The following is a 47,698-nucleotide window of genomic DNA, read 5'->3' as shown; positions in this document are numbered from 1 at the left end:
CTCTAGGAAGCCCGCTGGTGAGTCCCCGGGGAATTGGCCGCCGTCTTGCGCCGGCTGTTCGAGGGCAGCAAGCGCGCGTCTGGCCGGCATTGGGGAGACGTTTTCCATGGTGCCATCGTCCCCGCTTCTCCGGTGAGCCGCAACGCGCCAAACGTTACGTTTTCCGATGGGTCGAATCGACAGCGCGATCCTCCCATGGTTGTATCCTCGGAAACCGTGGAGGCTGGAAATGACCGGAAAACTTGAACTGACGTTCAGCACCAAGGTCACATCAGAAGAGCGCGATCTAGCCGAAGCATCGGTCCGGGGTATGATCGAAAAAGTCAGCGCTGAAGCGGCGGCTGCCCAGGCGTTGCGCGCTCAAGGGCAGGAACTGCAACGCGCTCTGGCTGAGCCAATCGATGCGCTCATTCTTGCGGATGCCAAGGCGGCCGCCGCGCTGAAGGCGCTGTCAAAGGACGCACAGGACGCTGGCGGTTTTGAGCCTCTGCGGCCCGCCGATTTTCCTGACCATCAAGGTTCGCGGCTGCCCTCGCCGCGCGTGTCTCCCTATGCGGGCCGCCGACCCAAAACTACAGTGACGTTCAGGGCAATCTGATCGCGAATGTGAAATCTGGCGACATCTCCGGCGGTGCCAACACTTTCGTAAATGCACATTGCGGGGTGGGCGTCGTTTTCAGTCTGGACCGCACGGCGTCGGTCAGTCTCTCTGGGACTCTTGATTTCCAATACAAGTACCTCTTGGCCTGCCACGGCTTGAGCGCCTCCGCCACCGTCGATGGAGGACTTGAAGCCTCCCTCTCGCAGGGCCCCACAGTGATTTCATATGTCAGTCTTCCCATCTATCACAAGCGGCTCAGCGGCTGGGAAGACGAGACTGTCAACGTGCCTTTTGCCACGCAGAACTTCCCGCAGGGCATGGCTTCGCAAGTGGGTCCCGGAACTTATGCGTTCAATCTCGGCATTTATGCGGTGTCGAACTTTTCAGGCGGCATCGGAGGCGCCGCCGCGCAGTCCGCCTGCCAGGCGATGGTGCGGGAAATGTTTATCATTGCTCCATGAGCTGCCCAAATGGCCCCTCCACGACTCTAGGAAGCCCGCTGGTGAGTGCGGGATTTTATCCGATGTGGGTGTGGACTGACGATCGGGATTAAACGGCTGCCGGGTCTTTCAGTGTTCCGGCACCGGCCTCGGCGGACGCGGCGGAGAGCCTAAAACGCTGGTCGCGGCCAGTGACGATTTCCCCGCCCTCGTTCGTGATCGGCCGTGGGGCGCGCCCTCCACGGAATCCAGGTAGGATGCCAGTTCCCAGGCCGAGCCCGAACTGGTGGCGTAGTGGTCCCTCAAGAACATAAAAAGCGTGAGACGGAAACGACCCTTGGCAAGACCGCCTGCGCTGCGATGACATGCCACGCAAGTATCAGCGAACAGCTTCGCTGCCGATTTGCCCTGATCAAGATCTTGAGCGTTGGCAGCGGCGCCGGTCAGCACGGCGCAGGCGCCGGCGATGAGCAGACGACGTCGCAGCGGCGTTCGTTCCAATGCCAGGCGCATGCCGTTCCCGTATTGCTGAATTACGCCCGGTATATGGCCGGCGCGGGTTCGGCCCCGCTGGTGAGTCCGGGGATTTGTACGGTGTCTTGTGTACGGTGTCTTGCGGCCGGCCGATCGGCGCCCGCGTCGGCAGGCCAGATGGCCGCCATCCTGACGCCCGTTTTCGCCCCGACGGTTGGCTGGTGCGCGAGAGGAGGAGCCCGTCATGTCGAGACTAGTGATCGCGTTTGTGCTGGCACTGGCCGCGACCACGACCAACGCGCAAGATACCAAGCCTGAGCAATCGCAAACGCCGGCCGTTGCAAGCGGGAATGGATTACGGCCGTTCCTGTTTGATGGACGAATGCCAGGCGACGGCTCCCGGCAGGGAGCGTTCGCCGACGAGGATCATCCCGACGCCGGCGCCATCTTCGTGCCACCGAAGGCTCGCCAGCCTGAACGCGAACGATAGCACACTGCGCAGGTCGAGCCGGCGCTACATAAACGCGATAACCAAACCCATCGCGACCAGAGCTTCGACGCCGACAACGGCGACACCGAGATAAAAGCCCCCCATGACATCCTGCGACTGCAACTTGGTTAGCTTGCCGACCATGGGATTGTTCTCCTCCCTTGCCTGCCCAACTACTTCACGCGGGAGATCGAAATTCGTTCCGGAGACAAATGCACAAATAGGAGGCGCGGACCTGAAGCCGGCCTGAAACAAACCTTCGCCAACGCATGGTTGACCCTCTGGCACCCGTGACCCGGCCAGCTATGATCGAACCGTGCGGGGCGACAAGAAAGTGGGATTGTCACATGCGCACACTCACCGGTTACGGAATCGGCGTCGTTATCGTTCTCGCCGTGCTCAACGGCATAGCGTGGAAAGCGGGAACGCCCCGCCTGCACAACATAAATGTGTTTTCCGCCGGGTTCGTCCTTGGGGTGCTCGGAACCTATATTGCGGCCTGGATTTACGGATACCGCCGGATCGCCTGAGATCCTTGACCGGCGCCCCGGCGATATGGGTTCCGAACCTCGCAATTCACGATTGCGCGTGAGACACGGACCGGAGCCCGCGCCCGATTTTCCGGAATAAAGTTGATCTCACTCAAAGTGTCGGAAGCATAACGAGGCACACTTCCTGAGTTGCCGCGCAATCTGGCGTGGTTCAGCGATGGCTTGGAGAAGGTGCATGACTAACCCAAAAAATACCGTCGCCAAGGATGGCATGATCGAGAATACCCAAGCTTCATTCGTCACCGACGAACGCCGCGTTCAGGATGCGCTGGAGGACGATGAGGTCAGGGAGAATTTACGAACCCTCCGCCAACACCAACAACCGGCATCCTCGATAAAGTGAGGCGGCCTTGTAACCAGCCAAAGCCAGCTTCCGAAGCATTTTTGCAACAGTCCGCCGCAATCCGCAGCAAGTCTGAAATGGGAGGTTCTGAAAAGGCCCCGCGATTTCTAGGTTGGCGACGGTAAGGATTCCATGGCGGGGCCGATGACGTTGAAATCCAGAATTTTCCTGATCGGATTTGTCCTGCTCTTGCTGTCCCTGGTGGCCATCCCAATCCACAGGGCCCATCTTGTTTATCACCTGAGCTACGCAGACGTTTTGCACAACCTCATCGTCGATCATCGCTTCGGCCCCTAGCCGATCCGGCGCGTCAGCGGCGAGCAGCAAGCCTGAACGACGCCGAGCTTCCGGCAGCCTAGATCGGGACCGTGAGCATCCGCCTGTTAATTCCTGTCTTCAGGAATCGACACCTGGCCGGAACTCCTTGGCGCCGTGATCGCGATTCCGTGAAGCTGTTTCATGGGCCGGGGCTCCGCGAAACCATTTTGATGGCTGGCGAAACCATTTTTGCGCATGTGCGAAGACGTTCGGAAACCGTCATCGGCCAACATGGCCTCCGATCAAACAACGAGGTTCGGTCATGTGGGCACTCATCATTGATTTGTTTTACCACCAGTCTTGCAGGAAACATCTGAGCGACATGCGAAGGAGCCGGTGGAATCTATCGACGGCTGGCTGATGGGGTCGGACGGGAACCGGTTTCGGTGAACCAAGGGGATCAACATGCGGAAAATCATCCTGATTGCTGCGATCACCGTGGCGTCCGCCACCGCCAGCGTTGCCGGCCCATCGCGAAGCCTCAGCCTGGCGTCGAGCGAGACCGGGCAGCCGGCGGCCGGGCAACCCAAAACGGAGCAAAAGGCGGAACTCCCGCCGCCCGCGGTCGAACGGCCGAAACTGGCAGTACCTCAAGGGCAGACCAAAGCGCCGGCGGTTGCAGACAAGCCTGACAATGTTGCCGAGCCGCGAAGGAAGCACCTGTCGATGGAAGCGCGCGTGATCTACCAGCTTCATCGTCACGGCATCTATTGGTAGACGACACAAACAGGCCGGCGATCCCGCGCAATCGGAAATCCGCGCCATCGGCATCTCGCCTTTTGCCAACTGCGGGAGTAAATATCGGTAGCGTAGTGCGACCGGATCCCCCGAGGGAGGCATAGGCATGAAGGCTTTCCTTGTTGCGGCGATGATCGCGCTGCTGGCCGGATCGGCCTGCGCCCAAGGCCTGGTCAAAGGTCAGACCCCCGGCCCGCCGGCTGCAGCTCCCAAGTCGCGGCAACAGATCGAGGCGGATCGGGCGGCCGAACGCGCCTACAAGAACTCCCTGCGCAGCATTCCCGATCAGCCCCCGGTCGACCCCTGGGGCAATGCGCGCGCCACGGAAGCGCCGAAAGCAGCGGCCAAGTCCACTTCGGCAAAACCACCGAAGGCCGTCGGCACCGCCAATTAGAGCACTTGCGACCGATCGATGGCTGCCCCAAGGCGGTTGCACCGCGAGCCCATTGTGCCCCGGTAAGGAATCAGAATTATTTTCACAGCGTTGCCTCGTCTATTTCGAAGGCCGGCTGGGGATGGCGGAGCCCGAACTTCTCGATCGCGATATCAGCAACCTGAGGGAATTGCTCAGGATAGCATGGATAGAGCTTGCAAACGCCTCGCTGACGCCTTTCGAGCGTCGCGAAGCGCGCAACCGGATAACGCTATGCAGTACCGAGTTGCGGCGTCATCTTGCGGAAGCCGAACTGCGCAAATCCCGAAAACAGCCCGCCGAAGAACAGCCCGCCCCGAGCCCGGTCAAACCGAAGCTGCGGCTACTGCCTGACGGCTACTAGAGCGTTTGCGAGCGAAGGGGATACCGGTTCGCGTAAAGAAAACACGTCAAAACAACAATCTGGCCCCGTCTGGATTCCATCGAGATGGAAACGGCTCTGGGGCATGGTTTCATATTATCTCAGTCGGCCATCCGAATGATGGTCGCATCGAACGCCATGCCCGGCGGCTGTTTCGACCTGCCGCGACACGACGCCGTCAAACCGGTAGATTTTCCGGTAAGCGCGATATCGACGTCATCAATCCCGAACACCGACAATTGCCCCGCGGAGTGCCGCGTGACCGCAATCTCGGCGCTGAAGTCGTCGCCATCCTGCCGGTAGGAGCCGCTGTAGGCCATGACGGTGTCTGTGCCGGAAACATTGCCATCCCGCAGGATAATGGTGCCCGTGCCCTCGCCCAAAGGAGTTCTGAACCAGGCCGCATATTTTCCATTTACCAGCATCGAAGCTGCCTCGCGGAACACCATTGTGGCGGAATAACTTCAATAGGCGGTATTTGGTTTCAAGCAGCCGATGGTGGTGGTTAGGAGATGCTTACTGGACCAACCGACAAAGGGTCCGCATCCCCACTGGCAACGAACCCGCTATGCTGTAAGCTGGCGACCGGTCTGCCCTGCCCGAAGGACCCACAAAATAACCAGTATTGGAGGATCGCCCATGCCAGCTCACGCGAGCCGCGTCTCGCTCAATCGCCGCACGCTTCTGCACGCGGGCGCCGGCATGGCCGGCATTCTCGCCACCGGCCGCGCGCCGGCCTTGGCGCAAACCCAGCCGAAAAAGCTCGTCTTCGCGCATATCAACGCCGTCCCTGAATCGGCGGCGGTCGCGTTCGACTGGATGGCGAAGGAGGTCAACGCGCAATCCAAAGGCGCGCTCGACATGCAGTTCTTCGGCAAGACCCTGATCCCGCAGGAGCTCGAGATCATGAACGCGGTCAAGTCCGGCAGCGTCGCGATGGGCAGCCCGGCGGGTGCGGCCGCCACCGTGTTTCCGGAAATGGGCGCGTTGCTGGTGCCTTATCTGGTGAAGGATTACGCCTCCGCCTACGCCATGCTCAACGGGCGGATCGGCGACAAGATCAGCCAGCAGATCCAGGACAACTACAAGCTCAAGGTGATGTGCTACTTCGACTACGGCTTCCGCCATTTCTGGACCGGCAAGAAGCCGATCGTCGAGCCGAAAGACCTGCGCGGCATGAAAATCCGGGTGCAGCAGGCCAAGATCTTCGGCGACACCATCAACGGACTCGGCGGCAACGCGGTGCCGATGGCGTATGGCGAGGTTGTCACCGCCGCCAAGCAGGGCGTGATCGACGGCGGCGACCTGCCGATTGTCAACATGAAGGCGCTGAAGATCTACGAGGTGTCGAAATACGCCTCGATGACCTATCACAATTACGGCCCGACCAACGCGGTGATCAACCTCGAGGTCTGGAACGGGCTGACGCCCGACCAGCAGAAGCTGATCTTGGACCTGTCGCGCGCCGCCCAGGAAAAGATCCGCGAGGCGACCGAGTCGGTCGACAATTTCGCCAAGGCCAAGTCGGAACTGGAGCCGCTCGGCATGACCGTGGTGGAAGCCAAGGTCGACGAATTCCGTCAAGTGGCGCAGCAGAAGATATGGCCGGCCTACAAGGCCCAGTACGGCGCCCTGTGGGATGAGATCGAAGGCTTCAAGGCCTAGAGCCGACAACGGGCCGGGGTCACATCCCCGGCCCTTCGCCCTTCACGCTGTCGCCGGGATTGCCTCGCGCATGCTGCGTATCCTCTCAGCCGTCCCGAAAATCACGGTCACGGCGCTGATCGTCCTTGCCATCGTCAACCTCCTGGTCGGGGTGATCCTGCGCTATTTCGTCGGCGCCATCACCGACAGGCTCGACGTCGACCCGGTGCCGTTCACCTGGGTCGAGGAAGTCGGCGAGCTCTCGCTGGCGTGGCTGACGCTGATCGGGGCTGCGATCGGCATCCAGTCGCGCACGCATTTTTCGCTCGCCGTTTTCGCGCATCGGCTGCCGCAGACGGCACAGCTCCGGATCCACCGCTTCAATCACGCGCTGATCACCGGCTTCGGCCTGCTGGTCGCGTATTATGGCTTCAAGCTCTGCCTGCTCAACCGCACGCTCACGACGCCCGGCCTGCAAATCAACCTCGCCTGGCTCTATGCGTCCTCGGTGGCCGGCGGCATCCTGATTGCGATCTATGGTTTCGCGATGATGATCTCCCCGCTTCCGCCAAATGCGCCCCGGCACTGAGGCGATCCGTTCATGCTGCTTGCGGTCGTCGCCATCGTCTTCGCGGTACTGATCCTGCTCTCGATGCCGATCGTGTTCGCACTTGGCGTCGCCGGTGTCGCCGGACTGTGGATCGGCGGCTACCCGATGCAACAGCTTGCCTCGGCGCTGGTGTCGGGATCGCAAAGCTGGGTGCTGCTCGCCATCCCCGCCTTCGTGTTCGCCGGCAACCTGATGGAGCGCTGCGGCATGAGCCACGCACTGGTGGAACTGGCGCGGGCGCTGATCGGCTGGGTCAAGGGTGGGCTTGGCATGTCCGTGATCGTGGTGGCGTATTTCTTTTCCGACATCTGCGGATCGAAAATGGCGGAGGTCTCGGCCCTCGGCTCCGCGCTGATGCCGCCTTTGACCCGCGCCGGCTACGACCCGCGCGATTCAGCCTCGCTGATCGCCGCCGGCACCGCGATGGGCATGCTGGTGCCGCCGGCGATCTTCATGATCGTGCTGGCACAGGTCACCAACACCTCGGCGGTGGCGCTGTTCGTCGCTGGCTTCATTCCGGCCGTCGTCATCATGCTGTGCCTGATGGCCGTGGTCTACATCCGCGCGCGCCAGAATGATTGGCCGGTGGATTCCCGGCCGAGTCTTGCGCGCCTCGGCCACGCCGCGCTGCACGCCGCGGTGCCGATGGTAGTGCCGTTCGTGATCCTCGGCGGCTTCATTCTCGGCATCATCACCGCGACCGAGGCAGGTGCGGTGGTCGCAGGCTACGCCTTCCTCGCCGCCAAGCTCTATTACCGCAATGTCTCGTGGCGCGAGATGGCCGGGATCGCCTACGACAGCGCGATCCTCACCGCCGCCGTGGTGTTCCTGCTCGCGGTCGCTTCGGTCTATCAATATTTGATGGGCGTGAGCGGAGTGCCGCAATTGCTCGGCGAGTTGCTTGGCCCACTGAAAACGCACCCGTGGCTGTTCCTGATCGGAACCGCCGTCATGAGTTGCCTGTTCGGCATGGTGCTGGAGGGCCTGCCCGCCGCGGTCGTGCTCATCCCCGTGGTATTTCCGATCGCCGAGGCCATGGGCATCGATCCCATCCATTTCAACATCGTGCAGACCGCGGCAGTCGGCATCGGGCTGTTCCTGCCGCCGATGGGCGTAGGGCTGCTGATGGCGCTGCGCTTCGCCAACCTTAACGTCGGCCAGCACTTTCGCACCTATGTGCCTTATATGCTGGCGCTGTTTGCCGGATTGTTGCTGATCATCTGCATCCCCGAGATCAGCCTGACCCTGCCGCGGCTGGCAGGATTGATCAGGTAGGGCGCGGCCCCGCGCGGTTCCGGCGGCCGCTTAATTTGCAACCCAGCCATTCCGGAACCAAAGTCCGATGGACCGCTTTGGCACGTCGTGGCGCAGTGGGTCGAACTCCTCATCAACGTTTGCGCGTTTGCCGGGTTTATCGGCGTTGCGACCTATTGGGCAAAAACGCCCACGGATATGCGGCGCTAAGCCTGATACCGTGTCACGCCGGCGACGATGACCGCCTCCGTCGCCGGACGGTTTTTATTGCCCTCACCGGTCGATTCAGGAACAATTGCCGGATCCTGTCCGGGGAGATCGTCAAAATGCGTGTTCGTATCGTGGCACTCGTTATCGCCGCGCTGCTGGCGGGATCACTGCCCGCCGCCGCACAGCAGGTCGATTCATCGGCCAAGAGCCTGCGGGCGAAAATCAAGGCGAAATACCAGGAGAGGCGCGACCGGTTCATGCGCCGGACCAAGGATCTGTATTTCGCCGTGGGCTGCAAGGTGCTCGCAAGCGAGGCCGGCATCCTGCCGCTCACAAGCTCCGAATCCTATCTCGCGTTCATCGGCGATCAAACCATCGTCGACACCAAAGACGAGAGCCTGCGCCAGGCCGCAAAGCAGGAAGGCCTCGAGCGCGCGAGCCGGCCCGGCGAATGCGATTATTACCGGCGGCATCCGGAAGCCGCGGAAGCCGCGCGACGCGCCGCCGCCGAGGCATCGGCCAAACATTGAAGCGGTCTGACCGCCGATTCTTTCATCGTTGACGGGCTCAGCGCCACGCCAGATCGTCAGACCAGACGTAAATCATGATCGCCGCCAGACACAGCGCAACCCCGATCCAGAACATCGGCGAATGATGGATGCGTCGCCAGTCGCGCGGAGAGCCTGCGGATTTCATTCGGTTACCTCGTCGGCGCGGACGATAACACGTCGCCTTGAGAAAACCCTCTGTGAACCTTGCAGGGTCCCGCGGACGGAACCTTCGCGTTGTTGGCCGATTTCCTTAGCAAACCGCGGCATGAGGAGGCTGGCCTGGTCGAACGCGCGGGGACAAAGCCGCTAACCAGGGCGGCGCTTTTGGCTCTGAACTTTTTCATGGCTGATTTCCAGGCCGGCATTGGTCCGTTCCTCGGCGTATTTCTGCTTGCCCATGGCTGGGAGAGCGGCCTGATCGGCACCGTCATGACCATCGGCGGCGTCGCGGGCATGATCATGACCACGCCGGCGGGAGCGATGATCGATGCGACCGCGCACAAGCGCGCTTATGTCATCATTCCCGGCATCTGCACCATCGCCGCCTCCGCCCTGGTCCTGCTCTCGCAGGATTTTTGGGTCGTGGCTGCGTCGCAGGTCGCGACCGCGATCGCCGGCGCCGCGATCGTGCCGGCGGTCACCGGGATGACGCTCGGGATCGTTCATCAGGTCGGCTTCAATCGGCAAAATGGACGCAATCAGGCCTTCAATCACGCTGGCAACATGGTCGGCGCGGCCCTGTCCGGCTACCTCGGCTGGAAGTTCGGCTTCGGCGCCGTGTTCATTCTGGCCGGCGTGTTCGGCGTGCTCTCGATCGTCTCGGTGCTGGTCATCCCGCGCAACGCGATCGACGACCATGTCGCCCGCGGCGCCAATGCCGACAGCAGCAAGCCGCCGGCGAACGCCTGGCAGGTGCTGTTCGAATGCAGGCCGCTCTTGGTGCTGGCCGCCGCGCTCGCGCTGTTTCATCTCGGCAATGCGGCGATGCTGCCGCTCTACGGTCTGGCAGTGGTTTCCGGACAGCAGGGCAATGGCGCCGGCTTTGTCGCCATGACCATCGTGGTCGCGCAGGGAGTGATGATCTTCGCTGCGATCGCCGCGATGCGGATGGCGGAAAAGCGGGGCTATTGGCTGGTACTGCTGATATCCTTTATCGCGTTGCCGGTGCGCGGCCTGATCGCGGCTTCGGTGATCAAATATTGGGGGGTATTTCCGGTGCAGGCGCTCGACGGCATCGGCGCGGGCTTGCAGAGTGTAGCCGTCCCCGGTCTGGTGGCTCGCATCCTCAACGGGACCGGAAGGGTCAATGTCGGACAAGGTGCGGTCATGACGGTTCAGGGAATTGGCGCGGCCCTTAGTCCAGCGATCGGGGGCTGGCTCGCCCAGGGACTGGGCTACCCCACCGCGTTCATGTTCCTGGGATGCCTCGCCATTGGCTCGATCGTGATCTGGCTTTCGTTTGCCGGCCTGCTCAAGCCGGCCTGCGCCGGCAAGCTGATCGGCGACGGCGCCGTGGCCCCGGCCGCGGCGTCCTGACCGGTGAACAATACCTCACTGATCCTGGCCGTCGCCGGTTTCGCTACCCTTGGCGTTATCCTGCGTCCGCTTCGCGTGCCGGAATATGTTTGGGCCGTGATCGGCGCGGTCGCCCTGATCGCCTTCGGTTTGCTTCCCTGGCGCGACGCGCTCACCGCGGCGGAAAAGGGAAGCGACGTCTATCTGTTTCTGATCGGCATGATGCTGCTCGCCGAGGTAGCGCGTCTGGAAGGGCTGTTCGACTGGCTGGCGGCGCTCGCGGTCCGCCACGCCAAAGGCTCGGCGAAACGGCTATTCCTGATTGTCTATGCCGTCGGAACGCTCGTCACGGTGTTGCTGTCGAACGACGCGACCGCGGTCGTGCTGACGCCAGCCGTATATGCCGCCGCGACGGCCGCCCGCGTCGAGCCGCTGCCGTATCTTTTCATATGCGCCTTCATCGCCAATGCCGCGAGCTTTGTGCTGCCGATCTCCAATCCGGCGAATCTCGTGATCTTCGGCGCGCATATGCCGCCGCTCGCCCAATGGCTCTACCAGTTCACGTTGCCGTCGATGGCCTCGATCCTTGTCACCTATTGGCTGCTGCGTTTCACCCAGCGTACCGCGCTGCATCAGGCAATTTCGACGGACTTTGCGGCCGTTCCGTTGTCGGTCGGCGGAAAATGCATTGCCGCCGGTATTGTGCTTACAGCCGCAGCACTGCTTGGCGCTTCGGCGCTGGACCGGCAGCTTGGCTTGCCGACGTTCGTTGCAGGGGCCGCCGTGACCGTCATCGTGCTGGTCATCAACCGCCAGTCGCCGAGGCCGGTGCTGCGGGATATCTCATGGGGCGTGTTGCCGTTGGTGGCCGGATTATTCGTGCTGGTCGACGGCGTCCGGCAAACCGGCATCCTTGCTCCGATCACGCGCGCGCTTCGTGACGCTGCGGCATCCTCTCCCGGCGAAACCGGCTTTAGTGCCGGTGTCATCGTCGCGTTCCTGTCAAACCTGATGAATAACCTGCCGACCGGCCTGGTCGCGGCGACAGTCAGCCAAAGCGCCCACGTTCCGCTTGGCGTCACAGGCGGCATATTGATCGGCGTCGATCTCGGTCCAAACCTTTCGGTGACGGGTTCGCTCGCGACGATCCTGTGGCTGATCGCGCTTCGCCGCGACGGCGAGATCGTGACGGCATGGCAATTCCTGCGGCTCGGTATCGTCATCATGCCGCCGGCACTGTTGGCCGCGCTGTCGGTATTGGCGATTTGGCCCTGGAACTGAGCCGGCAAGCCGCCTGTTCGGGAGAAAAGATGTGGATCAAGCCGGGTGGAAGCAAATAGCGTCCCCTCCTGTGCGCCGTCCATGGCATTCAGGACGGCGACGGATGACCTGACGAACGACGGATACCACACCATGCGGATTACCCTTGTCGGCTCCCGCCATTTCGGCGTGACGACTTTTGACATGCTCCGAAACCACGGTGTCGAGATCGTCAGGGTCGTGGTGGCCGACGGCGACGACCGGCTTGCCGCGGCGGCGCGCGCCGCCGGCATCGAGGTGACGGTGCAGGCCAATCCGAAACTGGTCGTCGCCCGGGAAATCGCCGACGGCACCGACCTGATCGTGACGGCTCACAGCCACGCCCGCATCAGCAAGGAAGCCCTCGCCGCCGCAAGGCTCGGGGGGATCGGCTATCATCCTTCGCTGCTGCCACGGCACCGCGGCATCGCCGCAATCGAATGGACCATCAAGGAGGGCGATCCGATCGCCGGCGGCACCGTCTATCATCTGGCCGAGCGCATGGATGCCGGAGCCATCGCTGCGCAGGAGTGGGTTTTCGTCAAAAAGGGCGAAACCGCCCGCGAGTTGTGGGAGCGCGCGCTGGCGCCGCTCGGCCAAAAACTTCTCGGTGAAGTCATCGATTACGCCAAGGCCCACAACAGCCTGCCGGCCAGGCCCCAGGATGAGCAGTTTGCGACCAAGGCGCCCAGCCTTTCGGACTGAGGCCCGACCCCCGATTTTTCCTGAATCCGGTCAAATGCCGGTTCCTAGGATGGAACAAAATTTAACCCCATCCGTTTGATTTTATAGGGAACTTTTCGTGTTGCCGCGGCGCAGCAAATTTTGAACACAATGTCCCCTGAATAAGCCGCGTCATCACACCAAATTCAGGGATCTGACCCCATGCGCCATAACCGCATTCGTACCATATTTTGTAGTTCCATTCTTGCTGTCGCTGGCGCTCTCACCGCTGCTCCCGGGCATGCCCAGTCGCCGTATGACGGGCTTTGGAGTGTTACCGTTGTGACAAAAAGCGGCAGTTGCGAACCGTCGACGCGCTCGACGCTCACGGTCGCGGACGGTAGAGTTTCCGCGGCCGGCGCCGACATTTCCGGAACCATCGGACGCGAAGGTCTTGTGCGAGTCTCGATCCATGGTGCATATGCGAACGGCCAACTCAGTGGCAACACCGGATCGGGGAAATGGAATGGGGCATCTTCGGGCGTACCGTGCAGCGGACGATGGGAAGCGTCACGGCAATAAACAAGGTCAGGCCGCGAAATCCTTCGCACTCGCACGAGGGCTGATTGTCGCGGCCGTCACGTTGTTCGCCGTCTTCACATCCGGCTCCGCCAGCTACGCCCAATCGGGACCGTTCACCAGCATGGCCGGCAACTGGTCCGGCGGCGGCACCGTCACGCTTGACGACGGTTCGAGCGAGCGAATTCGCTGCCGTGCCTCCTATGCCGTCAACGCCAGCGGAACCGGGCTCAACCAGACCCTCGTCTGCGCCAGCGACTCCTACAAATTCAACCTCGCCGCCAACGTGGTCGCGGAGGGCGGATCGCTGTCGGGGACATGGAGCGAAAGCAACCGCAATGCTAACGGAACCCTTCAGGGGCGGGGCAGCAACGGCAATTTCCAGGTGGTCGCCAGCGCGGCCGGATTTACCGCGAATATTTCATTGACCACTCATGGCAACAGGCAGTCCGTGGTGATCAAGACCGACACCGCCTTCAGGACTGCCGCTATTTCGCTGTCGCGCCACTAAGGCGCAGCATCGCGCCCGCGGCCTGCGCCCGCCAACCTGCCCTACGCCTTTTTTGGTTCGGCGAGGTGGGCGGCGGTTTCGTTCATGGTCTTGGCGATTAACAGCGCCTGCTCCTTTTTGAGGGCAAAATCCTGAACGCCTTTCTGCGTGGTCAGCGACAGCACCATGATGTCGGGTTGTTTCTCCGGCCAGCCGGTGGCGAAAGCTGTGACGTAGTCGGCGGATGTGGATCGTTGGGCCATGGGAAAAGTTCCTATGCTTTGGCTAAGAATGCGGTGACTTCGATCTCGACCTTGGCGCGCGCGTCAACCAGACCGGAAACGTACAGCAGCGTCGAGGGCGGAAAGTTTCGTCCGAGCGTCTCGCGCCAGGCGGCACCGATACCGGTGCCCGCGGCCTCATATTCGCTGCGGCTGGTCAGATACCAGGTGAGGCGAACGATGTGCTCCGGACCGGCGCCGGCTTCCCCGAGCAGCTTGACGATCCGGTGCAAGGCCGTCCCGACCTGCGCCGCCATGTCCGGTTGATAGTCGCCCTTCTCGTCGCCGCCGGTCTGGCCGGCGAGCACGATCCATCGGCCGGGACCGTCGAATGCGACGCCGTGGGAAAAGCCGCGCGGCTTCGACCATTCGGCGGGTTGCAAGGTAAGCATTGAGCCAAATTCTCCTGTAAAACGCCCGGTCCGGACCGCGCCAGACCAAGCAGTCCTTAGCATCGAAATTGGGACGGTGCATCACCGCGTCGGCATATTTGCGCGTTGCAAATCCCGGAGCGGACCGATACGGCCTCAGCTTCCGAAACCTTCCCGCGCAGCACTCGCGCGGCACAGATGGCCCAAAGCCACCGATGGACCGAACGGCTTCCAAACCCAGAGCCGCGCTATGGATGGCGGGCTGGCTTGCTTTGATGCTGGTCGTGGTGGTTGCCGGCCGCGAGACGACGCGCGAACTGAGCGTGTTTCAGGTCATGGAGGCACGCTCGGTGATCGGCTTCTTGCTGCTCTACCCGTTGATCCGCCTCAACGGCGGATTCGCGGCGATGAAAACCTCGCGGCCGCTGCAGCATCTTGGCCGCAACCTCGTTCAATATGCCGCCCAGCTGGGCTGGTTCTTCGCGCTGACGCTGATTCCGCTGGGCCAGGTGGTGTCGATCGAATTCACCATGCCGATCTGGACCGCGATCCTGGCCGCGACATTCCTCGGCGAGCGCATGACGATCTGGAAGATTTCGGCCATCGTGCTCGGCGTCGTCGGCGTCATCGTCATCGTTCGCCCGGCTACCGGCGAGATCAATCCGGGCCAACTGATCGCGCTCGCCGCCGCGGTGGGGTTTGGCATTTCCGTCGCCATGATGAAGTCCCTGACCCGCACCGAAAACACCCTGGCGATCATCTTCTGGATGCTGGTAATCCAGGCCGCGGCCGGATTTTTCCCCTCGCTCTATGTCTGGCGATGGCCCTCCGCCGATGTTTGGGGCTGGCTCGTCGCGATCGGATTCTGCGGCACGTTCTCCCACTACTGCATGGCGCGGGCGCTACTGCATGCCGATGCGACCGTGGTGCTGCCGATGGACTTCCTGCGGGTCCCGTTGACCGCCGTCGCCGGCTGGCTGATCTATTCGGAACGGCTGGACATTTTCACCGTGCTCGGCGCGGCGCTGATCCTCACCGGCAATCTGTTGAACCTGAAACCTCCCGAGCCGGTTCCCGCGCCCGCCGGAGCCTGACCGTTTTGTGCCGATTTCCCAGCCAATTGTGATCTAAATCACGTTGGGATCGAACACTAATTCGATACCGTGAACCGCCCGGAATGGCCGGTGCCGAAAATTGGGCGGCGGCGATTTTTTGTGGCGCGAAGTGTGTTTTTTTCGTGTAGGTTCACCGCAACCGTTGCAGCCGAAATTGCTCGACTCAGCCAGGGGATTTCACATGCGCTACCTCACCGTCATTTTTTCCCTGATTTGCATGTTATTCACCGCCAATGCCGCCAAGGCCGACCGTCGCGTCGCCTTCGTCGTCGGCAACGGCGCCTACAAGAACGTGGCACAACTTCCCAACCCGCCGATGGACGCCAAGGCGATGGCGAGTGTGTTGCGCAACGTCGGTTTCGAAGTCGTCGAGGGCACCAACCTCACGCACGACAAGATGACCGAGCGGCTGCTTGAATTCGGCAAGAAGGCGCAAGGCGCCGACGTCGCCGTGTTCTTCTATGCCGGCCACGGCATCGCCATCGGCGGCACCAACTATTTGTTGCCGATCGACGCCGACATCAAATCGGAAATGGACGTCAAGCTTGGCGCCGCCATCAACATCGACCTCACGCTCGACCAGACCATGAGCGACGCCAAGGTCAAGCTGGTGTTCCTCGACGCCTGCCGCGACAATCCCTTCGCCGCCAAGATCAAGTCGAATTCCGCCACCCGCAGTGTGTCGGTGCAAACGGGTCTGGCCGAAATGAAATCCGGCGAGGGCACCCTGATCGCGTTCGCCACCGGTCCCGGACAGACCGCACTCGATGGCCAGGGAGGTACCAACAGTCCGTTTACGCGCGCCCTGATCGCCCACATCACGACGCCCGGTGTCGAGATCCAGCAGGCGATGACGGAAGTCCGCGCCCAGGTCAACGAAGAGACCAACAAGGGCCAATTGCCCTGGGGCCACACCAACCTGATCGGTTCGGTCTATCTCAATCCGGCGCCGGCTCCCGCCCCCGCGGCCAACACGGCGGCGACCCCGTCGTCGTCCACGCCGCCCGCGGTCGCTTCGGCCTCCACCGGTACCGACGTCGAACTGGAGTTTTGGCGTTCGGTCAAGGAGTCGAACAAGCCGGAAGAACTCAACGCTTACCTCAGCAGCTACCCCAACGGTCAGTTCAAGTCGCTGGCGCTGGCCCGGATCGCGGCGCTGGAAAACGGCCCCAGCACCACCACCCGCAACCTGACCACCGGCATCGATCCGGCAACCTTCACCGACGAATCCAATCAGACCACCGAGGATCAGATCGGCCTCGACAGGGGCCAGCGCCGCGACGTGCAGCGCCGGCTGAACGGCCTTGGTTTCGACACCAAAGTGACCGGCAAGTTCGATGACGAGACGCGCGCCGTGATCACGCGCTGGCAGGCCGCGCGCGGCTATCCCAAGACCGGCTACCTCAACACGCTACAGCACAAGGCATTGCTGGCGGAAATCGTCGCCACGACGCAAACCAGCACCAGCACCAGCACCAGCACAAGCGACGATTCTGACGACAGGCCGGCCCACCACCGTCATAGCGGTGGTGGTGGAGGCGGTGGCGGCGGCGGTTATCGTCGCGGCCCGGGCGGTCCGGGCGGCCTGATCGGCGGCATGATGGGTGGGCTGTTCCACTGAGATCATTCGGTCGGCGAACAGGCCGACGAATTCGCCTTCAACAAAAAGCCCGGTTCATACCGGGCTTTTTAGTTTTCGGGTTCAATTCTATTTCCCCGCCGCCTTGCGCAGAGCCTCGTTGATCCGGTCCTGCCAGCCCGGTCCGCCTTCCTGGAAATGTTCCAGAACATCCTGATCGATCCGCAGCGAAACCAGTTCCTTCACGCTCGGAAGGGCGGCCCTTTTGGGTGGCGCTTCCGGTACCTTGGTCGTGGTGCGCTTGAATGCCGCTTCCGCTTCGGTGCGCGCATCGTTGAGTGTTCTCGGCCGTCTTGGTTGGTCTGCCATGGCTGGATTTTCCTCAAACAATGCTGCGGCATGACCGCGCTGCACCCGTTGCCGACGACGCGTCCATGACAGACCCCCGTGAAAACCGCGGAGACAATGTGCGTGAAATTAGAAGCTCTTCCCCCAATAGGGCCAGCTTGTGCCAGGTGCAAGCCGGAATCCCGCGAGCCGGGAATTCGTTGCATTGCAAAAATTTAAAGCAGCCAAATAACGTAAAACCAACGCATTTGTGTTGCGACATCGTCAAACAAACCGACGTATGTTTGCGTCAGGTTCAGATGGCAGGGAGGTCACGATGCCAGCAATTGCTGAGGTTCGGTCGACCAACGCGTCTCACTCCGCACCGCGCGGACGTGATTTGCCGACCTGCGCCGTTTGTGCCGATTCAATGGTGGCGGCGGAAACTTCCGCTTTTCTCTCCGACAATGTCATCAGTTATCTCTGGACCTGCGACACCTGCGGCTACGGTTTCGTCACCAAGCACGCCGTCAAGCGGCTGGCCTGCAATTAAACTCTGAATCGATTTTAGCGTGCCGCGATATCGCCCTGCGCCCATTGCGCGCGCGTGCGCTCGCGAAAACTTTCGAATGTTCCCTGGGCGACCGCCTCCCTGATGGCATGCATCAGGTGCTGGTAGTAGGCGACGTTGATTTCCGACAGCAGCATGGCGCCCAGCGTCTCGCCTGATCTCACGAGGTGATGCAGGTATGCGCGCGAGATGCCGCGCGCCGACGGCCATGGGCTTTCCTCGTCGAGCGGCCGTGCATCGTCGGCGTGACGGGCGTTGCGCAGATTGATCTGGCCGAACCGGGTGAACGCCATCCCGTGACGGCCGTTGCGGGTCGGCATCACGCAATCGAACATGTCGATGCCGCGGGCGACCGCCTCCAGCATGTCTTCGGGCGTGCCGACGCCCATCAGATATCTCGGGCGATCCTGCGGCAGGATCGGCACCACCTCCTCGATCATCGCCAGCATGACCGACTGAGGCTCGCCGACCGCAAGGCCGCCGATCGCGTAGCCGTGAAATCCGATCCCGGTCAGACCAAGCGCGCTGGCCCGGCGCAGTTCGGGGACGTCTCCACCCTGGGCAATGCCGAACAGCAGATACCCCGCCGGCGCGGTCTCGAACGCGCGCTTGCTGCGCTCGGCCCAACGGAGCGAAAGCTGCATCGCCCGCTCGATATCGGCGCGCGTCGCCGGCAACCGCACGCATTCATCCAGCTGCATGGCGATATCGGCGCCGAGCAGCCGCTGCACCTCGATCGCGCGCTCGGGCGACAGCTCGACGCTGGCGCCGTCGATATGCGAGCGGAAGGTAACCGCGCGCTCGCCGACCTTGCGCAACTGCGCCAGCGACATCACCTGGAAGCCGCCGGAGTCCGTCAGCATCGGCCCGTTCCAGCCGGTGAAGGTTTGCAGGCCGCCGAGCGCGGCAATGCGCTCGGCGCCGGGCCGCAGCATCAAATGATAGGTGTTGCCGAGCACGATATCGGTGCCGGCGTCGCGCACCTCGCGCCAATGCATGCCTTTCATCGCGCCGGCGGTTCCGACCGGCATGAAGGCCGGCGTCCGCACCTGCCCATGCGGGGTGGTCAGCACGCCGGTGCGCGCCTGCCCGTCACGGCCCGTCAGCTGGAAATGATCGGCTGATGTCATCAAATGGACTTATCACGAAACAGCAGGCAGGCATCGCCATAGGAATAGAACCGGTAACCGGCGCCAACCGCGTGGGCGTAGGCCCGTTTCATGGTCTCGAGACCGCTGAATGCCGATACCAGCATGAACAGCGTCGAACGCGGCAAGTGGAAATTGGTCAGCAAAATATCGACCGCGCGAAAACGATAGCCCGGCGTGATGAAGATTGCGGTTTCACCCGCGAACGGCTGGATCGCGCCGTCTGGCGCCGCGGCACTTTCAAGCAGCCGCAGCGAGGTAGTGCCGACGGCGACGATGCGCCCGCCGTTGGCGCGCGCCGCATTCAGCGCCTGCGCGGTATCGCGGGAGATCGTGCCCCACTCCGAATGCATCTTGTGCCCTGCCGTGTCGTCCGCCTTGACCGGCAGGAAGGTCCCGGCCCCGACATGCAGGGTTATGCGGTGGATCCCGATCCCGCGCTCGCGCAACCTTGCTTCCAGCGCCGGGGTAAAATGCAGGCCGGCGGTCGGCGCCGCAACCGCACCCTCGTTGACCGCAAACATGGTCTGGTAGTCGGCGGCGTCCTGCTCGTCGGGGGAGCGCCGGGAGGCGATGTAGGGCGGCAACGGCGGCGCGCCCAAATCGGCGATGGCGGAATCGAGCGCCGGCCCGTGAAATGAAAACGAGAAGGTGATCTCGCCGTCGTCGCCCTTGTGTTCGACCTCGGCATCGAGGTGACCGAGCAGGCATACCTTGCCTTCATTGCCGAAGCGAACCACGTCGCCCGGCGCCAGCTTTTTGGCGGGTTTAACCAGCGCCTGCCAGCGCGAGCCGTCCAGGCGCCTGATCAGCGTCGCCTCGATCTTCGGCTCGGCATCGCGGCCGATCCGGCGTCCCTTCAGTTGGGCCGATATCACCTTGGTGTCGTTGACAACCAACTGGTCGCCGGCCTCGAGCCATTGCGGCAGTTCGGCAATCGTGCGGTCGCGCAAAACGGCGTCGGGCTCGACCACCAGCATCCGCGCGGAATCGCGCGGGCTCGCCGGCCGCAGCGCGATGCTGGCGGCGGGAAGTTCGAAATCGAACAGGTCGGTGCGCATGGGCAGACTGTCATTGCCGGACATAGCCGTCTGAAGGAAGGCGTCGCTTCCGCTCGCCTACGTCCGGCAATCCATCTTCTACGTAAGACTCATCTGAAGATTGATGGATGCGCGGGTCAAGCCCCGCGTATGACGATTTGTGATTCAGGCCGCGTCCAGCGCCATGTGTGCCTTGATAATCTTGTCGGGGTTCTTCACCGGCTCGCCGCGCTTGATCTTGTCGACGTTTTCCATGCCCGACGTCACCTTGCCCCAGACCGTATACTGGTTGTTGAGGAACGAAGCGTCGTCGAAGCAGATGAAGAACTGGCTGTCGCCGGAATCCGGGCTGGCGGCGCGCGCCATCGAAGTGGTGCCGCGCACGTGCGGCTCCTTGTTGAACTCGGCCTTGAGCTTCTTGCCGGAACCGCCGGTGCCGGTGCCCTGCGGACAGCCGGTCTGCGCCATGAAGCCTTCGATCACGCGGTGGAACACGATGCCGTCGTAAAAGCCTTCGCGCACCAGCTCCTTGATCCGAGCGACATGACCGGGCGCCAGATCGGGCCGCATCTCGATCGTGACCGGCCCCTGGGTGGTTTCGAGGATCAAACTGTTTTCGGTGTCAGCCATGCTCGCTTCTCTACAGGTTGGGGTGAAGGTCTTCGGTTGCGAAACTGGATCGCGAAGGGCCGGCCGGCAACGGCGCCGGCCATCCCATCTGTAAATAGCAACGGTGTGCAGCGTTGCAATGCCTCCATCACCGCAACGCGGTACATCACCCGATCGCCGTCGGTGGCCTGTTCGGATTCGTAAGTGATCCTGGGATGGCCGATGATGTCCCCGCTGCGGTTAAAGCTCACGATCACGGTGATGTCGATGTTGGCGCTGGCCGCCGGCGGCGGTTTCCAGCAAGTACGCAGCCTTGCGAACACTTGCCTGATGTTGTCGAGCCGCTCGGACTGAGCCCAGACCGGAGTTATCCATAACGTCGACAGCAATGCCGCGGCAACCTGGATTGGCAGCGTGCGGCGCGACATGACCATCGGTCTATTTGATGTCGGAGGCGACTTGCACTTTCACCATCTTGTCGGGATCGGCGACCGGTTCGCCGCGCTTGAGCTTGTCGACCACATCCATTCCCGACACCACCTCGCCTATCACCGTGTATTGTCCATTCAGTGACGGGCCGTCGGTGAACATGATGAAGAATTGCGAATTTGCCGAGTTGGGGTCGCTGGTGCGCGCCATGCCAACGATACCGCGCTTGAATGGCACGTTGGAGAATTCAGCCGGCAGATTTGGATATTTCGAGCCGCCGGTGCCGTTGAAATTCTTGCCGTCGCCGGTCTGCGCCATAAAACCTTCAATGACCCGATGGAACGGCACATTGTTGTAGTAACCGTCGCGCGCCAGTTGCTTGATGCGTTCGGCGTGTTTCGGCGCCAGATCGGTTCGCAGTTTTATCACGACGCGGCCCTTGGTGGTGTCGATGACGATCGCATTTGGCTTGTCGAGATTGGCCGGAAGCGGCTGCGCGATGGCTGCAGCGGCGCAAAACAGCGCGGCGATAACGGCGGGGAGAATTCGGATCATGGAAACTCCGGTTTGCGAAACGCGCCAGCGTCTAGTTAGCGGCGAATTTGGTTTTGAGGCTGGCGGCAACCGAGGATGGCACGAATGCCGAGACGTCACCGCCCATGCCTGCGATTTGGCGTACCAGTGTGGCGGTGATCGGGCGGACCGCCGCCGAAGCCGGAACGAACACGGTATGCACGTCTGGCGCCATGGTTTCGTTCATGCCGGCGATCTGCATCTCGAAATCGAGGTCGGTGCCGTCACGCAGGCCCCGAATCATGATGGTCGCGCCATGCTTTTGGGCGGCGGCGACGGTGAGATTGTCGTAGGTTGTGCAGTCGAAGCCGCAACCGGCCTTCGCGGCGACCGGCGCAAACGCCGCTTTGGCCATCGCCAGGCGCTCATCGGTCGAAAACAGCGGCTTTTTGGCAGGATGGACGCCGATGGCGACAATCAGCCGGTCGCACAGGCGGACGGCATGCCGGACCACATCCAGATGGCCATTGGTGACGGGGTCGAATGAACCTGGATACAGCGCGACACGGGGCATAAATCCCTCTACCGCGCCCCGGGCGGCGCGGCAAGCCGGGCGGGTTCCAGTCCCCCGAGCCCTGGGGCCGGGCTTTATATTTCGCAAGCCCCTGAACCACTTCGGGGTTGGGGCGTCACCTATGCAAGCCGGCATTGTTTCGTCCCGCACTGGCGACGAAACAAAACTCCGGCGGGACGAAACCATTTTCGCCCCTCGCGAAGACGTCCTGAAACTGGGGCTGGGTATCAGTCCGCCAACCAACGACGGGCCGCAAAGGCCCAGTGACAGGGGACCGTCATGATCAAGGCTCTTTCAGTAATCGCGATCGCCGCGTTTGTCGCCGCCGCCCTTACCGTTCTTCCCGGCTTTGCCCCGCAGGTCGAAGCCAGCGTGCCGCAAGCCTTCGCCAAGGGCGATCGCCTCGACATTCATCCGGTCGGCCGCGAATGTTCACAGCGGGCCTGGCCCAATTTCGAAGCTTCCTGCCTGCGCGTCGCCGGTTCCAAGACCGCGATCCGCGAAGCCCGTCTGGTAACCGCAGACCGCACACCATAAGGCGCTGCGTTTCGCGGGCGAAACCAGGGCGTGAACCCCTAAGCGCGTTGCCGAGCTGCAAGCTTGATGAAAGCGGGGCAGTTGGTGCTTGTCCGTTGTTGTTCAGCCTGCCTTGCGACCGGCCTGCATCTTGCTCTCTATTGGCCGCGATACGCGATGATCGGCGCGCTGCGTCATGGCCGGCGGCCAGTGCATCCATGATGCGGTCATCCATACCTGCCTGCCTGCCTGCCTGCCTGCCACCAATGAACGAAGCGATTATAGCAGGTGGTGCGGGGGACATAGGCTTCTGGCAGATCGCGCCAGCGAGCACCTGAACGCGTTGCGCCGCTACAACGGGGCCAGGTTCCCTTCACGCCCCCAGCTTGAAGCAACATCGAAACAAAAATATACACTGGGTTATGGAATCGCGGATCGGCATTTATCAACCCTTCTACAAGCCTGCTTTGATCGAGCGATTGGACCCCGGATTTATTCCGCTGGACTGGATGTCCAATCCGGCCCCGGCGCTGCGGGAACTGGCCCTCCATCACCACATCGCCGACAGGAAAATATATGCCAGACATCGGCTGACCGGACTGTTGTCGCCGAAGTTCTATTCCAAAACCAGGTTGGGTTCCCAGCACGTCCACGACTGGATTTCAGACAACCCCGGTCGCGACATCTACCTGATCGGCGGCCTGCCCTACGTTCCCTACGCGAACTACAACAGTGTGGAACGCAGCACAATTGTCTCGCACCCGGCGTTCGAAAGCTGGGCACGGTCCGTTGGAGGTGAAATTGGATTGGAGCTCCCCGATACCCTTCCCCGTCAGACCAACGCCAACTTTTGTGGCTGCAGCTATTGGATCGCGTCGCCGGAGTTTTGGCAGGCCTGGCGCAGAGACGTTATTGAACCGCTATTTGAACTGATCGGCCGCCGAAGCAGGACCGATGAAATTTTCACGTATCACAAATATCGCGCCCCCAGCCCGGTTTACATCCTTACGATCATCTATGAACGACTGATGGATCATTATATCGCGCAGAAGAAGGTCGACGCCATTTACTATCCCTGGATCGGGCGGAGCGTTCTGGCCCTGGACCATTATCCCCCTTCGATCAGAGCCTACCTGGAAGAAATGATTCCGCTGGTCGACCGCATCGATGCGGCCGGACCGTGGAGCGAGAGCGACAAGGCATGGCTGCGGAAACAATACGCCGCCGTGAACATGGGTGACTCCGCAGACGAAACGCTGACAAGCGATCCAATGGATTTCGACCTGCCGAAACTTTATCCGGCGACCGCTGCGGCAAAATGATTTTTGGCGGCCGACGCCGGCGATCGACCTGCCGCCATCATAAAGCGAAAACAATCCAAGAAAGGTGGAAACTCGAACGATGGCCGATCACCCCCCTCACGGTTCGAGGCGGCGCCGGTGCGCCCCCTCACCATGAGGGTTTGCGTTAACCCCCATTGCCGTTCTCGGCGTCCTCGCCGATGTGCTCGACCGACACCACGTGTTCGTCCTCGGCGGTGTCGAACACGATGACGCCTTGGGTCGAGCGGCCGGCGATCCGGATGCCCTCGACCGGACAGCGGATCAGCTGGCCCTTGTCGGTCACCAGCATGATCTGGTCGCTGTCCTCGACCGGGAACGAGGCCACCAGCTTGCCGTTGCGGTCGTTCACCGACATCGCGACGATGCCTTTGCCGCCGCGTCCCGTGGTGCGGTACTCGAACGACGACGAGCGCTTGCCATAGCCGTTTTCGCTGATGGTCAGCACGAACTGCTCGCTCGCCGACATCTCCACATAGCGCTGCTCGCCAAGTTCGATGGCGCCGGAGGCGTCCTCGTGGTCGGTTCCCGCCTCCTCCTCGGCGCCGCCACGCCGCACCGCGTTGGCGCGGCGCAGGTAGGCGGCGCGCTCCTCGGCATCGGCGTCCATGTGGCGCAGGATGGTGAGCGAAATCAGCTTGTCCGGCCCGGACAACGCGATGCCGCGCACACCCATCGAGGTACGACCCTGGAACACCCGCACGTCGGTGACGGGGAAGCGGATGCACTGGCCGCCGGCGGCGGTCAGCAGCACGTCGTCGCGTTCGGTGCAGATCTGCACGTCGACGATCGCCTCGTCGTCATCGAGCTTCATGGCGATGATGCCGGAACGCCGGACGTCGACGAAGTCCGACAACTTGTTGCGGCGGACATTGCCGCCGGTGGTCGCGAACATCACGTCGAGATTGGCCCAGGAGGATTCATCCTCGGGCAGCGGCATGATGGTGGTGATGCGCTCGCCCTGTTCCAGCGGCAGGATGTTGATCAGCGCCTTGCCGCGGGCGTTCGGTGCCGCCACCGGCAGGCGCCAGACCTTTTCCTTGTAGACCTGGCCGCGCGACGAGAAGAACAGCACCGGCGTATGGGTCGAGGCCACGAACAGGCGGCTGACGAAATCCTCGTCGCGGGTCTGCATGCCCGCCCTGCCCTTGCCGCCGCGGCGCTGCGCCCGATAGGCCGACAGCGGCACGCGCTTGACGTAACCGGCATGCGAGACCGTGACCACCATGTCCTCGCGCTGGATCAGGTCCTCATCCTCGACCTCGTCTTCATGCTCGATGATGACGGTTTTGCGCGGGGTGGCGAATTCGGACTTCACCTCGGCGAGCTCGGTCTTGACGATGGCCTGGACGCGGGCGCGCGAGCGCAGGATGTCGAGGTAATCGGCGATTTCCACCGCCAGCTTGTCGAGCTCTTCGGAAATCTCCTCGCGCCCGAGCGCGGTAAGCCGCTGCAGCCGCAGGTCGAGAATGGCCCGGGCCTGCTCCATCGACAGCCGCGCGGTGCCGTCTTCGGCCAGCCGGTGGCGCGGGTCGTCGATCAGCGTGATCATCGCCGCGACGTCCTTCGCCGGCCAGTCGCGCGACATCAGGGTGTCGCGCGCGGTGTTGGGATCGGGCGAGGTCCGGATCACCCGGATGATCTCGTCGATATTGGCGACCGCGATGGCGAGGCCGACCAGGATGTGGGCGCGGTCGCGGGCCTTGTTGAGCTGGAACTTGGTGCGGCGGGTCACCACCTGCTCGCGGAAGGCGATGAACAGCGTCAGCAGGTCCTTCAGGTTCATCACCTGCGGCCGGCCCGAATCCAGCGCCAGCATGTTGGCGGGGAAATTGCTCTGCAGCGGCGTGAAACGATAAAGCTGGTTCAGCACCACGTCTGCCATCGCGTCGCGCTTCAACTCGATCACGACGCGGTAGCCTTCGCGGTCGGATTCGTCGCGGACTTCGCCAATCCCCTCGATCTTTTTCTCGCGCACCAGTTCGGCGATGCGCTCGACCATGGTGGCCTTGTTCACCTGATAGGGAATTTCGGTGATCACGATCGCCTCGCGATCCTTGCGGACCGTGTCGATCGAGAGCTTGCCGCGCATCACGATCGAGCCGCGGCCGAGATGATAGGCCGAGCGGATGCCCTGGCGGCCGAGAATGATGCCGCCGGTCGGAAAATCCGGCCCCGGAATGATGTTGATGAGATCGTCGATCCCGAGCGCAGGATCGTCGATCAGCGCCACGCAGGCATCGATCACCTCGCCGAGATTGTGCGGCGGAATGTTGGTGGCCATGCCGACCGCGATGCCGCCGGCGCCGTTGACCAAAAGGTTGGGGAATTTTGCCGGCAGCACCACCGGTTCTTTTTCGGAATTGTCGTAATTCGGCTGGAAGTCGACGGTGTCTTGATCGATGTCGCCGAGAACCGCGAGCGCCGGCCGGCTCAGGCGCGCTTCGGTATAGCGATAGGCCGCCGGAGGATCGCCGTCGACCGAGCCGAAATTGCCCTGCCCGTCGATCAGCGGCAGGCGCATGGAGAAATCCTGCGCCATTCGCACCATGGCGTCGTAAATCGACTGGTCGCCGTGCGGATGGTACTTACCGATGACGTCGCCGACGACGCGCGCCGATTTGACGTACTTCTTGTCCGGCGTGTGGCCCTGCTCGTACATCGAGTACAGGATGCGCCGATGCACCGGCTTGAGCCCGTCGCGCGCATCGGGCAGCGCACGCGACACGATCACGCTCATGGCGTAATCGAGATAGGAGCGTTTCATCTCGTCGAGGATCGATACGGGACGAATATCGGAAGGAGCCGGCGGCTCTCCGGGCTTCTTATCTTCAGGGTCAGACAAAGGGGGGAATCCGGTCAGTTTTATCTGAGAATCATATAGCGCATCGGGCGCTCCGAAACCACCCTAAACGGGTTCCGGCAAGCGGTTTTTCCCTTCGTTTTTCCAGAGACTTACGTGGTCCGCGACACCCTTCGCGATAACCCCGAAAATGGCCGCTGGAACCTTGCCGAGGGAGTCCGAAAAAAAGCTTCCCGGAACCCCGCGTTTTCGCAAGCGCGCTAGTGACCGAAAACGACGGCGTGCATGATCCGTCCGGGAACCAGCGTGAACAGCCCGGCGACCACGAGGGCGCCGCTGAAGGTGAAGATCATGATGCGGCGATGACCCCTGACCTGATGATGGTGCGCCTTCCACACCCCGAGCGGAACTATCACCAGCGTAAAGATCGACAGCAGATGGATCGGGCTCCATGGACCGACCAGCCGGATCTGGTGGATCCAGAATGAACTCAAGGCCACCGTCATCATCAGGCACACCCAGATCCAGCCGAGGGTGCGATGGGACAAGGTTCCCTTGGGCGCCGCAAGCTGGACTACGCCCAGCACGAAGGCGGTCATGGCGGCGAAGGCGTGCAGCGGAATGGCGGGAGCCGCATTGAGCAGCGGTGCAAAGCTCATGACGCAACGCTCATGACACGAGGCTCATGACGCAGGACTCATGATGCGTGCCCCCGAATTGCGAAGCGATCCCCCGGGAGAGGACGTCGCAGGAACCGCGCCGGATGCTCTGCCCGGCCTAAAACGGAATATCGTCGTCCATGTCGCTGTTGCGGGCGCCGGCCGCCACCGCGCGGCGTGGCGCGGCGCCGGAGGGACCGCCGGAGCCGAAATCGCCGCCGGAATCGTCGGCGCCGAGATTACCGGCGCTACCGCCGCCGCGGCCATCGAGCATGGTCAGCGTCGAGTTGAACCCCTGCAGCACCACCTCGGTCGAGTATTTCTCGACGCCGGACTGGTCGGTCCATTTGCGGGTCTGCAGCGCGCCTTCGATATAAACCTTGGCGCCCTTCTTGAGATATTGCTCGACGATCTTGCAGAGCGGTTCGGAGAAAATCACCACGCGATGCCACTCGGTCTTCTCCTTGCGCTCGCCGGTCGCCTTGTCGCGCCAGGTATCGGAAGTCGCGATACTCAGATGGGCGATCGGCCGCCCGTCCTGCGTCCGCCGGATCTCAGGATCCTTGCCGAGATTTCCAACCAGAATGACCTTGTTTACACTTCCCGCCATCGCCGCTCTCCACTCCGGATATTTTTACGCCGCTCGCCTTCCCAACTCCCTCAAGGAATTGAAAAGCCGCAAGCCAAAACCTGCCCGCTCGACCCTAGCCTTTCGCCGGCTCCGTGAAGCCGGCGAAAGGCGGTTATCCACACGGGATGAGCCCAAGTATGTTCCAGTTTTGTTCTTTTTGGAAGCACTAAAGCCGCACCGGGCGAGAAGGGAAAGCCCTTGGTCCCCCAACAGGTTGATTTCGGGGCCAGCGGACCGCCCAGCACGCTTCCAAAACTTCGTGACAAATCATTAGCTTCGCTGGGATCACTCAGCCTGCGAGTGTTGCATTTCAGAGACTCCAATTTTCCCCGATCAAGTTATGATACCGGCCGAATTGGACCGTTGGGGCGGTCCGGCAACGCTTCCGAACCAAAACGAAGCGAATAAGAACCAGCGGGCGTTGGAAAGATCATCGATGAAAAAGTTTTTGCGCGGTGCGTTTGGTCTGCTTGCGCTGGGCATGGCGGCTCCGGCTGTCGCAGCCGACTTTCCGGTGGCCTACAGCCGCGAGCCGGTGATGATCCCCGCCTGGTACGATTGGAGCGGCCTCTATCTCGGTCTCAACGGCGGCTGGGCATCGAGCCGCAATTGCTGGAACGACCTGAGCCTGACCATCGGTGGCCCATCCACTGGCACCGAGGGTTGCAACAACGCGAAAGGCGCTCTCGGCGGCGGCCAGTTAGGTTTTCGCTGGCAACCCAATTCCTCGTGGGTATTCGGGGTCGAATTTCAGGGCGACTGGGCTGATTTAATCGGCTCCAACCTCAGCCAGAACCCCGCCGAGCCGGGACTTATCAACCGCTCGCGCGTGGGCGCATTTGGCTTTTTCACTGGCCAGATCGGCTACACGATCGACACCGTCCTGCTTTACGCAAAGGGCGGTGGCGCGCTGGCCTTGGACAGGTACAACGGCACCCTCGTGGGTAGCCCCCCGATTTCTTTTGATTCGATTCCCGGGCAGGTCCGTTATGGTGCCGTGGCCGGCGCCGGCCTCGAATTCGCATTTGCGCCCAATTGGTCGCTCGCGTTCGAATACGATCATGCTTTCCTCGGCACCCGCACCGAGGATTTTTACTCGACCCTCGTGGCGGGGGTGTTCACTCGTGAAGACCACATCCGCCAGGACATGGATATCTTCACCCTGCGTCTGAACTACCGCATCAACGGTCCGGTGATCGCAAAGTACTGACGGTCGTGACTGAAGCGTTCTGAAAAGCAAAAAGGCCGGCCCCGCGCCGGCCCTTTTGCTGGCGCTGCAACGGCGCTACTGCCTGCTGCTGCCACCCTGCGCCTCAAAACCTGTTGCGACCCAACAAACCGTTGATGGCTGGCACGGGACACTGGAAATCGAGCCCCGTTCTTCCTATGTTCCGAGTTCACCCTTGGCGTCCGATCCGGATTTTCCGGAAGATGCGCGCCCGAAATAAGTGCGCGCAGGAACACCTCGAAACTGCGGCCCGCAGGCCTGGAATTTCTGAGCATGGATGAGATTATCAAGGCCAAGCGACAACTGAACGCCGGTTCGGCCATGCGCGCCATCACCATTCGCGGCGCGCGCGAGCACAATCTGAAAAACATCGACGTCGAGATTCCGCGCGACAAGCTGGTGGTCTTTACCGGCCTGTCCGGTTCGGGAAAATCGTCGCTCGCCTTCGACACCATCTATGCCGAGGGCCAGCGCCGTTACGTCGAGTCGCTGTCGGCCTATGCGCGCCAGTTCCTGGAGATGATGCAGAAGCCGGATGTCGACCAGATCGACGGCCTGTCGCCGGCGATTTCGATCGAGCAGAAGACCACCTCGAAGAATCCGCGCTCGACGGTCGGCACCGTGACCGAGATCTACGACTACATGCGGCTGTTGTGGGCGCGGGTCGGCGTGCCCTATTCACCCGCCACGGGATTGCCGATCGAGAGCCAGATCGTCTCGCAGATGGTCGACCGCGTGCTGGCGCTGCCGGAGGGCACGCGGCTCTATCTGCTGGCGCCGGTGGTGCGCGGACGCAAGGGCGAGTACCGCAAGGAAATGGCCGAATACCTCAAGAAGGGATTCCAGCGGGTCAAGATCGACGGCACCTTCCATGAGCTCGCCGAAGCACCGGTGCTCGACAAAAAATTCCCGCACGACATCGACGTGGTGGTCGACCGCATCGTGGTGCGGCCCGACATCGGCCAGCGGCTGGCGGAATCTTTCGAGACCGCGCTGAAGCTCGCCGAAGGCCTGGCGGTGATCGAATATGCCGATGCGCCTGCCGCTACCCCCCTCCCCAACCCTCCCCTACAAGGGGGGAGGGAGCCGACCGAGATCGCCGCAAAAAAGGTCGCCAGGATCCACGACAAGAGCGGGCCCGAGCGCATCCTGTTCTCGGAGAAATTCGCCTGCCCGGTTTCCGGATTCACGATTCCGGAAATCGAGCCCCGGCTGTTTTCGTTCAACAATCCCTACGGCGCCTGTCCGGCCTGCGGCGGGCTCGGGGTCGAGCAGCATATCGACGAAGAACTGGTGATTCCCGACAAGGAGCTGAGCTTGCGCAAGGGCGCGATCGCGCCGTGGGCGAAATCCTCGTCGCCCTATTACATCCAGACGCTGACGGCGCTCGGCAAGTTCTACAAGTTCACGCTCGACACCAAGTGGAAGGACCTGCCGAAGAAGACGAAAGACGCCATCCTGCACGGCTCCGGCGAGGACGAGATCAAGTTCTCCTATGAAGACGGCGTGCGCTCCTACGACACCAAGAAACCGTTCGAGGGCGTCATCACCAATCTCGACCGCCGCTTCCGCGAGACCGAAAGCGAATGGGCGCGCGAAGAGCTGGCGAAGTATTTCTCGGACATTCCCTGCGCCGCCTGCAACGGCTACCGGCTCAAGCCGGAGGCGCTGTCCGTCAAGATCGGCGGCAAGCATATCGGCGAAATCTCGGAGCTTTCTGTGCGCCGCGCCGGCGAATGGTTCGAGACCGTGCCGAAGGCGCTCAACGCCCAGCAGAACGAGATCGCGGTTCGCGTGCTGAAGGAAATCCGCGAGCGGCTGTCGTTCCTGATCGACGTCGGCCTCAATTACCTGACCTTGGCGCGCGCCTCCGGCACGCTGTCCGGCGGCGAGAGCCAGCGCATTCGCCTCGCCTCGCAGATCGGCTCGGGGCTGACAGGCGTGCTCTACGTGCTGGACGAGCCCTCGATCGGCCTGCACCAGCGCGACAATGCGCGGCTGTTGGAGACGCTGAAGCGGCTGCGCGACCTCGGCAACACGGTGATCGTGGTCGAGCACGACGAGGACGCGATCCGCGTCGCCGACCACGTGCTCGATATCGGCCCCGGCGCCGGCATGCATGGCGGCCATATCGTGGCGCAGGGCACGCCCGCCGACATCATGAACAATCCGAAATCGCTGACCGGAAAGTACCTGACCGGCGAATTGTCGGTGGCGATCCCCGAGCGCCGGCCGCCGAACCATCGCCGCACCATCAAGGTGATCAATGCCCGCGGCAACAACCTGAAGAATATCTCGGCGGAGATTCCGCTGGGGCTGTTCACCTGTGTCACCGGCGTTTCCGGCGGCGGCAAGTCGACGCTCCTGATCGATACGCTCTACAAGGCGATCGCGCGCAAGCTCAACAATGCCAGCGAGGGCGCCGCGCCGCACGACCGCATCGAGGGCCTCGAGCATATCGACAAGATCATCGACATCGACCAGTCGCCGATCGGCCGCACCCCGCGCTCGAACCCTGCGACCTATACCGGCGCGTTCACGCCGATCCGCGAATGGTTTGCAGGCCTGCCCGAAGCCAAGGCGCGCGGCTACGAGCCGGGGCGTTTCTCCTTCAACGTCAAGGGCGGCCGCTGCGAGGCCTGCCAGGGCGACGGCGTCATCAAGATCGAGATGCACTTTTTGCCCGACGTCTACGTCACCTGCGACGTCTGCAAGGGCAAGCGCTACAACCGCGAGACGCTGGAGGTGTTGTTCAAGGGCAAGTCGATCTCCGACGTGCTGGACATGACGGTCGAGGAAGCCGCCGAGTTCTTCAAGGCGGTGCCGCGGGTGCGCGAGACTTTTAAAACGCTGCACCGCGTCGGCCTGGATTACATTCACGTCGGCCAGCAGGCGACTACTCTGTCGGGCGGCGAAGCCCAGCGCGTCAAACTGGCAAAGGAACTGAGCAAACGCGCCACCGGCCGCACGCTCTACATCCTGGACGAGCCGACGACGGGTCTGCATTTCCACGACGTGAAGAAGCTTTTGGAAGTACTGCACGAGCTGGTCTCGCAGGGCAACACGGTGGTGGTGATCGAGCACAATCTCGAAGTCATCAAGACCGCCGACTGGGTGATCGACCTCGGTCCCGAAGGCGGCGACGGCGGCGGCGAAATCGTCGCCTGGGGTCCGCCCGAGGACATCGTCAAGGCGCCGCGGAGCTATACCGGCAAGTTCCTGGCGCCGGTGCTGGCAAAGGGCGACGGCGGGAAGCGGAAGCGGCGCACGGACGAGGCGGCGGAGTAAGATACTTTTGCGGCTTGCTCACTCCTCCATCACCGCTTCGACAAACCTCGCGGGATCATCGTAGAACTCGCGCATGACCTTGTAGTGGTCGGTCTCCTCCACGGTCACCGGGTCCAGCCCGTATTTCGAAAGCCGCAGCAGCCGCGCGCCGGGATAGGCCATCAGCATCGGCGAATGGGTGGCCATGATGACCTGGCAATGGCCGCTGTCCTCTATCCGGCGCATCAGTTTCAAGAATTCCATCTGGCGCGCCGGCGACAGCGCCGATTCCGGCTCGTCGAAGATGTAGATGCCTTGCTTGCGGCAGCGCTCCTCGAAGAAGCGCAAAAAGCCTTCGCCGTGCGAATGCGAAAGGAAGTCCGGCGGGGGCGGACCGGGCGTCCCGATAGCGGCTTCATCCAGATATCTCGCCACCGAGAAAAAACTCTCGGCGCGGAAAACCAGCCGTTGGTGATCTTGGGCAGCCAGCTTGCGCGCAGCGCGTTCGACAGTTCGCCGCCCATCTTCTCCAGCGCCTGGGAGTGATCGACCGGCCTGTAGCCCTTGCCGCCGCCGGCTTCGTCATAACCGGCGAGCACGGCGATCCCTTCCAGGAAAGTGGACTTTCCGGTGCCGTTCTCACCGACGATGATGGTGATCGGGCGATCGAAACTCTGTTCGAACTCGTCGCGCAGGAACGGCAGGCAGAACGGATAGGCCTCGCGATCGGCGATGCGTGAGGGATCAAGCCAGATGCGCCGCAGATACGGCGCCGGCATGTTGATGGTTCGTTTGGGTTTTGCCATGCGCCCCTGCCCGCGGAACAACGTTGCGTCGCCTGTGTATATTAGGGTTCTGCAATCGTGGATAGTAAGCTTGCCGCTCAACATTCACGTGCGCCAATTGCGCTGATTGGAGGTACGACCACGCTTCCAGCAGTCGCAAAACCACCCGATGGGCAAATCACTGAAAACCTGTCAAGTCCCTCCTGCAAAAATATTCTGCTTTTCCGAAACAACAAATCAGTTCATATCCATTCCCATCCCGTCCCACTAAAAAGGGGCGTTTCGCGATCGTCACGGACGTTGGCGGCGGGATGCGGTGGACGCGAATGCGGCGCGCTGACGAGGTGCTGCTCTTGCGGACGGCGAAGTCGTGTGGTCCTGACACCCCGACGCTGGTGTCAAGCTTTGGCGGAGTTATCCGCGAAGGCGACGGTGGCAAACAAGCCCGGTCACCGGGGAGAGCACGAAGGAAACCGTAAAACCATTCGCGTGCGGGAATGCCGGGTGATCCCGGTGGACCTGTGGTGACTTTGCTGGCGTGGCATTTTTTTCGGCCCGCCGGGCTGCGGGTGCATCGTGCGCCCGGCATTCCCCACGCCCTCTTGGGCGGAAACGATAGGCACGACCCGGGCGAAAACGCGCCGCGGGATCGTGGAGATGTGTGTTCTTCCTCGCTGTTTGAAGATCGAAATCTACGCACGCACGAACGCGCGTTACCTCTCCCCTTGTGGGAGAGGTCGGATCGACTCGACAACGTCGAGACGATCCGGGTGAGGGGTTACGCTCTATCGATAGACCTGAACCCCTCACCCCAACCCTCTAAGAGCGAGCTTTGCTCGTCTCGGCCCACAAGGGGAGAGGGAGCGCACCATCGTCGCTGCCAAACTTGTGCGTCGCCTGCGAACGAACTCAGGAACGACGTTGCTACCTCGTCCCCTCGCCCAGCACCTCCAGCACCAGCTCCATCGTCATCAGCACCGGATTGTCGCCGCGCATCAGGCGGCCCTCGGCGAGGCCGCCGAGATAGTCGACCAGCGCGACATCGAGCTCGGCTTCCAGCGTGCCGGCCGATCCGGGCGAGATCACGCCGGAGAGCACGGCGAGTTCGGTTGCGAACGGCACCACGCTGCGGCCATCGGTGAAGCGGGCGCCGATGGTGCTGCCGACGCCGCCGTGGAGCCGGGCGCGGAAAATCCCGCGCTGCCGGCAGAACGCTTCCAAGGAGCCTGCGAAATCCTGGTTCGGCCGCAGCCGCAGCGCGAAAGCGCGGCCGGTTGTTTTCGCATCGGACGTCGCAGCAGGAACGGGACCGAACAGTTTGAAATTGGTCTCGGGGTCGGGTTCCGCGGTGAACATCGCGCCGTCGATGCCGAAGGCTTCGACCTCGAAAGGCTCGGCGACCTCGGTTTCCTCAGGAAGAATATGGCCGCCATTGATGCGACCGTCGGCTTCGGTCCACAGCGCGTGGCAATGAAAGAACGGCGCGCCGTCGCGCGAGCCCAGCGTCATCGCGCCGCGCTTGAGCCGGGTGATGCCGGCGGGACGGAAAGTGTCGCTGTAGAAGGCGGCGTTCTCGCCGGTCTTCGACAGCGCCGGCATCACATAGGCGAAGGGACCAAGCGCGCCACTCGTCATGCGCAGCGCGCCGCCGGCAAACCCTTGCGCGGCAAAGACACGGCGCGCGGCTTGCAGCAGCGGCAGGCCGGCTTGCAGTGTAAAGGAGAACGCCCGCCCGCGCGCTTCCACCCACTGGATACGCTCCGGCACGGGCGGACCGGGCTGGCTGACGCTTCGCATCAATCGGCCGGCTTCGCAGGCACGTCGAGCAGGCCGCGCGCTTCGAGTTCGTCACGCACCAGCCGCTTCGGGACCTTGCCGTAGCCGGACTTCGGCAGCGCTTCCCAGAAGAAAAACCGCTTCGGCATTTTGTAGCGCGGCACTTTTGGCGCCAGGAACGTCGCCAGCTCCAGCTCGCTCACCTCGCCGGCGCCCTCGCGCGCCACGCAGACGGCGACGCCGACCTCGCCCCAGACCGGATCGGGCACGCCGAGCACCGCGACTTCGCCGATCGAAGGATGGGTGAGGATCTTCTCCTCGACCTCGCGCGGATAGATGTTGGAGCCCCCGGAGATGTACATGTCCGACGCGCGTCCGGTGATATAGACGAAGCCTTCCTCGTCCATGTGGCCGAGATCGCCGGTGCGGAACCAGCCGTCGCGAAAGGCTTTGGCGTTGGCCTCGGGGTTGTCGTAGTAGCCGGCGAAGACCGCCGGGCCGATCACGCAGATCTCGCCGGTCTCGAGGGCTTTGAGTTCGCGGCCGTCATCGCCCTGGATCGAGACCTGCATGCCGGTGCGCGCGAAACCGCAAGTGCCGATGCGCGCATGGGGGCCGTCCTCAGGTTCGTGCAGGGACGGCGGCAGCACGGTGATATTGCCGGTGACCTCGCCGAGGCCGAAATACTGCACCAGCACCTTGCCCAGTTTCTTCAGCGCCGCCTTCTGGTCCTCGCGGTACATCGGCGCGCCGGCATAGATGATGTAGCGCAGCGACGAATGGTCGAAGCGGTCGATGGCGGGATGCTCGACCATCATTTTCAGGATGGTGGGCACGGTGAAGATGTTGGTGACGCGATGCTTCTCGATCAGGCGGAACGCTTCGCCGATGTCGAAACGCTCGGAAGGCAAAAGGATGGTCGGCACCGCGCGCGCGGCCTGCACGAGCTGGTGGACGCCGGCGCCGTGCGACAGCGGCGCCACCACCAGCGACGCGTCGTCCTCGGTGGTGCCGGGCATGAGATCGGCAAGATGATTGGTCACCACAAAGGCCATCTGGCCGTGGGTCAAGACCGCGGCCTTGGAGCGCCCGGTGGTGCCGGAGGTGAAGAAGAACCAACAGGGATCGTCATAGTCGACCCTCGCTTCCGGGATCGCGGCGCCGGCATGCGCGGCGATTGCCTCGCTCAGCGATTGCTCGCCGAGACCGCCCTCGCCGATCCGCCAGATGAAGGCAAGCGCCGGGCTCGCCGCCTTCACGGCTGCGGCATGATCGGGAAAATCGCCGTGACACAGAAACGCCTTGGCGCCCGACGAGGTCGCCAGATACGCCACCTCGTCCGGCATCAGCCGGAAATTGGTCGGCACCCAGACCGCGCCGAGCCGAAAGGTCGCGAACATCGACCAGAACATCTCGTCGCAATTCTTGGAATGCACAAGGACGCGGTCGCCCTTGGCGATGCCGCGCGCGGCCAGTGCCGCCGCCAACGCCGAGACCAGAGCGTCGATCTGCCGCCAGGTCCAGGAGCGATCGCCCCAGATGAAGCCGATGCGTTCGCCATGCCGGTGGGCGTTTTGGGTGACGAGATGCGCGAGATTCATCACCCGGCGCGACATCGGCGTCACGCCACCCGACGGCACGGCCGCTGTGGCGGTCATCCCCTCACCTTCTTTTCATCCAGACCCCCGCGGCGATCAGCACGATCCCGATCACGCCGGCCACGATGCCATGCTTGGCGTGCACGCGCGTCACGCCCGCCTCGTGTCCGGGGAAGAAGGACGGCAGTTGGTCCGCCGGCACCAGGAAATAGACGGCGGCAACGATCAGCAGGACGACGCCAAGCAAGGTGACAATGAGTTTCATGGATGGATCCTCCCAAAACGACGGCAATCGGCGGGCCAGACTTCACGCACCGGCCCTTCCGCGAAAATTGAACCAGATTCAGGAGCGCTTGTTAATGGGCCAGGGCGATCATCCCGTCCTTGCCGGGCGCTAGGCCGGGCATGTTGAACGAGATAGGAAGCGGCATTATCGCACCCCGGTGCCGCCACAGCGCTGGCATTTGACGACCTTGTCGCCCTTTTTCAGCAGGCCCTTGCCCTCACAATTCTTGCACTTCTGCTTTTTCTTGATGTTGGGGCCTTTTTCGTTGGCCATGCTATTCTCCGCCGCTGATTTCGCACGCGATCATGATCGAAGGGCGCGTTCCGGTCCATAACACTGACGTGACTGATTTGAGGACGACCGCCATGTTCACCCGCCGCGCGCTGATTCTGACCGGCGCGGCCGGCCTGTTGGCCGGCGCATCGCGCCGGGCCTTCGCAGCACCGCCTTCCCCGAACGATCCGGTCGCGATCGTCAACGCGATCTACACCCGCGCCGCCAGGGGCAAAGGCGACGGCGGTGGCGGCTTCATCATCGAAAACAACGCGGCGAAGGCGAAATACCTCTCCAAATCGCTGGTCAGATTATGGGCGGATGCCGACGCCCACACGCCGAAAGGCGACATCGGTCCGATCGATTTCGATCCCGTCACCAATTCGCAGGAGCCGGATGTGAAATCGTTCAAGCTGGTCACCGAGAAACTCGACGCCGACCGGGCCGTTATCGCGGTCACCATCGCGGGTCACCGCGCGCCGCCTGCAAAGCCGGAAGACCAGGTGATCCGCTATAACTTCGTGCGCGATGACGGGCAATGGAAGATCGACGACATCAGCGGTGCCGTCGACGGCGAACCCTGGTCGATTCGCGATATGCTCAAGGAATCCTTGAAAGAAGTGACATGAGCGACATCGTCAACAACAGGGCAAAACACCGCTACGAACTCGCCGTCGATGGCCATATCGCCGCGACCTATTACGAGATCGCCGATGGCGTCATCACCTTCGTCCATACTGAGGTGCCGCCGGAACTCGGCGGCAAGGGCATCGGATCGAAGCTGATCAAGGGCGCGCTCGATCAGGTGCGGGCCGAGCGGCTGAAGGTGATTGCGCAGTGCCCGTTCGTGAAGGCCTTCATCGGAAAGAACCCCGCCTATCAGGATTTGCTGCAGTGAGATTTATATGAATCGCGTCCGCGACAACAAAGAGCTTAGCCGCTTCGAACTCGACGTCGAGGGCACGGTGGCATTCGCCAACTACCGGCTGACGCCATCAACCGTGATCATCACCCATACCGAGACCCCGCGCGCGCTGCGCGGCCGCGGTATCGCCTCGGAACTGGTCAAGGGCGCGCTGGAACTGATCCGCGCCGACGGGTTGAAGGTCGTCGCCGGCTGCGGCTTCGTGGTGGATTATCTCGGCAAGCATCAGGAGTTTGCGGACCTGGAGGCATGACCATCGTCTTCACGCCAACGAAAAAGGCCCGCGCGAACGCGGGCCTTGATGCTCGTTTGCAGCGGAAAATCAGTGCTTGATGTCGGCCGGCAGCTTGCCGCCGTTGGCGGCCAGCTTTGCCATCACCTGCTTGTGCAGCCAGATATTCATGCTGGCGGAATCATTGCTGTCGCCGGTGTAGCCGAGTTCAGTGGCCAGTTCCTTGCGCGCGGCAAAGCTGGAGTCGATGTCGAGTGCCTTCATCAGATCGACGATTGAGGTGCGCCACGCCAGTTTTTCGCCCTTGGCGGCGACCGCCTTGTCCAGGATGGCGGCGACGTCGACCGACCCGGCCGGCGCAGCCGGCGATCCGGCGGCAGGGGCCGAGGATCCCGCGCTCGGGGCCGCACCACCGCCTGCCGGCGCCGCGGCGGCCTTGCTGCCGAAGATCGCGCTCATGATTTTTCCAAAAATGCTCATGGTGAAACTCCCGATAACCCTGATGATTGCGTGAAGATTTTGTGCGGCGCTGTTTCGATCGAACGGCAGCACCGAGCCGTCAATTGGAGTTTAGCCCACCTCTGTGACGCTTGCCAATGCGGCAATTCACCGAACCGTGAGCAACGGCAACGGCCGATTGGGCGTAGCATGTTGATTCAGTTCGCGACACGGCCGGTTCTGGTTTCCTGTTTTCGCGTCTGGCCTGATCGTGATCGTTTTGCAAAGCAGCCGTTTTTCGCCTCCACCGGCGCGAAATCAGGCTGCAATGTCAAGGGAGACAACGACCATGGCCATTCCAGGCAATGTCACGCCGATGATTCGCGCAACGCAAGATACCGCGGCTGCACCCATCATCCGGACCATCGGCCTGTCCGATCTGCATCGGGCGCTGCGGCTCGGCTGGGAGGATTTCAAGGCGGTGCCGAGCCACGCCATTATTCTCTGCGTCATCTATCCCGTTCTTGGCCTGGTACTGGCGCGCACGGTATTGGGCTATTCGGTGCTGCCGCTGCTGTTTCCTTTGGCGGCGGGTTTTGCCCTGCTCGGCCCGTTCGCCGCATTGGGTCTTTATGAACTCAGCCGTCGCCGCGAGCGAGGAGAGCCGGCCACCGCGTCGGATGCGCTGGACGTGCTGCGCTCGCCATCGTTCGGCGCCATGCTCGGGCTCGGCACGCTGCTGCTGGCTTTGTTCGTGACCTGGGTGGCGACCGCGCAAGCGATTTATGTCGCCACGTTCGGTTACGAAGCGGCGGCGGGAATTCCCGACTTCGCCGCGCGCGTTTTGACGACACCTCAGGGATGGTGGCTGATCGTCGTGGGTTGCGGCGTCGGCTTCCTTTTTGCCGTGGTCGCGCTGTGCATCAGCGTGGTCTCGTTCCCGTTGATGCTCGACCGTCATGCCGGCGCCGGCGACGCCATGGTGACGTCGCTGCGTGCGGTGGCACGAAACCCCATACCGATGGCGGTATGGGGATTGATCGTCGCGGTGCTGCTGGTGCTGGGATCGCTGCCGTTCTTTCTTGGCCTGGCGGTCGTCGTCCCCTTGCTCGGCCACGCCACCTGGCATCTTTACCGAGAGGTGATCGCGCCCGACCCCAATCCGCGACCCGAGCCGCCCCGCCCTCAGCGGGAACGGCGCTTCGCGGCTGATTTTCCCGCCGCCCTGTTTTCATGGCGGCGCAAGGACGACGCGTAGCCCCCGGCATTCACGCCATGATATCCGGCCGCCGGTTGACGTTGACCGGCGGTTTGGCATGCAGGTGAGAGCGCCCACGAATTAGGCGCCTCCGAAGACGGCGACCCGTTCGCGGCATCCTTCCGCCGTGAGAGCCTTGTTTTAGCCGCGGTTCCCCCGAACATTTCATGCTACTGGCTCCCCGCGCTTCACGGCGACACGATTTTTGGAGCGTACGTTCCTGATGACCTTTCCTTTCAGCGCCTCTTTCAGAATCCTGGCGGTGAGCGTTGTCCTTTTGACGCCGGCGGCCGCGACGCTTGCAGCTTCCTGCGGGACCGGCAGCTTCGAGGCGTGGCTGGCCGATTTCAAGGCTGAAGCTGCCGCCAAGGGAATCGCCCCATCCGCCATCGCATCGGGGCTGAACGGCGTGACGCTTGATCGGGCGATACTCGGCAGGGATCATTCGCAGCAGGTCTTCAGCCAAACTTTCGAGGAGTTTTCAGGGCGCATGGTGCCTCCCCGCCTCGCCCGCGGCGCCAACATGTTGAAGCAATATGGTTCGGTGCTGGGTCGCATCGAGAAGAGTTACGGCGTGCCCGGCGAGATTCTGGTCGCGATCTGGGGACTGGAGACCGACTTCGGCGCCAATACCGGAAAATTTCCGACCATGAGATCGCTGGCGACACTGGCTTACGATTGCCGGCGATCGGAGATGTTCCGCGCCGAGTTGATGGACGCGCTGCGCCTCATCGAGCGTGGCGATGTTTCACCCCAGGAAATGCGCGGCGCCTGGGCCGGCGAAATCGGCCAGACCCAGTTCATGCCGTCGTCCTACATCAAATTCGCAGTCGATTTCGACGAAAACGGCCGCCGCGATCTCTTGCACAGCGCACCCGATGTGCTGGCATCGACGGCCAATTTTCTCGCCAGTTACGACTGGCAGCGCGGCAAGGACTGGGAGCCCGGCAGCGCGAATTTCGGCGTGCTCCAGCAATGGAACAAGAGCGAGGTTTATGCCAGGACGATTGGCTATTTCGCGACCCAACTCGCGCACGCGCCTTGAGTATTTCCCGGTAATTTTTACGGCGCGCTCATCGCCACCGAAAGGGTCGATCGCAGCGCAATCGGCCCTTCGCGAGGCTTACTTCATCATGCCCGCATGCATGGCCTTGCTGAGATGCGTCCCCCGGATGGCTTATAAAGTGAACCTAAGTTCTTTCCTTATATGAAGAGCATGCGAATCACGCATGCAAACTGGCTATGGCCGTCGCTTCCACTGCTCAGAAGTCGCGGACTTTCGGCCAGATTTCCCTTGATTTGAGCTTCAAACCGACCACATCAAGCTTTCCGAGCCTTGTGCCGATACGGCGGTAATATCGTGACTTTGTTGGCTATTAAGCGCGATCTCGCTGAAAATCTCGGCTTCCTGTCGCGCGATTGAGCAGATATGCCGACCGGTTAATCATTTCTTGCGTTTGCCATGCATTTTACACCTAGCTGCACCGCAACATCGGAACTCCCAGAGCAGGTTAATCTGCTCTATATCTACCTCAACGATGAGGCTTTCCTCCAAGAGCTGAATCGCAATGCAAGGAGACTACCCATGTTGCTCTCGCTCATCCGCATGATCCAGGCGTTCCGGGACTATCAGCGCAATGTCAGCGAACTGTCCCAGCTTAGCGATCGCGAACTGGCCGATATTGGCCTTGATCGCTCGGACATTCCGCGCGTAGCTTCAGGTTCCTATACCGGCTAATGCCACCTGGCCCACTATCGATACGGATAACGCCCCCCTCACGGCGGGCGTTGTCGTATCCGACCCACACGCGCCTCAAACCCGATTCCACTGCACCGGAAAACGCGCTACCCCTTTGCCATGATCGGCACCAAGCCCTCTCCTGAACCCGTCCATGTCATCGGCGCCGGACTCGCCGGCTCGGAAGCGGCCTGGCAGATCGCTAAATCAGGCGTCCCCGTTGTCCTGCACGAGATGCGTCCCGGCCGGATGACAGAGGCCCATCGCACCGACGGCCTTGCCGAACTCGTGTGCTCCAATTCCTTCCGATCCGATGACGCCGCCAACAACGCCGTCGGATTGCTGCACGCCGAAATGCGCCGGCTGGGTTCGCTGATCATGCGCGCCGCCGACGCCAACCAGGTTCCCGCCGGCGGCGCCTTGGCGGTCGACCGCGACGGATTTTCCGCCGCCGTCAGCAAAGCCCTGCACGATCATTCCCTGATCGAGATTCGGCGCGCCGAAATTGACGGTCTGCCGCCCGCGGACTGGCGCAACGTCATCGTCGCTACCGGGCCGTTGACCTCGGCGCCGCTGGCGGACGCGATCCGCGAACTCACCGACGAAAAGGCGCTGGCGTTCTTCGACGCGATTGCCCCGATCGTGCACCGGGAGTCGATCGATATGTCGGCGGCGTGGTTTCAGTCGCGCTACGACAAGATGGGTCCCGGCGGCACCGGTGCCGATTATATCAATTGTCCCATGACCAAAGAGCAATACGACAGCTTCGTCGAGGCGCTGATTGCCGGCGAGAAGACCGACTTCAAGGAATGGGAGACCAATACGCCCTACTTCGATGGCTGCCTGCCGATCGAGGTAATGGCTGAACGCGGCCGCGAAACGCTGCGTCATGGGCCGATGAAGCCGGTCGGACTGACCAATCCACACAATCCGACGGTGAAAGCCTACGCCATCGTGCAACTGCGCCAGGACAACCGGCTCGGCACGCTCTACAACATGGTCGGTTTCCAGACCAAACTGAAGCATGGCGCGCAGCAGCGCGTGTTCCGCACCATCCCCGGGCTCGAGAAGGCCGAATTCGCCCGGCTCGGAGGCCTGCACCGCAATACTTTCCTCAATTCGCCAAAGCTGCTGGATGCGCGGTTACGACTGCGGACACAGCCGCGACTGCGTTTCGCCGGCCAGATGACGGGCTGCGAAGGCTACGTGGAATCCGCCAGCATCGGTTTGATTGCCGGCCTCTATGCCGCAGCCGATGCACGTTTGCAGGCGCTGGCGGCGCCGCCGGCCACCACGGCGCTGGGATCCCTGCTCGGCCACATCACCGGCGGCCACATCGAGATCATCGAGCCGGGCGCGCGCTCGTTCCAGCCGATGAACATCAATTTCGGGCTGTTCCCGCCGCTCGCGACCGCGCCCAGCAGAAACCCCGACGGCACACGGCTGCGCGGCAACGAAAAGACCATAGCGAAGAAACAGGCGATCAGCGCCCGCGCGCTGGCGGATCTCGACCGCTGGATCGCTGACAGCCTGCACGTCGCCGCGGCAGCGTGAGATATCGTGCGTCCGGTTCTGCCGGAGCCTTTATGTTCGAAAGAGCCGCGACCGCGATGCCCGCCACAGCGTCCACAACGTCCGCAACCTCGATGTATTCCGCGGCACGAAGGGATCGTTGTCCGCGCGCGACATTCGCACCTGATCGCGGGCAACCAGCGCCAGCGGCAGGAATACCGGCCTCACCTCCGGCGGCATATTCGCCAGCAGCGCAAGGGCGGTCTTCAGATGTTCCCGGGCTTCACCGATCAACTGATCCAGCGCCGCGCGCAGTTTGGGGGTCTGTTTGCCCGCGAACATTTCCTCAATATTGCTGCCATGGCTCTCCAGCATTTGCAGCGGCACGAACAACTGACGCCGCGAGGCATCCCGCGGCAACGCCGCTATCACCTGCGTCATGCCTTGCGCCAATCCGGCGTGGCGCGCGAGGTGTTCGATCGCATCGGACCGGCCGCCCGCGATTCCGGCGCCGAGTGAAAGCAACGCCGACGATGTATCGTTGATGTAGCCCTCGAGCGCAGCCAGGGTCGGCATCGGATCGTTGTAGAGATCGAACTGATGCTCGTCGATCAGGCGCGACAGCCGTTCCACCGGCAGATGCCAGTTCCGGATCGCGAGCAGCAGTTCGGCCGCCACCGGATTGCCCTCGACGCCGCCATGACCTGCGCTTGCAAGCAGGTCGGTCCACCATTGCAGACGGATTTCGCCGGGAAGCGGCTGACTGACCTGCTCACGGACGCGGGAAATCTCGACGTTGAAGGCATAGACCGCCAGCAGTGCGCGGCGCGGCGCATCCGGTACGAACAGCGTGGACGCATAGCGGGCAAAATCGTGGGCACGCACCAGTTCGGCGCAGAAGCCGGCGGCGTCCCTGGTCGAATCCGGGCCCTTCATGGCACCGCGACCAGCGCCGCGGCCACGCGACGCCGCTCGCCGATCATGATGTTGTAGGTGCGGATCGCAGGCCCGGTCTGCATCGCGTCCAGCACCACCTTCACCGCTCGCAACGCCTCGCGAAGCTCGGCTGGCGGCAGCCAGACATTCGTTCCGGTGCCGACGATCAACGTATCGATGCCGTTGGCGGCGGCGAATACCCGGGCAAGCGAGGCTCTGTCGATGTCTTCCGGTCTTGTGACCGGCCACGCCCAGATCGCATCCGGCAAGCACAGCAGGGAGCCGCGATGCGACATCCCGCCAAACGCAAATCCGCCATTGCCGTAGGCATCGATCGGCGCCGATCTCGGAAGATGCGGAGCATCCGAGGGGGCCCGCATCGTCACTTTTTCTGGGGCGGTTCCGGCGCGTCCCTGTGGGTGCCGACGCCGAGGTAGATCAGAATCGGGGCCGCAATGAAGATCGAGGTGTAGGTGCCGACCAGCACCACGCCGAACATCATCACGGCCGTGAAGCTGTGGATGGCGTTGCCGCCAAACAGCAACAGCGCCAGCAGCGCCAGCGTCACCGTGACGTGGGTGATGATCGATCGGGACAGCGTCGAATTGATGGACTCGTTGAGCAATTCCGGCATCGGCATTTTCTTGTAACGCCGCAGCATTTCCCTGATGCGGTCATAGATCACCACGGTGTCGTTCAGCGAATAGCCGAGGATGGTCAACAGCGCCGCGATGCTGGTGAGATCGAAATCGACCTGGCTGATCGACATGAAACCGATGGTCAGCACGATGTCGTGGACGTTGGCGATCATGGCGCCGAGCGCGAACTGCCATTCGAACCGGAACCAGAGATAGATCAGGATCGAGAAGATCGCGAGCATCAGGCCGAGCATGCCGTAGGCCAGCAGCTCGCTGGAAACGCGCGGCCCCACCACTTCGACCCGGCGATAGTCGACGGCATCGCCGAGCGCGCCGCGAACCTTCTGCACCGCCTCCTGCTGCGCCGCGTCGCCGCCGGGCTGCTCGGCCACGCGGATCAACACTTCGTCGGGGCCCCCGAACTGCTGCAACTGCACGTCGCCAAGACCGAGGCCCGACAAGGTCGCCCGCATCGAGGGGATATCGGCGGTACCGGATTTCGCCCGCACTTCCAGCAGCGTGCCGCCCCTGAAGTCGATGCCGAAATTCAGCCCGTGGGTGAAGAACAGCGTGATCGCGAGGATCGACAGCAATGCCGAAATCGGAAAGCTGATGCGGCGAAAGCGCGTGAAGTCGAACCTGGTGTTGTCGGGCACGATGCGCAGCGACGGCAACAGGCCGAAACAACTGACGACCGTCAGCACCGCGATCAGGACGGCCAGTCCGATGAGAACCAAATGTGTCACAGCCGGCTCCGCATTAAATCGGCACGCTTTGCGGCCGCTTCCACCGCACCCAGCCCGCGACGATCAGGCGGGTGAGCGTAAAGGCGGTGAAAACCGTGGTGATGATGCCGATACCGAGCGTGACGGCGAAGCCGCGCACCGGCCCGGTGCCGATGTAGAACAGCACGGCGGCGGCGATGAAGGTGGTGATGTTGGAATCCAGAATCGTCGACAGCGCACGCTTGAAGCCGGCGTCGATCGCGGAAATCGCATTGCGGCCGCCGCGAATCTCCTCGCGGATGCGCTCATAGATCAGCACGTTGGAATCGACCGCGATTCCGACCGTCAGCACGATGCCGGCGATACCGGGCAGCGTCAGCGTGGCATTCAAGAGCGACAGTACCCCGAAGATCATCGCGACGTTGATGGCGACCGCGATGTTGGCGAACACGCCGAACAGCCGGTAGGTCACCAGCATGAACACGATGACCATGATCGAGCCGACGTAGGCGGCGAGTTCGCCCTTTTCGATCGAATCCTGGCCGAGCCCCGGTCCGACGGTGCGCTCCTCGATGATGGTCAGCGGCGCCGGCAGCGCGCCGGCACGCAGCAGGATTGCCAGATCGTTGGCCTGTTGCACGGTAAAGTTGCCGGAAATCTGGCCCGCCCCTTGCCTGATCGGTTCGCGGATGACGGGCGCTGAGATCACCTCATTGTCGAGCACGATCGCGAAGGGCTGCCCGACATTCTCCTCGGTTGCCTGTGCAAATTTGCGCGAGCCCGTCGTATTGAAGCGGAAGCTGACGATCGGCTCACCCGAGCGCTGGTCGAAGCCGGGCTGGGCGTCGGTCAGGTCGGCGCCGGAGACCAGAACCTGCTTCTTGATGACGTAGGGTATCTTCGGCGTTGTCGAACTCATCAGCACTTCGGAATCAGGCGGCACCCTGCCCTGAACGGCCTGGTCCGGCGGCACGGTCGAATCAACCATGCGGAATTCCATTTTCGCGGTCTTGCCCAGAATGGTCTTGAGCTGGGTCGGATCCTGCAAGCCGGGCACCTGCACCAGAATGCGATCGATGCCCTGCCGCTGAATCAGCGGTTCCACCGTGCCGAGTTCGTTGACGCGGCGCTCGACGATCTGAATCGATTGCTCGATGGTCTGGCGAATGCGCTCGGTAATGGCCGCCTGCGGCACCGTCAGACGGATCACCCCGCCGCCGGCATCGCTGACTTCAAGGCTGCGCTGGCCGCTGGAACCGAGCAGACCGCCCAGCGGCTGCGACAACTCGCGCAGCTTGGCCAGGGCATTTTGCAGATCGGTATCCTTGGTAATGTGGACTTCGACGCCCTCGTTGCGCACGCTGAGGCCGTTATACCCGATCCTGGCTTCGCGCAGGGCGCTGCGCACCTGGTCGCGCACCTGGTCGAGCTTGTCTTTCTTGACGTAGTTGGAGTCGACCTCGAGCAGCAGGTAAGAGCCGCCCTGCAGGTCGAGACCGAGCACCAGATGCCGCTGCGCCCACAGCGGCCAGGTCTTCACCCTGGCTTCGGGGAAGAAATTCGGCACGGCGCAAAGGCACACCACCAGCGCCGTCAGGATGATCGCCAGCGCCTTCCACCGCGTGAAATACAACATCGAGATGACCCGTCAGATTCTTGAAAAATGCGGCGCGCGAAAAGCTAGCTCGACGGCGTGTCGTCCTTGACGACCTCGACTTTTTCCTTGGCCGGCTCGCCCTTGGCGCGCACACCCGAAATCATCTGCCGCATCTGGCGCACGCGGACCCCGTCGGAGATTTCGAATTCGATCTGGTCATCATCGACCACTTTCGTCACCTTGCCAACCAGGCCGCCGGTCGTCACCACGGTGTCGCCGCGGCGGATGTTCTTCACGAGTTCGGCGTGGTCCTTCACCTTCTTCTGCTGCGGCCGCAGAATCAGGAAATACATGATCACGAAGATCAGCGCGAACGGCAGCAGCGACATCAACATGCTGTTGGTATCGCCGCCGGC

55 protein-coding genes and 2 pseudogenes are annotated in these 47,698 nt (G+C 62.5%); 30 read left to right on the top strand and 27 right to left on the bottom strand.

Features of this window, described 5'->3' with window-relative positions; all coding sequences use genetic code 11:
• The first annotated feature begins 229 nt into the window (after positions 1 to 229).
• The 4 genes from E7813_RS01750 (at position 230) to E7813_RS01730 (ending at position 2,535) form a co-directional block, all read left to right on the top strand.
• The gene (locus E7813_RS01750) at positions 230 to 598 is read left to right on the top strand and encodes a hypothetical protein (protein WP_291570250.1); all 369 of its coding nucleotides are present in this window, start codon (positions 230 to 232) and stop codon (positions 596 to 598) included.
• Positions 599 to 606: 8 nt separating this feature from the next.
• Positions 607 to 1,062, top strand: a complete 456-nt coding sequence (locus tag E7813_RS01745) for a hypothetical protein (protein ID WP_291570248.1) — start codon at positions 607 to 609, stop codon at positions 1,060 to 1,062.
• Between the two features lie 697 nt (positions 1,063 to 1,759).
• A complete protein-coding gene (locus E7813_RS01735) occupies positions 1,760 to 2,005 on the top strand; it encodes a hypothetical protein (RefSeq protein ID WP_291570246.1) in 246 nt (81 codons plus the stop codon).
• Between the two features lie 347 nt (positions 2,006 to 2,352).
• The gene (locus tag E7813_RS01730; protein ID WP_291570244.1) at positions 2,353 to 2,535 is read left to right on the top strand and encodes a hypothetical protein; all 183 of its coding nucleotides are present in this window, start codon (positions 2,353 to 2,355) and stop codon (positions 2,533 to 2,535) included.
• A gap of 316 nt (positions 2,536 to 2,851) precedes the next feature.
• Here E7813_RS01730 and E7813_RS01725 read toward each other — a convergent pair whose 3' ends face one another.
• Complete coding sequence (locus E7813_RS01725; protein WP_291570242.1) at positions 2,852 to 3,181, bottom strand: hypothetical protein; 330 nt, start codon at positions 3,179 to 3,181, stop codon at positions 2,852 to 2,854.
• Between the two features lie 441 nt (positions 3,182 to 3,622).
• Between E7813_RS01725 and E7813_RS01720 the strand changes: the two genes are divergently transcribed.
• The 3 genes from E7813_RS01720 to E7813_RS01710 all read left to right on the top strand — a co-directional run bounded on the left by E7813_RS01720 (position 3,623) and on the right by E7813_RS01710 (position 4,731).
• Positions 3,623 to 3,934, top strand: a complete 312-nt coding sequence (locus E7813_RS01720; protein WP_291570240.1) for a hypothetical protein — start codon at positions 3,623 to 3,625, stop codon at positions 3,932 to 3,934.
• 127 nt (positions 3,935 to 4,061) lie between these two features.
• Positions 4,062 to 4,349, top strand: coding sequence for a hypothetical protein (locus E7813_RS01715; protein ID WP_291570238.1), 288 nt, complete (start codon positions 4,062 to 4,064; stop codon positions 4,347 to 4,349).
• Between the two features lie 121 nt (positions 4,350 to 4,470).
• Positions 4,471 to 4,731, top strand: coding sequence for a hypothetical protein (locus E7813_RS01710; RefSeq protein WP_291570236.1), 261 nt, complete (start codon positions 4,471 to 4,473; stop codon positions 4,729 to 4,731).
• Positions 4,732 to 4,850: 119 nt separating this feature from the next.
• Here the strand turns inward: E7813_RS01710 and E7813_RS01705 are convergent, their stop codons facing one another.
• Entirely contained in the window at positions 4,851 to 5,174 is a 324-nt protein-coding gene (locus E7813_RS01705; protein ID WP_291570234.1) for a hypothetical protein, read from the bottom strand.
• A gap of 214 nt (positions 5,175 to 5,388) precedes the next feature.
• Between E7813_RS01705 and E7813_RS01700 the strand changes: the two genes are divergently transcribed.
• From E7813_RS01700 to E7813_RS01685, 4 genes are all read left to right on the top strand, one after another.
• Positions 5,389 to 6,414, top strand: coding sequence for a TRAP transporter substrate-binding protein (locus E7813_RS01700; protein WP_291570232.1), 1,026 nt, complete (start codon positions 5,389 to 5,391; stop codon positions 6,412 to 6,414).
• A 70-nt stretch (positions 6,415 to 6,484) separates the two neighbouring features.
• Positions 6,485 to 6,982: a TRAP transporter small permease gene (locus tag E7813_RS01695; protein WP_291570231.1), complete on the top strand. Its 498-nt coding sequence runs from the start codon at positions 6,485 to 6,487 to the stop codon at positions 6,980 to 6,982.
• A gap of 12 nt (positions 6,983 to 6,994) precedes the next feature.
• Complete coding sequence (locus E7813_RS01690) at positions 6,995 to 8,278, top strand: TRAP transporter large permease (RefSeq protein WP_291570230.1); 1,284 nt, start codon at positions 6,995 to 6,997, stop codon at positions 8,276 to 8,278.
• A 305-nt stretch (positions 8,279 to 8,583) separates the two neighbouring features.
• A complete protein-coding gene (locus tag E7813_RS01685) occupies positions 8,584 to 8,997 on the top strand; it encodes a hypothetical protein (protein WP_291570228.1) in 414 nt (137 codons plus the stop codon).
• Positions 8,998 to 9,034: 37 nt separating this feature from the next.
• Here the strand turns inward: E7813_RS01685 and E7813_RS01680 are convergent, their stop codons facing one another.
• The gene (locus tag E7813_RS01680; RefSeq protein WP_291570226.1) at positions 9,035 to 9,163 is read right to left on the bottom strand and encodes a hypothetical protein; all 129 of its coding nucleotides are present in this window, start codon (positions 9,161 to 9,163) and stop codon (positions 9,035 to 9,037) included.
• Positions 9,164 to 9,342: 179 nt separating this feature from the next.
• Between E7813_RS01680 and E7813_RS01675 the strand changes: the two genes are divergently transcribed.
• The 5 genes from E7813_RS01675 to E7813_RS01655 all read left to right on the top strand — a co-directional run bounded on the left by E7813_RS01675 (position 9,343) and on the right by E7813_RS01655 (position 13,585).
• The gene (locus E7813_RS01675; RefSeq protein ID WP_363331144.1) at positions 9,343 to 10,554 is read left to right on the top strand and encodes an MFS transporter; all 1,212 of its coding nucleotides are present in this window, start codon (positions 9,343 to 9,345) and stop codon (positions 10,552 to 10,554) included.
• Positions 10,555 to 10,557: 3 nt separating this feature from the next.
• Positions 10,558 to 11,814 carry an arsenic transporter gene (locus tag E7813_RS01670; protein WP_291570222.1) on the top strand — a complete coding sequence of 419 codons (1,257 nt, stop codon included), beginning with the start codon at positions 10,558 to 10,560 and terminating at the stop codon, positions 11,812 to 11,814.
• Between the two features lie 132 nt (positions 11,815 to 11,946).
• Positions 11,947 to 12,537: a formyltransferase family protein gene (locus tag E7813_RS01665; protein ID WP_291570220.1), complete on the top strand. Its 591-nt coding sequence runs from the start codon at positions 11,947 to 11,949 to the stop codon at positions 12,535 to 12,537.
• Positions 12,538 to 12,717: 180 nt separating this feature from the next.
• The gene (locus E7813_RS01660) at positions 12,718 to 13,077 is read left to right on the top strand and encodes a hypothetical protein (RefSeq protein ID WP_291570218.1); all 360 of its coding nucleotides are present in this window, start codon (positions 12,718 to 12,720) and stop codon (positions 13,075 to 13,077) included.
• Positions 13,022 to 13,585, top strand: coding sequence for a hypothetical protein (locus tag E7813_RS01655; protein WP_291570216.1), 564 nt, complete (start codon positions 13,022 to 13,024; stop codon positions 13,583 to 13,585). Before E7813_RS01660 ends, E7813_RS01655 begins: the two co-directional genes overlap by 56 nt.
• A 41-nt stretch (positions 13,586 to 13,626) precedes the next feature.
• On the opposite strand, the gene E7813_RS01650 is transcribed toward E7813_RS01655, so the two are convergent.
• Complete coding sequence (locus tag E7813_RS01650) at positions 13,627 to 13,827, bottom strand: hypothetical protein (RefSeq protein WP_291570214.1); 201 nt, start codon at positions 13,825 to 13,827, stop codon at positions 13,627 to 13,629.
• 11 nt (positions 13,828 to 13,838) lie between these two features.
• Positions 13,839 to 14,237, bottom strand: a complete 399-nt coding sequence (locus tag E7813_RS01645) for a RidA family protein (RefSeq protein WP_291570213.1) — start codon at positions 14,235 to 14,237, stop codon at positions 13,839 to 13,841.
• 194 nt (positions 14,238 to 14,431) lie between these two features.
• On the opposite strand from E7813_RS01645, the gene E7813_RS01640 reads away from it, so the two are divergent.
• A complete protein-coding gene (locus E7813_RS01640) occupies positions 14,432 to 15,310 on the top strand; it encodes a DMT family transporter (RefSeq protein ID WP_291570211.1) in 879 nt (292 codons plus the stop codon).
• Between the two features lie 202 nt (positions 15,311 to 15,512).
• Positions 15,513 to 16,952 carry a caspase family protein gene (locus E7813_RS01635; protein WP_291570209.1) on the top strand — a complete coding sequence of 480 codons (1,440 nt, stop codon included), beginning with the start codon at positions 15,513 to 15,515 and terminating at the stop codon, positions 16,950 to 16,952.
• A gap of 87 nt (positions 16,953 to 17,039) precedes the next feature.
• Here E7813_RS01635 and E7813_RS01630 read toward each other — a convergent pair whose 3' ends face one another.
• Positions 17,040 to 17,279: a BrnA antitoxin family protein gene (locus E7813_RS01630; RefSeq protein ID WP_291570207.1), complete on the bottom strand. Its 240-nt coding sequence runs from the start codon at positions 17,277 to 17,279 to the stop codon at positions 17,040 to 17,042.
• A 295-nt stretch (positions 17,280 to 17,574) separates the two neighbouring features.
• Between E7813_RS01630 and E7813_RS01625 the strand changes: the two genes are divergently transcribed.
• On the top strand, positions 17,575 to 17,790 hold the full coding sequence (locus tag E7813_RS01625) for a hypothetical protein (RefSeq protein WP_291570206.1): 216 nt from the start codon (positions 17,575 to 17,577) through the stop codon (positions 17,788 to 17,790).
• 14 nt (positions 17,791 to 17,804) lie between these two features.
• Here the strand turns inward: E7813_RS01625 and tgt are convergent, their stop codons facing one another.
• The 6 genes from tgt to coaD all read right to left on the bottom strand — a co-directional run bounded on the left by tgt (position 17,805) and on the right by coaD (position 22,121).
• The gene (gene tgt / locus E7813_RS01620; protein WP_291570204.1) at positions 17,805 to 18,938 is read right to left on the bottom strand and encodes a tRNA guanosine(34) transglycosylase Tgt; all 1,134 of its coding nucleotides are present in this window, start codon (positions 18,936 to 18,938) and stop codon (positions 17,805 to 17,807) included.
• Positions 18,938 to 20,017, bottom strand: coding sequence for a tRNA preQ1(34) S-adenosylmethionine ribosyltransferase-isomerase QueA (queA, locus tag E7813_RS01615; protein ID WP_291570201.1), 1,080 nt, complete (start codon positions 20,015 to 20,017; stop codon positions 18,938 to 18,940). Before queA ends, tgt begins: the two co-directional genes overlap by 1 nt.
• A gap of 144 nt (positions 20,018 to 20,161) precedes the next feature.
• Positions 20,162 to 20,626: a peptidylprolyl isomerase gene (locus tag E7813_RS01610; protein WP_291570199.1), complete on the bottom strand. Its 465-nt coding sequence runs from the start codon at positions 20,624 to 20,626 to the stop codon at positions 20,162 to 20,164.
• Positions 20,602 to 21,033: a hypothetical protein gene (locus E7813_RS01605; RefSeq protein WP_291570197.1), complete on the bottom strand. Its 432-nt coding sequence runs from the start codon at positions 21,031 to 21,033 to the stop codon at positions 20,602 to 20,604. Before E7813_RS01605 ends, E7813_RS01610 begins: the two co-directional genes overlap by 25 nt.
• A gap of 10 nt (positions 21,034 to 21,043) precedes the next feature.
• Positions 21,044 to 21,589 carry a peptidylprolyl isomerase gene (locus E7813_RS01600; protein ID WP_291570195.1) on the bottom strand — a complete coding sequence of 182 codons (546 nt, stop codon included), beginning with the start codon at positions 21,587 to 21,589 and terminating at the stop codon, positions 21,044 to 21,046.
• Between the two features lie 31 nt (positions 21,590 to 21,620).
• Positions 21,621 to 22,121, bottom strand: coding sequence for a pantetheine-phosphate adenylyltransferase (gene coaD / locus E7813_RS01595; RefSeq protein WP_291570192.1), 501 nt, complete (start codon positions 22,119 to 22,121; stop codon positions 21,621 to 21,623).
• A 279-nt stretch (positions 22,122 to 22,400) separates the two neighbouring features.
• On the opposite strand from coaD, the gene E7813_RS01590 reads away from it, so the two are divergent.
• Positions 22,401 to 22,658: a hypothetical protein gene (locus E7813_RS01590; RefSeq protein ID WP_291570191.1), complete on the top strand. Its 258-nt coding sequence runs from the start codon at positions 22,401 to 22,403 to the stop codon at positions 22,656 to 22,658.
• A gap of 227 nt (positions 22,659 to 22,885) precedes the next feature.
• Here the strand turns inward: E7813_RS01590 and E7813_RS01585 are convergent.
• Positions 22,886 to 22,978 (bottom strand): annotated as a pseudogene (locus tag E7813_RS01585) (transposase); the annotation flags it as partial.
• 81 nt (positions 22,979 to 23,059) lie between these two features.
• On the opposite strand from E7813_RS01585, the gene E7813_RS01580 reads away from it, so the two are divergent.
• Positions 23,060 to 23,959 carry a hypothetical protein gene (locus E7813_RS01580; RefSeq protein WP_291570188.1) on the top strand — a complete coding sequence of 300 codons (900 nt, stop codon included), beginning with the start codon at positions 23,060 to 23,062 and terminating at the stop codon, positions 23,957 to 23,959.
• Positions 23,960 to 24,104: 145 nt separating this feature from the next.
• Here the strand turns inward: E7813_RS01580 and gyrA are convergent, their stop codons facing one another.
• From gyrA to E7813_RS01565, 3 genes are all read right to left on the bottom strand, one after another.
• Positions 24,105 to 26,822, bottom strand: a complete 2,718-nt coding sequence (gyrA, locus tag E7813_RS01575; RefSeq protein ID WP_291570186.1) for a DNA gyrase subunit A — start codon at positions 26,820 to 26,822, stop codon at positions 24,105 to 24,107.
• Between the two features lie 218 nt (positions 26,823 to 27,040).
• Positions 27,041 to 27,439, bottom strand: coding sequence for a DUF2306 domain-containing protein (locus tag E7813_RS01570; protein ID WP_291570183.1), 399 nt, complete (start codon positions 27,437 to 27,439; stop codon positions 27,041 to 27,043).
• 118 nt (positions 27,440 to 27,557) lie between these two features.
• On the bottom strand, positions 27,558 to 28,049 hold the full coding sequence (locus E7813_RS01565; protein WP_291570181.1) for a single-stranded DNA-binding protein: 492 nt from the start codon (positions 28,047 to 28,049) through the stop codon (positions 27,558 to 27,560).
• Between the two features lie 457 nt (positions 28,050 to 28,506).
• Here E7813_RS01565 and E7813_RS01560 point away from each other — a divergent pair, with 457 nt between their 5' ends.
• Both E7813_RS01560 and uvrA read left to right on the top strand, forming a co-directional pair.
• Complete coding sequence (locus E7813_RS01560; protein WP_291570179.1) at positions 28,507 to 29,280, top strand: outer membrane beta-barrel protein; 774 nt, start codon at positions 28,507 to 28,509, stop codon at positions 29,278 to 29,280.
• Positions 29,281 to 29,571: 291 nt separating this feature from the next.
• Positions 29,572 to 32,586 carry an excinuclease ABC subunit UvrA gene (uvrA, locus tag E7813_RS01555; protein WP_291570178.1) on the top strand — a complete coding sequence of 1,005 codons (3,015 nt, stop codon included), beginning with the start codon at positions 29,572 to 29,574 and terminating at the stop codon, positions 32,584 to 32,586.
• An 18-nt stretch (positions 32,587 to 32,604) separates the two neighbouring features.
• Here uvrA and E7813_RS01550 read toward each other — a convergent pair.
• The 5 genes and pseudogenes from E7813_RS01550 to E7813_RS01530 form a co-directional block, all read right to left on the bottom strand.
• Positions 32,605 to 33,371 (bottom strand): annotated as a pseudogene (locus E7813_RS01550) (AAA family ATPase).
• A 903-nt stretch (positions 33,372 to 34,274) separates the two neighbouring features.
• On the bottom strand, positions 34,275 to 35,147 hold the full coding sequence (locus tag E7813_RS01545) for a DUF296 domain-containing protein (protein WP_291570176.1): 873 nt from the start codon (positions 35,145 to 35,147) through the stop codon (positions 34,275 to 34,277).
• On the bottom strand, positions 35,147 to 36,784 hold the full coding sequence (locus E7813_RS01540) for an acyl-CoA synthetase (protein WP_291570174.1): 1,638 nt from the start codon (positions 36,782 to 36,784) through the stop codon (positions 35,147 to 35,149). The genes E7813_RS01545 and E7813_RS01540 overlap by 1 nt, the downstream gene beginning before the upstream one ends.
• A 4-nt stretch (positions 36,785 to 36,788) precedes the next feature.
• Positions 36,789 to 36,989 carry a hypothetical protein gene (locus E7813_RS01535; RefSeq protein ID WP_291570172.1) on the bottom strand — a complete coding sequence of 67 codons (201 nt, stop codon included), beginning with the start codon at positions 36,987 to 36,989 and terminating at the stop codon, positions 36,789 to 36,791.
• 165 nt (positions 36,990 to 37,154) lie between these two features.
• Positions 37,155 to 37,283: a hypothetical protein gene (locus E7813_RS01530; RefSeq protein ID WP_291570170.1), complete on the bottom strand. Its 129-nt coding sequence runs from the start codon at positions 37,281 to 37,283 to the stop codon at positions 37,155 to 37,157.
• A 92-nt stretch (positions 37,284 to 37,375) separates the two neighbouring features.
• Between E7813_RS01530 and E7813_RS01525 the strand changes: the two genes are divergently transcribed.
• The 3 genes from E7813_RS01525 to E7813_RS01515 are packed head-to-tail and all read left to right on the top strand — an operon-like array spanning position 37,376 to position 38,461.
• Complete coding sequence (locus E7813_RS01525; protein ID WP_291570168.1) at positions 37,376 to 37,912, top strand: DUF3828 domain-containing protein; 537 nt, start codon at positions 37,376 to 37,378, stop codon at positions 37,910 to 37,912.
• A complete protein-coding gene (locus E7813_RS01520) occupies positions 37,909 to 38,181 on the top strand; it encodes a GNAT family N-acetyltransferase (protein ID WP_291570166.1) in 273 nt (90 codons plus the stop codon). Before E7813_RS01525 ends, E7813_RS01520 begins: the two co-directional genes overlap by 4 nt.
• 7 nt (positions 38,182 to 38,188) lie before the next feature.
• Positions 38,189 to 38,461 (top strand): GNAT family N-acetyltransferase, encoded by a 273-nt coding sequence (locus E7813_RS01515; protein ID WP_291570163.1) that lies wholly within the window; start codon positions 38,189 to 38,191, stop codon positions 38,459 to 38,461.
• 69 nt (positions 38,462 to 38,530) lie between these two features.
• On the opposite strand, the gene E7813_RS01510 is transcribed toward E7813_RS01515, so the two are convergent.
• Positions 38,531 to 38,920 (bottom strand): DUF3597 domain-containing protein, encoded by a 390-nt coding sequence (locus E7813_RS01510; protein ID WP_291570161.1) that lies wholly within the window; start codon positions 38,918 to 38,920, stop codon positions 38,531 to 38,533.
• 307 nt (positions 38,921 to 39,227) lie between these two features.
• Between E7813_RS01510 and E7813_RS01505 the strand changes: the two genes are divergently transcribed.
• The 4 genes from E7813_RS01505 to trmFO all read left to right on the top strand — a co-directional run bounded on the left by E7813_RS01505 (position 39,228) and on the right by trmFO (position 43,428).
• On the top strand, positions 39,228 to 40,136 hold the full coding sequence (locus tag E7813_RS01505; protein WP_291570159.1) for a DUF2189 domain-containing protein: 909 nt from the start codon (positions 39,228 to 39,230) through the stop codon (positions 40,134 to 40,136).
• A gap of 223 nt (positions 40,137 to 40,359) precedes the next feature.
• Positions 40,360 to 41,181 carry a lytic murein transglycosylase gene (locus E7813_RS01500; RefSeq protein WP_291570157.1) on the top strand — a complete coding sequence of 274 codons (822 nt, stop codon included), beginning with the start codon at positions 40,360 to 40,362 and terminating at the stop codon, positions 41,179 to 41,181.
• Between the two features lie 540 nt (positions 41,182 to 41,721).
• Positions 41,722 to 41,874 carry a DUF1127 domain-containing protein gene (locus tag E7813_RS01495; RefSeq protein ID WP_291570155.1) on the top strand — a complete coding sequence of 51 codons (153 nt, stop codon included), beginning with the start codon at positions 41,722 to 41,724 and terminating at the stop codon, positions 41,872 to 41,874.
• Positions 41,875 to 41,994: 120 nt separating this feature from the next.
• Positions 41,995 to 43,428 carry a methylenetetrahydrofolate--tRNA-(uracil(54)-C(5))-methyltransferase (FADH(2)-oxidizing) TrmFO gene (trmFO, locus tag E7813_RS01490; protein WP_291570154.1) on the top strand — a complete coding sequence of 478 codons (1,434 nt, stop codon included), beginning with the start codon at positions 41,995 to 41,997 and terminating at the stop codon, positions 43,426 to 43,428.
• A 30-nt stretch (positions 43,429 to 43,458) separates the two neighbouring features.
• Here trmFO and E7813_RS01485 read toward each other — a convergent pair whose 3' ends face one another.
• From E7813_RS01485 to yajC, 5 genes are all read right to left on the bottom strand, one after another.
• The gene (locus E7813_RS01485) at positions 43,459 to 44,322 is read right to left on the bottom strand and encodes a phytoene/squalene synthase family protein (protein WP_291570152.1); all 864 of its coding nucleotides are present in this window, start codon (positions 44,320 to 44,322) and stop codon (positions 43,459 to 43,461) included.
• Positions 44,319 to 44,702 (bottom strand): Mth938-like domain-containing protein, encoded by a 384-nt coding sequence (locus E7813_RS01480; RefSeq protein WP_291570151.1) that lies wholly within the window; start codon positions 44,700 to 44,702, stop codon positions 44,319 to 44,321. The genes E7813_RS01485 and E7813_RS01480 overlap by 4 nt, the downstream gene beginning before the upstream one ends.
• 2 nt (positions 44,703 to 44,704) lie before the next feature.
• A complete protein-coding gene (gene secF, locus E7813_RS01475; RefSeq protein ID WP_291570149.1) occupies positions 44,705 to 45,706 on the bottom strand; it encodes a protein translocase subunit SecF in 1,002 nt (333 codons plus the stop codon).
• A 13-nt stretch (positions 45,707 to 45,719) separates the two neighbouring features.
• Positions 45,720 to 47,321 (bottom strand): protein translocase subunit SecD, encoded by a 1,602-nt coding sequence (secD, locus tag E7813_RS01470; RefSeq protein WP_291570147.1) that lies wholly within the window; start codon positions 47,319 to 47,321, stop codon positions 45,720 to 45,722.
• A 44-nt stretch (positions 47,322 to 47,365) separates the two neighbouring features.
• The coding region (gene yajC / locus E7813_RS01465) for a preprotein translocase subunit YajC (RefSeq protein WP_291570145.1) at positions 47,366 to 47,698 on the bottom strand (333 nt) is incomplete at its 5' end.

The sequence above is a fragment of the Bradyrhizobium sp. genome (genome assembly GCF_004799405.1).
Taxonomy (GTDB): Bacteria; Pseudomonadota; Alphaproteobacteria; order Rhizobiales; family Xanthobacteraceae; genus Bradyrhizobium.
This window is presented reverse-complemented; position numbering and strand designations above follow the sequence as displayed.

Bases quoted from the DNA above. Each gene is read 5' to 3' on its own strand.
- E7813_RS01750 (WP_291570250.1), top strand. From the start codon at position 230: ATGACCGGAAAACTTGAACTGACGTTCAGCACCAAGGTCACATCAGAA.
- E7813_RS01735 (WP_291570246.1), top strand. From the start codon at position 1,760: ATGTCGAGACTAGTGATCGCGTTTGTGCTGGCACTGGCCGCGACCACG.
- E7813_RS01730 (WP_291570244.1), top strand. From the start codon at position 2,353: ATGCGCACACTCACCGGTTACGGAATCGGCGTCGTTATCGTTCTCGCC.
- E7813_RS01725 (WP_291570242.1), bottom strand. From the start codon at position 3,181: ATGATCGACGATGAGGTTGTGCAAAACGTCTGCGTAGCTCAGGTGATA.
- E7813_RS01720 (WP_291570240.1), top strand. From the start codon at position 3,623: ATGCGGAAAATCATCCTGATTGCTGCGATCACCGTGGCGTCCGCCACC.
- E7813_RS01715 (WP_291570238.1), top strand. From the start codon at position 4,062: ATGAAGGCTTTCCTTGTTGCGGCGATGATCGCGCTGCTGGCCGGATCG.
- E7813_RS01710 (WP_291570236.1), top strand. From the start codon at position 4,471: ATGGCGGAGCCCGAACTTCTCGATCGCGATATCAGCAACCTGAGGGAA.
- E7813_RS01705 (WP_291570234.1), bottom strand. From the start codon at position 5,174: ATGCTGGTAAATGGAAAATATGCGGCCTGGTTCAGAACTCCTTTGGGC.
- E7813_RS01700 (WP_291570232.1), top strand. From the start codon at position 5,389: ATGCCAGCTCACGCGAGCCGCGTCTCGCTCAATCGCCGCACGCTTCTG.
- E7813_RS01695 (WP_291570231.1), top strand. From the start codon at position 6,485: ATGCTGCGTATCCTCTCAGCCGTCCCGAAAATCACGGTCACGGCGCTG.
- E7813_RS01690 (WP_291570230.1), top strand. From the start codon at position 6,995: ATGCTGCTTGCGGTCGTCGCCATCGTCTTCGCGGTACTGATCCTGCTC.
- E7813_RS01685 (WP_291570228.1), top strand. From the start codon at position 8,584: ATGCGTGTTCGTATCGTGGCACTCGTTATCGCCGCGCTGCTGGCGGGA.
- E7813_RS01680 (WP_291570226.1), bottom strand. From the start codon at position 9,163: ATGAAATCCGCAGGCTCTCCGCGCGACTGGCGACGCATCCATCATTCG.
- E7813_RS01665 (WP_291570220.1), top strand. From the start codon at position 11,947: ATGCGGATTACCCTTGTCGGCTCCCGCCATTTCGGCGTGACGACTTTT.
- E7813_RS01660 (WP_291570218.1), top strand. From the start codon at position 12,718: ATGCGCCATAACCGCATTCGTACCATATTTTGTAGTTCCATTCTTGCT.
- E7813_RS01655 (WP_291570216.1), top strand. From the start codon at position 13,022: ATGGGGCATCTTCGGGCGTACCGTGCAGCGGACGATGGGAAGCGTCAC.
- E7813_RS01650 (WP_291570214.1), bottom strand. From the start codon at position 13,827: ATGGCCCAACGATCCACATCCGCCGACTACGTCACAGCTTTCGCCACC.
- E7813_RS01645 (WP_291570213.1), bottom strand. From the start codon at position 14,237: ATGCTTACCTTGCAACCCGCCGAATGGTCGAAGCCGCGCGGCTTTTCC.
- E7813_RS01640 (WP_291570211.1), top strand. From the start codon at position 14,432: ATGGACCGAACGGCTTCCAAACCCAGAGCCGCGCTATGGATGGCGGGC.
- E7813_RS01635 (WP_291570209.1), top strand. From the start codon at position 15,513: ATGCGCTACCTCACCGTCATTTTTTCCCTGATTTGCATGTTATTCACC.
- E7813_RS01630 (WP_291570207.1), bottom strand. From the start codon at position 17,279: ATGGCAGACCAACCAAGACGGCCGAGAACACTCAACGATGCGCGCACC.
- E7813_RS01625 (WP_291570206.1), top strand. From the start codon at position 17,575: ATGCCAGCAATTGCTGAGGTTCGGTCGACCAACGCGTCTCACTCCGCA.
- tgt (WP_291570204.1), bottom strand. From the start codon at position 18,938: ATGACATCAGCCGATCATTTCCAGCTGACGGGCCGTGACGGGCAGGCG.
- queA (WP_291570201.1), bottom strand. From the start codon at position 20,017: ATGCGCACCGACCTGTTCGATTTCGAACTTCCCGCCGCCAGCATCGCG.
- E7813_RS01610 (WP_291570199.1), bottom strand. From the start codon at position 20,626: ATGGCTGACACCGAAAACAGTTTGATCCTCGAAACCACCCAGGGGCCG.
- E7813_RS01605 (WP_291570197.1), bottom strand. From the start codon at position 21,033: ATGTCGCGCCGCACGCTGCCAATCCAGGTTGCCGCGGCATTGCTGTCG.
- E7813_RS01600 (WP_291570195.1), bottom strand. From the start codon at position 21,589: ATGATCCGAATTCTCCCCGCCGTTATCGCCGCGCTGTTTTGCGCCGCT.
- coaD (WP_291570192.1), bottom strand. From the start codon at position 22,121: ATGCCCCGTGTCGCGCTGTATCCAGGTTCATTCGACCCCGTCACCAAT.
- E7813_RS01590 (WP_291570191.1), top strand. From the start codon at position 22,401: ATGATCAAGGCTCTTTCAGTAATCGCGATCGCCGCGTTTGTCGCCGCC.
- E7813_RS01580 (WP_291570188.1), top strand. From the start codon at position 23,060: ATGGAATCGCGGATCGGCATTTATCAACCCTTCTACAAGCCTGCTTTG.
- E7813_RS01570 (WP_291570183.1), bottom strand. From the start codon at position 27,439: ATGAGCTTTGCACCGCTGCTCAATGCGGCTCCCGCCATTCCGCTGCAC.
- E7813_RS01565 (WP_291570181.1), bottom strand. From the start codon at position 28,049: ATGGCGGGAAGTGTAAACAAGGTCATTCTGGTTGGAAATCTCGGCAAG.
- E7813_RS01560 (WP_291570179.1), top strand. From the start codon at position 28,507: ATGAAAAAGTTTTTGCGCGGTGCGTTTGGTCTGCTTGCGCTGGGCATG.
- uvrA (WP_291570178.1), top strand. From the start codon at position 29,572: ATGGATGAGATTATCAAGGCCAAGCGACAACTGAACGCCGGTTCGGCC.
- E7813_RS01545 (WP_291570176.1), bottom strand. From the start codon at position 35,147: ATGCGAAGCGTCAGCCAGCCCGGTCCGCCCGTGCCGGAGCGTATCCAG.
- E7813_RS01540 (WP_291570174.1), bottom strand. From the start codon at position 36,784: ATGACCGCCACAGCGGCCGTGCCGTCGGGTGGCGTGACGCCGATGTCG.
- E7813_RS01535 (WP_291570172.1), bottom strand. From the start codon at position 36,989: ATGAAACTCATTGTCACCTTGCTTGGCGTCGTCCTGCTGATCGTTGCC.
- E7813_RS01530 (WP_291570170.1), bottom strand. From the start codon at position 37,283: ATGGCCAACGAAAAAGGCCCCAACATCAAGAAAAAGCAGAAGTGCAAG.
- E7813_RS01525 (WP_291570168.1), top strand. From the start codon at position 37,376: ATGTTCACCCGCCGCGCGCTGATTCTGACCGGCGCGGCCGGCCTGTTG.
- E7813_RS01520 (WP_291570166.1), top strand. From the start codon at position 37,909: ATGAGCGACATCGTCAACAACAGGGCAAAACACCGCTACGAACTCGCC.
- E7813_RS01515 (WP_291570163.1), top strand. From the start codon at position 38,189: ATGAATCGCGTCCGCGACAACAAAGAGCTTAGCCGCTTCGAACTCGAC.
- E7813_RS01510 (WP_291570161.1), bottom strand. From the start codon at position 38,920: ATGAGCATTTTTGGAAAAATCATGAGCGCGATCTTCGGCAGCAAGGCC.
- E7813_RS01505 (WP_291570159.1), top strand. From the start codon at position 39,228: ATGGCCATTCCAGGCAATGTCACGCCGATGATTCGCGCAACGCAAGAT.
- E7813_RS01500 (WP_291570157.1), top strand. From the start codon at position 40,360: ATGACCTTTCCTTTCAGCGCCTCTTTCAGAATCCTGGCGGTGAGCGTT.
- E7813_RS01495 (WP_291570155.1), top strand. From the start codon at position 41,722: ATGTTGCTCTCGCTCATCCGCATGATCCAGGCGTTCCGGGACTATCAG.
- trmFO (WP_291570154.1), top strand. From the start codon at position 41,995: ATGATCGGCACCAAGCCCTCTCCTGAACCCGTCCATGTCATCGGCGCC.
- E7813_RS01485 (WP_291570152.1), bottom strand. From the start codon at position 44,322: ATGAAGGGCCCGGATTCGACCAGGGACGCCGCCGGCTTCTGCGCCGAA.
- E7813_RS01480 (WP_291570151.1), bottom strand. From the start codon at position 44,702: ATGCGGGCCCCCTCGGATGCTCCGCATCTTCCGAGATCGGCGCCGATC.
- secD (WP_291570147.1), bottom strand. From the start codon at position 47,321: ATGTTGTATTTCACGCGGTGGAAGGCGCTGGCGATCATCCTGACGGCG.